At 34.4% G+C, this 57,671-nt stretch carries 27 protein-coding genes and 1 other RNA gene (2 of these 28 only partly in view); 27 read left to right on the top strand and 1 reads right to left on the bottom strand.

The annotated features are described in order from the left end of the window. The 11 genes from LPB136_RS04810 to LPB136_RS14230 form a co-directional block, all read left to right on the top strand. Positions 1–93: the 3' portion of a cell division protein ZapA gene (locus tag LPB136_RS04810; RefSeq protein WP_072555040.1), read on the top strand. 198 nt of this gene lie to the left of the window's left edge; 93 of the gene's 291 nt are visible here — the last part of the coding sequence; its start codon lies beyond the left edge, outside the window; its stop codon occupies positions 91–93. 55 nt (positions 94–148) lie between these two features. Continuing rightward, positions 149–274: non-coding RNA, 6S RNA (ssrS, locus tag LPB136_RS04805), on the top strand. A gap of 51 nt (positions 275–325) precedes the next feature. Then, positions 326–1,891, top strand: coding sequence for a ribonuclease Y (gene rny / locus LPB136_RS04800; RefSeq protein ID WP_072555039.1), 1,566 nt, complete (start codon positions 326–328; stop codon positions 1,889–1,891). Between the two features lie 160 nt (positions 1,892–2,051). Beyond that, positions 2,052–4,892: a DUF7507 domain-containing protein gene (locus LPB136_RS04795; RefSeq protein WP_072555038.1), complete on the top strand. Its 2,841-nt coding sequence runs from the start codon at positions 2,052–2,054 to the stop codon at positions 4,890–4,892. Positions 4,893–4,969: 77 nt separating this feature from the next. Further along, the gene (locus tag LPB136_RS04790; protein ID WP_072555037.1) at positions 4,970–13,486 is read left to right on the top strand and encodes a DUF11 domain-containing protein; all 8,517 of its coding nucleotides are present in this window, start codon (positions 4,970–4,972) and stop codon (positions 13,484–13,486) included. 284 nt (positions 13,487–13,770) lie between these two features. Continuing rightward, positions 13,771–14,295: an Fn3-like domain-containing protein gene (locus tag LPB136_RS04785; RefSeq protein WP_072555036.1), complete on the top strand. Its 525-nt coding sequence runs from the start codon at positions 13,771–13,773 to the stop codon at positions 14,293–14,295. A gap of 39 nt (positions 14,296–14,334) precedes the next feature. Next, entirely contained in the window at positions 14,335–34,395 is a 20,061-nt protein-coding gene (locus LPB136_RS13980; protein ID WP_158009601.1) for a T9SS type B sorting domain-containing protein, read from the top strand. A gap of 11 nt (positions 34,396–34,406) precedes the next feature. Continuing rightward, the gene (locus tag LPB136_RS04775) at positions 34,407–35,342 is read left to right on the top strand and encodes a PorP/SprF family type IX secretion system membrane protein (RefSeq protein WP_083426229.1); all 936 of its coding nucleotides are present in this window, start codon (positions 34,407–34,409) and stop codon (positions 35,340–35,342) included. Between the two features lie 13 nt (positions 35,343–35,355). After that, entirely contained in the window at positions 35,356–37,617 is a 2,262-nt protein-coding gene (locus LPB136_RS04770; RefSeq protein ID WP_162272274.1) for an OmpA family protein, read from the top strand. Between the two features lie 363 nt (positions 37,618–37,980). After that, positions 37,981–38,502 carry a hypothetical protein gene (locus tag LPB136_RS04765; RefSeq protein WP_072555033.1) on the top strand — a complete coding sequence of 174 codons (522 nt, stop codon included), beginning with the start codon at positions 37,981–37,983 and terminating at the stop codon, positions 38,500–38,502. 26 nt (positions 38,503–38,528) lie between these two features. Next, positions 38,529–40,784: a VWA domain-containing protein gene (locus LPB136_RS14230; protein ID WP_072555032.1), complete on the top strand. Its 2,256-nt coding sequence runs from the start codon at positions 38,529–38,531 to the stop codon at positions 40,782–40,784. 8 nt (positions 40,785–40,792) lie between these two features. Here the strand turns inward: LPB136_RS14230 and LPB136_RS04755 are convergent, their stop codons facing one another. Further along, positions 40,793–41,260 (bottom strand): GNAT family N-acetyltransferase, encoded by a 468-nt coding sequence (locus LPB136_RS04755; protein WP_072555031.1) that lies wholly within the window; start codon positions 41,258–41,260, stop codon positions 40,793–40,795. 239 nt (positions 41,261–41,499) lie between these two features. Between LPB136_RS04755 and LPB136_RS04750 the strand changes: the two genes are divergently transcribed. The 16 genes from LPB136_RS04750 to LPB136_RS04675 form a co-directional block, all read left to right on the top strand. After that, positions 41,500–42,354, top strand: coding sequence for an ABC transporter permease (locus tag LPB136_RS04750; RefSeq protein ID WP_072555030.1), 855 nt, complete (start codon positions 41,500–41,502; stop codon positions 42,352–42,354). A 1-nt stretch (position 42,355) separates the two neighbouring features. Further along, a complete protein-coding gene (locus tag LPB136_RS04745) occupies positions 42,356–43,657 on the top strand; it encodes an ABC transporter ATP-binding protein (protein ID WP_072555029.1) in 1,302 nt (433 codons plus the stop codon). Next, complete coding sequence (locus tag LPB136_RS04740; protein ID WP_072555028.1) at positions 43,647–44,453, top strand: glycosyltransferase family protein; 807 nt, start codon at positions 43,647–43,649, stop codon at positions 44,451–44,453. Before LPB136_RS04745 ends, LPB136_RS04740 begins: the two co-directional genes overlap by 11 nt. Next, positions 44,440–45,297 (top strand): glycosyltransferase family 2 protein, encoded by an 858-nt coding sequence (locus tag LPB136_RS04735; protein ID WP_083426180.1) that lies wholly within the window; start codon positions 44,440–44,442, stop codon positions 45,295–45,297. The genes LPB136_RS04740 and LPB136_RS04735 overlap by 14 nt, the downstream gene beginning before the upstream one ends. Then, positions 45,287–46,540: a glycosyltransferase family protein gene (locus LPB136_RS04730; RefSeq protein ID WP_072555026.1), complete on the top strand. Its 1,254-nt coding sequence runs from the start codon at positions 45,287–45,289 to the stop codon at positions 46,538–46,540. The genes LPB136_RS04735 and LPB136_RS04730 overlap by 11 nt, the downstream gene beginning before the upstream one ends. Then, positions 46,533–47,435, top strand: coding sequence for a glycosyltransferase family 2 protein (locus tag LPB136_RS04725; RefSeq protein ID WP_072555025.1), 903 nt, complete (start codon positions 46,533–46,535; stop codon positions 47,433–47,435). The genes LPB136_RS04730 and LPB136_RS04725 overlap by 8 nt, the downstream gene beginning before the upstream one ends. Before the next feature lie 105 nt (positions 47,436–47,540). Continuing rightward, the gene (locus LPB136_RS04720; protein WP_072555024.1) at positions 47,541–48,209 is read left to right on the top strand and encodes an acylneuraminate cytidylyltransferase family protein; all 669 of its coding nucleotides are present in this window, start codon (positions 47,541–47,543) and stop codon (positions 48,207–48,209) included. Beyond that, entirely contained in the window at positions 48,202–49,248 is a 1,047-nt protein-coding gene (locus LPB136_RS04715; RefSeq protein ID WP_072555023.1) for an N-acetylneuraminate synthase family protein, read from the top strand. Before LPB136_RS04720 ends, LPB136_RS04715 begins: the two co-directional genes overlap by 8 nt. A 45-nt stretch (positions 49,249–49,293) precedes the next feature. Next, entirely contained in the window at positions 49,294–50,229 is a 936-nt protein-coding gene (locus LPB136_RS04710; RefSeq protein WP_072555022.1) for a glycosyltransferase family 2 protein, read from the top strand. Between the two features lie 29 nt (positions 50,230–50,258). Next, positions 50,259–51,383 (top strand): UDP-N-acetylglucosamine 2-epimerase, encoded by a 1,125-nt coding sequence (neuC, locus tag LPB136_RS04705; RefSeq protein WP_072555021.1) that lies wholly within the window; start codon positions 50,259–50,261, stop codon positions 51,381–51,383. Further along, on the top strand, positions 51,383–52,768 hold the full coding sequence (locus tag LPB136_RS04700; protein WP_072555020.1) for a hypothetical protein: 1,386 nt from the start codon (positions 51,383–51,385) through the stop codon (positions 52,766–52,768). Before neuC ends, LPB136_RS04700 begins: the two co-directional genes overlap by 1 nt. Next, a complete protein-coding gene (locus tag LPB136_RS04695; RefSeq protein ID WP_072555019.1) occupies positions 52,769–53,362 on the top strand; it encodes an acyltransferase in 594 nt (197 codons plus the stop codon). Between the two features lie 2 nt (positions 53,363–53,364). Continuing rightward, on the top strand, positions 53,365–54,474 hold the full coding sequence (wecB, locus tag LPB136_RS04690; protein ID WP_072556912.1) for a non-hydrolyzing UDP-N-acetylglucosamine 2-epimerase: 1,110 nt from the start codon (positions 53,365–53,367) through the stop codon (positions 54,472–54,474). Then, positions 54,475–55,545 (top strand): glycosyltransferase, encoded by a 1,071-nt coding sequence (locus tag LPB136_RS04685; RefSeq protein ID WP_158009600.1) that lies wholly within the window; start codon positions 54,475–54,477, stop codon positions 55,543–55,545. It abuts the gene before it with no gap. Continuing rightward, on the top strand, positions 55,536–56,669 hold the full coding sequence (locus tag LPB136_RS04680) for a glycosyltransferase family 4 protein (protein WP_072555017.1): 1,134 nt from the start codon (positions 55,536–55,538) through the stop codon (positions 56,667–56,669). The genes LPB136_RS04685 and LPB136_RS04680 overlap by 10 nt, the downstream gene beginning before the upstream one ends. Next, on the top strand, positions 56,670–57,671 hold the 5' portion of the coding sequence (locus LPB136_RS04675) for a glycosyltransferase family 2 protein (RefSeq protein ID WP_072555016.1). 546 nt of this gene lie beyond the right edge of the window; the window shows 1,002 of its 1,548 coding nt (coding positions 1–1,002); the start codon lies at positions 56,670–56,672; its stop codon lies off the right edge, out of view.

Here is a 57,671-nt window from a genome sequence, read left to right as displayed (position 1 = left end):
GCTATAACTTCAATAATTACTGAAGTAGAAAATACCGAAGCATTAGAAAAGATAAATGAACTTACAAAAATAGTAAGTTCTCATTTAGAGTAAAAAAGTTCTTTAAAATACATTACAATACTGCCTACATTAGTACATTGTTTGTTAAACTCAACGTTATAGATTTAAAAAGGATGAGTTTTGGTTAGGAAAGCACGCCGTTATTATTAGTTTACTAATTCTTAGACGGATCCTTGATAAGCCAGTTAGTCCTAAACCTGTTTTTTAGGAGTTTTAAAAAACCTTGCTGATGTAGGCTTTTTTTTTTATATATAAATCAACAATTATGAACGAAATAGTACTTCTTGCAGTTGCAGGAATAGTTGGAATAGTAATCGGTTTTTTGATTGCTAAAATGTTAGAGAAATCTAAATCTAATAAATTAATATTACAAACAAAAAAGGAGGCTAGAAGCATCTTAAAAGAGGCAAATGTAGAAGCTCAATCTATAAAAAAGGATAAAATATTACAAGCTAAAGAAAAATTTATAGAGTTAAAATCTGAGCATGAAAAAGTAATTTTAACTAGAGAAAAGAAAATTGGTGACGTTGAAAAACGTATTAGAGATAAAGAATCTAGAGTATCTTCTGAATTAGATAAAGGTACAAAACTTAATAAATCTCTAGCTCAAAAAGAAAAAGACTTCGATTATAAATTAGAGTTTTTAGATAAAAAAGAAGGCGAGTTAGAAAAAATGCATAATCGTCATGTAGATATGCTTGAGCAAATTTCTGGTTTATCTGCAGATGAAGCAAAAGCAGAGTTAGTAACATCTTTAAAGGATGAAGCAAAATCTGAAGCAATGGCATTTATTCAAACTTCAATTGAAGAAGCAAAATTAACCGCAGAACAAGAAGCACGTAAAGTTGTTTTAGGAACTATCCAAAGAGTAGGTGTTGAGCAAGCAGTTGAGAACTGTGTATCAGTATTTAACTTAGAGTCAGATGATGTTAAAGGACGTATTATTGGGCGAGAAGGTAGAAACATCAGAGCTTTAGAAGCTGCAACAGGAGTAGAAATTATTGTAGATGATACACCAGAAGCAATTATACTTTCTTGTTTCGATTCTGTTCGTAGAGAAGTAGCACGTTTATCAATGCATAAACTAGTTACTGATGGTAGAATTCACCCTGCAAGAATTGAAGAAGTTGTTAAGAAAACTGAAAAACAAATAAATCAAGAGATTATAGAGGTTGGAAAACGTACAGTTATCGATTTAGGTATTCATGGTTTACACCCAGAATTAATTAAAGCTGTAGGTAGAATGAAATATCGTTCTTCATACGGACAAAACTTATTACAGCACTCTCGTGAAGTTGCTAATCTTTGTGGAATTATGGCTGCAGAAATGGGCTTAAACGCAAAAGCTGCAAAACGTGCAGGTTTATTACATGATATAGGTAAAGTACCAGATACTGAAAGCGAATTACCACACGCATTATTAGGAATGCAATGGGCAGAGAAATATGGTGAAAAACCAGATGTTTGTAATGCTATTGGTGCTCACCACGACGAAATAGAAATGAAGAGTTTAATTTCTCCAATTGTACAAGTTTGTGATGCAATATCAGGAGCAAGACCAGGTGCAAGACGTCAAGTGCTAGATTCTTATATACAACGTTTAAAAGATTTAGAAGAAATTGCTTTTGGTTTTAACGGAGTTCAAAAAGCATACGCTATCCAAGCTGGTAGAGAATTACGTGTTATGGTAGAAAGTGCTAAAGTAAATGATACTAAAGCAGCAGAATTATCATTTAATATTTCTCAGAAAATACAAAATGATATGACGTACCCAGGACAAGTTAAAGTTACTGTTATTAGGGAAACAAGAGCTGTTAATGTAGCTAAGTAAAATTTATAAAAAGTAAAATATAATTAAGGATTGTTTATAAAACAGTCCTTTTTTTTATGGTATTAATACTTGTAATTGTGACTTCATTATATATTTTTGTGTCTTATAAATTATATTTATTGCACGAATTGGTAAATGTGATATTGTTTATTTAATTGACATGAAGAACAGCAGCTTATTATTGTTATTATATTCACTTATATTTTTAAATATAAGTAATGTTACTGCTCAATTAGATTTTAAACATTATTTACCACCACTTAAGCAAACTGCGGGTACAAATGGTAGAAACCCTACAAGATCTAACAATCAAAACGCTCCAGCAATAAAAGAACAAGCAATTTATCTTTCAACTCCAGAAGCAACAACTTTTACTGTTAATGTATATAGAGGAATAAGTACTACACCTTGGAAAGTAATTACAAATTTATCTAATACCAACCCTCATATTATAAATAGTACAGGAGATACAGATACAGATCCATTTACAACTGGAGGTTTAACAAATGGAAATAATAATATAACACTTGTAACTAATGGTAATACAGGTAGAGTTTTAACCAATTCAGGTTTACGATTTGAAGCACCTGGTGGACAAAAATTTTATGTAAATTATAGAGGACGTTCAGGTTCTCAAGCAGGGTCTTTAACATGTAAAGGAATTAAAGCTTTAGGAGTAGATTTTAGATGGGGAGGAATACCAAATACTGCAACAAATGGTAACTTAAGCACTAGTTTAGGTATTATGGCTACTGAAGATGGCACAAGAGTAAACATATTTGGTTACGATCCAGGTTGTGAATTTAGAGAAGAAACAGATCCCGACGGTATAACAGATGATAACCTTGAAATTTTCCTTGATGCCGGTGAAACTTATGTGTTAGAAGCGCAGCAAACAGAAACAGCAGCAAACCAAAATGGTTGGTTAGGTGCCACTATTACAGCAACAAGAAATATAGCTATTGTGAATGGTGGATTAAATTTTGGTGTAGCCTCAGGTAGTGGAAGTAGAGATGTTGGTATAGATCAACCGGTTTCTACAAATGTTTTAGGAAGAGAATATGTTTTTGTAAGAGGTAATGGTAATACATCTAATGAAGGAGAATTTCCTGTTATAGTTGCTACTGAAGATGGTACACAAGTATTTGCAGGAGGTAATTTAATTGGGACAATTAACAATGGAGATTATTTAGTAATACCAGGTTCAAATTATTCTAATAATTTAGTTGGTGCAAATATGCATGTAACAACTAGTAAAAATACCTATGCATATCAGTGTTTATCAGGAGCGTCTGGAAGGCAAACTTTAGGTATGAATTTTATTGCGCCAGTAAATTGTTTATTACCTGATACCCTAAATGAAGTACCACAAATTCATCGAATAGCAGGTGTAGATTCTAATATATCTGCATTAACAATTACAGTAAGTACATTAACTGCAGATGGAGATATTGAAGTTTATGAAAACGGAACTAGAATTCCATTAGCAAATGTAGTTTCTGTTCCTGTTACAGGAACCTCAGATTGGAAAACTGTTTATGTAAGTAAAGGAAACGGAACCCCTCCAAATGACGACCTAACAGGAGAAATATCTGTTGTAACTCCTGGACCAATAAGTGTTGGAACATTTATGAGTTTAGGGGCTAATGCTGGTTTAGCAGGTTATTTTTCAGGATTTGATACAGTACCACAGGTTTTTATAGATATTACTGGTGGAGGTTGTTTTCCTGGTTCTAACTTGGAAGAAGTAACAGGAGATTTTCAAGCATATCAATGGTATAAAAATGATGTACTAATTCCAGGTGCTACATCTCAAACTTTTAATCCAAATACGGAAGGTGTTGGAGATTACTTTGTTAGAGTTACAAAAGGAACTTGTTCTTATGACTCAGGAGTAGTAACTTTATATACATGTGATCCTGATATTCAAGTGACAAAAATAGATAATGCTGACCCTATTTTAGAAGGCGATGAAGTTACTTTTACTATTACAGTAAGAAGTTTTGGAGTAGATCCAGTAAATAATTTAGTGATTAATGATGTGCTACCAAGTCAATTTGATTTAGTTAGTGGAACACCCAGTCCTGGATCTGGAACTTGGACAAGTCCAAATTGGAATATAGGAACTATAAATCCTAGCCAAATTTTCACTATTACTATTGTAGCTAAAGCAAAAGATGAATCAGGTGGAGTAACAGCTACTAATACAATAACATATACATCAGACTCTACAGAGCCAGTGCCTAATATTACTCCAGACGATTTAACTGAGCCAGTAACTATACTTAATGGTGAAATAGCGTTAACCAAAGAAGGTACTTTTAATGATGGTGGAAATGGTACTCAAATAGGAGACTTAGTTAATTACACTTTTACAGTTACAAATCCTGGAGAAGTTGAATTAGAAAACGTTATTGTTAATGATCCATTACTAGGAGGAAATATATCCGGGCCAACAAGTGGTGATACTGATAATGATAATAAATTAGATGTAGGAGAAACATGGATTTACAATGCTAGTTATATTACTACTTTGGCTAATTTCCAAAATGGAAAGGTAGATAACACTGCAACTGCTAGTGGAGATCAGACTAATAGTTTAACAAAGACCAACTCATCATCAGATTCAGTTGATTTAATTTCTGTTGATTTGAATTTAACAAAAACAGTCGATAATGCAATTCCAAAAATAGGGTCAGTAATTATTTATACATTAACTTTAAAAAATAATGGACCTTTTGATGCAACAAATGTACAAGTTATAGATGTTTTACCTAATGGGGTGATTTATAGAGCTGCTCTATCAACAATTCCAGCTGGTACAACATATAATACTATTGCAAATGTCTGGGATTTAAGCGGTATAACATTCAATAATGGAGAAACTATAGTTTTAAATTTGGCAGCTGTAATAAATTCAGCTGGAATTATTATTAATACAGCGGAAGTTAAGCAAAATGATCAACTAGATATTGATTCTGTGCCCAATAGCGGTAATTAAAAGGAAATATATTTTACTAATAATAATAATTTGTATTTTTGATTGAATTATAATAAGTTTATTATTTCCAATGTAATATGAAGATAATTAGTTTTAAAAAAATTATATTTTTTCTATTTTTAGTAAATGTCCTTGGAATTTCAGCCCAAACAGTTACTAAAACGTATTCTGGTGGTATTGTTACTGTTGATGGAGAAACAGAGACATTACCTGGGGTTGTATTTGCAGCTTCAGATTTTCCAAGTGGATGTGTTGTAGAAAGTGTCTCTGTAATTATTACTTGGAACAAAACAGATGGTTCTTGCGCATCTCCTAATACGGGAAATTCTTATCATAATGAAACCGGATTTATAATTTCAGGGCCAATAGGAAACACAACTCTTGCTGCAACAGGTACTTGGTCAGGAAGTACAAGTATTAATAATGTAACAACAGCTTTTAATAGTTCAGGAGGATCTCCATCAGGCACACCGGTTAGCGGATCTTTCGGCGCACCAGGTTTATCAAGTTATATTGGAGATAATCCTATAGGAACTTGGAGTCTTATAGGTCAAGATACAGCAAATCAAGATCCTTTATGTATTATAAGTTATACTGTTGCTATTACAGTAACAAATATTAATGCAAATGCAGGCCCAAATATTACCTTATGTGAAGGAGAAACAACAAATTTATCTGCAACAGCAAACGGAACGGGACTTACCTATTCATGGGATAATGGTTTAGGAGCTGGGCAAACACAATCTTTTGTACATACAAAAACTGGAGGTGATGGAAATCAAAATGTAAACTATACAGTAACTGTAACAGATGCAAATGGTTGTACAGATACAGATGTTGTAAGAGTAACCTATAGAAGTGCTCCTGATGTAACAGTTACTAAAACTGATAGCGAATGTAACCAGGATAATGGAACTATTACATTTTCATTTCTAGATAATACTGCAAGAACAAATATTGAATTTAGTTTAGATAATCAAGCTTCATATGAATCTCCTGCTCCAAGTGATGCAAGTGGAAGTGTGACTTATTCTTCTTTAGCGCCAGGAACCTATAACATATGGACAAGATGGGGAAATAATCAATGTCCAGTTGATTTAGGTTCTATTACTATAGACGAAGTTGACACTACAGCTCCAGTAGCACCAACAATAGCAGACGAGACTTTTGAGTGTAGTGGAACACCAACGACGCCAACCACAACAGATGCTTGTGATCCAGCGACCATCAATGGAACAACCACAACAACGTTTCCAATCACGACCTTAGGAACTACCGTTGTAACGTGGACATTTACGGATGCCAGTGGAAATTCAACAACGGCAAATCAGAATGTAATTGTTCAAGATACGACAGCTCCAGTAACACCAACCATTGCAGATGAGACATTTGAATGTAGTGGAACACCAACGACGCCAACCACAACAGATGCTTGTGATCCAGCGACCATCAACGGAACAACCACAACAACTTTTCCAATCACGACTTTAGGAACTACAGTTGTTACTTGGACATTTACGGATGCCAGTGGAAATTCAACAACCGCGGATCAGAATGTAATTGTTCAAGATACGACAGCTCCAGTAACACCAACCATTGCAGATGAGATATTTGAATGTAGTGGAACACCAACGACGCCAACCACAACAGATGCTTGTGATCCAGCGACCATCAACGGAACAACCACAACAACTTTTCCAATCACGACTTTAGGAACTACAGTTGTTACTTGGACATTTACGGATGCCAGTGGAAATTCAACAACCGCGGATCAGAATGTAATTGTTCAAGATACGACAGCACCAGTAACGCCAACAATAGCAGACGAGACTTTTGAGTGTAGTGGAACACCAACGACGCCAACCACAACAGATGCTTGTGATCCAGCAACTATCAATGGAACTACTACGACGACTTTTCCAATCACAACATTAGGAACTACAGTTGTTACTTGGACATTTACGGATGCCAGTGGAAATTCAACAACGGCAAATCAGAATATAATCATTCAAGATACGACAGCTCCAGTAACACCAACCATTGCAGATGAGACATTTGAATGTAGTGGAACACCAACGACGCCAACCACAACAGATGCTTGTGATCCAGCGACCATCAATGGAACAACCACAACAACTTTTCCAATTACTACATTAGGAACTACAGTTGTTACGTGGACATTTACGGATGCCAGTGGAAATTCAACAACGGCAAATCAGAATGTAATTATTCAGGATACGACAGCACCAGTAACGCCAACAATAGCAGACGAGACTTTTGAGTGTAGTGGAACACCAACGACGCCAACCACAACAGATGCTTGTGATCCAGCAACTATCAATGGAACTACTACGACGACTTTTCCAATCACAACATTAGGAACTACAGTTGTTACTTGGACATTTACGGATGCCAGTGGAAATTCAACAACGGCAAATCAGAATGTAATTGTTCAAGATACGACAGCTCCAGTAACACCAACCATTGCAGATGAGACATTTGAATGTAGTGGAACACCAACGACGCCAACCACAACAGATGCTTGTGATCCAGCGACCATCAACGGAACAACCACAACAACTTTTCCAATCACGACTTTAGGAACTACAGTTGTTACTTGGACATTTACGGATGCCAGTGGAAATTCAACAACCGCGGATCAGAATGTAATTGTTCAAGATACGACAGCTCCAGTAACACCAACCATTGCAGATGAGATATTTGAATGTAGTGGAACACCAACGACGCCAACCACAACAGATGCTTGTGATCCAGCAACTATCAATGGAACTACTACGACGACTTTTCCAATCACAACATTAGGAACTACAGTTGTTACTTGGACATTTACGGATGCCAGTGGAAATTCAACAACGGCAAATCAGAATATAATCATTCAAGATACGACAGCTCCAGTAACACCAACCATTGCAGATGAGACATTTGAATGTAGTGGAACACCAACGACGCCAACCACAACAGATGCTTGTGATCCAGCAACTATCAATGGAACTACTACAACAACTTTTCCAATCACGACTTTAGGAACTACAGTTGTTACTTGGACATTTACGGATGCCAGTGGAAATTCAACAACGGCAAATCAGAATGTAATTGTTCAAGATACGACAGCTCCAGTAACACCAACCATTGCAGATGAGACATTTGAATGTAGTGGAACACCAACGACGCCAACCACAACAGATGCTTGTGATCCAGCAACTATCAATGGAACTACTACAACAACTTTTCCAATCACGACTTTAGGAACTACAGTTGTTACTTGGACATTTACGGATGCCAGTGGAAATTCAACAACGGCAAATCAGAATGTAATTGTTCAAGATACGACAGCTCCAGTAACACCAACCATTGCAGATGAGACATTTGAATGTAGTGGAACACCAACGACGCCAACCACAACAGATGCTTGTGATCCAGCGACCATCAACGGAACAACCACAACAACTTTTCCAATCACGACTTTAGGAACTACAGTTGTTACTTGGACATTTACGGATGCCAGTGGAAATTCAACAACGGCAAATCAGAATGTAATTATTCAGGATACTACAGCACCAGTAACGCCAACAATAGCAGACGAGACTTTTGAGTGTAGTGGAACACCAACGACGCCAACCACAACAGATGCTTGTGATCCAGCAACTATCAATGGAACTACTACGACGACTTTTCCAATCACAACATTAGGAACTACAGTTGTTACTTGGACATTTACGGATGCCAGTGGAAATTCAACAACGGCAAATCAGAATGTAATTGTTCAAGATACGACAGCTCCAGTAACACCAACCATTGCAGATGAGACATTTGAATGTAGTGGAACACCAACGACGCCAACCACAACAGATGCTTGTGATCCAGCGACCATCAACGGAACAACCACAACAACTTTTCCAATCACGACTTTAGGAACTACAGTTGTTACTTGGACATTTACGGATGCCAGTGGAAATTCAACAACCGCGGATCAGAATGTAATTGTTCAAGATACGACAGCTCCAGTAACACCAACCATTGCAGATGAGATATTTGAATGTAGTGGAACACCAACGACGCCAACCACAACAGATGCTTGTGATCCAGCAACTATCAATGGAACTACTACGACGACTTTTCCAATCACAACATTAGGAACTACAGTTGTTACTTGGACATTTACGGATGCCAGTGGAAATTCAACAACGGCAAATCAGAATATAATCATTCAAGATACGACAGCTCCAGTAACACCAACCATTGCAGATGAGACATTTGAATGTAGTGGAACACCAACGACGCCAACCACAACAGATGCTTGTGATCCAGCAACTATCAATGGAACTACTACAACAACTTTTCCAATCACGACTTTAGGAACTACAGTTGTTACTTGGACATTTACGGATGCCAGTGGAAATTCAACAACGGCAAATCAGAATGTAATTGTTCAAGATACGACAGCTCCAGTAACACCAACCATTGCAGATGAGACATTTGAATGTAGTGGAACACCAACGACGCCAACCACAACAGATGCTTGTGATCCAGCAACTATCAATGGAACTACTACAACAACTTTTCCAATCACGACTTTAGGAACTACAGTTGTTACTTGGACATTTACGGATGCCAGTGGAAATTCAACAACGGCAAATCAGAATGTAATTGTTCAAGATACGACAGCTCCAGTAACACCAACCATTGCAGATGAGACATTTGAATGTAGTGGAACACCAACGACGCCAACCACAACAGATGCTTGTGATCCAGCAACTATCAATGGAACTACTACAACAACTTTTCCAATCACGACTTTAGGAACTACAGTTGTTACTTGGACATTTACGGATGCCAGTGGAAATTCAACAACCGCGGATCAGAATGTAATTGTTCAAGATACGACAGCTCCAGTAACACCAACCATTGCAGATGAGACATTTGAATGTAGTGGAACACCAACGACGCCAACCACAACAGATGCTTGTGATCCAGCGACCATCAACGGAACAACCACAACAACTTTTCCAATCACGACTTTAGGAACTACAGTTGTTACTTGGACATTTACGGATGCCAGTGGAAATTCAACAACGGCAAATCAGAATGTAATTATTCAGGATACTACAGCACCAGTAACGCCAACAATAGCAGACGAGACTTTTGAGTGTAGTGGAACACCAACGACGCCAACAACAACAGATGCTTGTGATCCAGCGACCATCAATGGAACCACAACTACAACTTTTCCAATCACGACTTTAGGAACTACAGTTGTTACTTGGACATTTACGGATGCCAGTGGAAATTCAACAACGGCAAATCAGAATGTAATTGTTCAAGATACGACAGCTCCAGTAACACCAACCATTGCAGATGAGACATTTGAATGTAGTGGAACACCAACGACGCCAACCACAACAGATGCTTGTGATCCAGCAACTATCAATGGAACTACTACAACAACTTTTCCAATCACGACTTTAGGAACTACAGTTGTTACTTGGACATTTACGGATGCCAGTGGAAATTCAACAACGGCAAATCAGAATGTAATTGTTCAAGATACGACAGCTCCAGTAACACCAACCATTGCAGATGAGACATTTGAATGTAGTGGAACACCAACGACGCCAACCACAACAGATGCTTGTGATCCAGCAACTATCAATGGAACTACTACAACAACTTTTCCAATCACGACTTTAGGAACTACAGTTGTTACTTGGACATTTACGGATGCCAGTGGAAATTCAACAACGGCAAATCAGAATGTAATTGTTCAAGATACGACAGCTCCAGTAACACCAACCATTGCAGATGAGACATTTGAATGTAGTGGAACACCAACGACGCCAACCACAACAGATGCTTGTGATCCAGCGACCATCAACGGAACTACTACAACGACTTTCCCAATCACGACTTTAGGAACTACAGTTGTTACGTGGACATTTACTGATGCGAGTGGAAATTCAACAACGGCAAATCAGAATGTAATCATTCAAGATACGACAGCTCCAGTAACACCAACGATTGCAGATGAGACTTTTGAGTGTAGCGGAACACCAACAACGCCAACCACTACAGATGCTTGTGATCCAGCAACCATCAACGGAACAACCACAACAACTTTTCCAATCACGACTTTAGGAACTACAGTTGTTACTTGGACATTTACGGATGCCAGTGGAAATTCAACAACGGCAAATCAGAATGTAATTATTCAGGATACGACAGCACCAGTAACGCCAACAATAGCAGATGAGACTTTTGAGTGTAGTGGAACACCAACGACGCCAACCACAACAGATGCTTGTGATCCAGCAACTATCAATGGAACTACTACGACGACTTTCCCAATCACGACCTTAGGAACCACAGTTGTAACGTGGACATTTACGGATGCCAGTGGAAATTCAACAACGGCAAATCAGAATGTAATTATTCAGGATACGACAGCTCCAGTAACACCAACCATTGCAGATGAGATATTTGAATGTAGTGGAACACCAACGACGCCAACCACAACAGATGCTTGTGATCCAGCGACCATCAACGGAACAACCACAACAACTTTTCCAATCACGACCTTAGGAACCACAGTTGTAACGTGGACATTTACGGATGCCAGTGGAAATTCAACAACGGCAAATCAGAATGTAATTGTTCAAGATACAACAGCTCCAGTAACACCAACAATTGCAGATGAGACTTTTGAGTGTAGTGGAACGCCAACGACGCCAACCACAACAGATGGATGTGACCCAGCGACCATCAACGGAACTACTACAACGACTTTCCCAATCACGACTTTAGGAACTACAGTTGTTACTTGGACATTTACGGATGCCAGTGGAAATTCAACAACGGCAAATCAGAATGTAATTGTTCAAGATACAACAGCTCCAGTAACACCAACAATTGCAGATGAGACTTTTGAGTGTAGTGGAACGCCAACGACGCCAACCACAACAGATGGATGTGACCCATCAACCATCAACGGAACAACAACGACAACGTTTCCAATCACGACTTTAGGAACTACAGTTGTTACTTGGACATTTACGGATGCCAGTGGAAATTCAACAACGGCAAATCAGAATGTAATTATTCAGGATACGACAGCACCAGTAACACCAACCATTGCAGATGAGACATTTGAATGTAGTGGAACACCAACGACGCCAACCACAACAGATGCTTGTGATCCAGCGACCATCAACGGAACAACCACAACAACTTTTCCAATCACGACTTTAGGAACTACAGTTGTTACTTGGACATTTACGGATGCCAGTGGAAATTCAACAACGGCAAATCAGAATGTAATTGTTCAAGATACGACAGCTCCAGTAACGCCAACAATAGCAGACGAGACTTTTGAGTGTAGTGGAACACCAACGACGCCAACCACAACAGATGCTTGTGATCCAGCGACCATCAATGGAACAACAACGACAACGTTTCCAATCACGACTTTAGGAACTACAGTTGTTACTTGGACATTTACGGATGCCAGTGGAAATTCAACAACGGCAAATCAGAATGTAATTGTTCAAGATACAACAGCTCCAGTAACACCAACAATTGCAGATGAGACTTTTGAGTGTAGTGGAACGCCAACGACGCCAACCACAACAGATGGATGTGACCCATCAACCATCAACGGAACAACAACGACAACGTTTCCAATCACGACTTTAGGAACTACAGTTGTTACTTGGACATTTACGGATGCCAGTGGAAATTCAACAACGGCAAATCAGAATGTAATTATTCAGGATACGACAGCACCAGTAACACCAACCATTGCAGATGAGACATTTGAATGTAGTGGAACACCAACGACGCCAACCACAACAGATGCTTGTGATCCAGCGACCATCAACGGAACAACCACAACAACTTTTCCAATCACGACTTTAGGAACTACAGTTGTTACTTGGACATTTACGGATGCCAGTGGAAATTCAACAACGGCAAATCAGAATGTAATTGTTCAAGATACGACAGCTCCAGTAACGCCAACAATAGCAGACGAGACTTTTGAGTGTAGTGGAACACCAACGACGCCAACCACAACAGATGCTTGTGATCCAGCGACCATCAATGGAACAACAACGACAACGTTTCCAATCACGACTTTAGGAACTACAGTTGTTACTTGGACATTTACGGATGCCAGTGGAAATTCAACAACGGCAAATCAGAATGTAATAGTAACTTCTTGTACTGCTGATTTAAGCATAACAAAAACAGTTAATAATGCTATCGTCAAAGTTGGAGATAGAATCATTTATACAGTAAGATTGAAAAATGATGGACCTGAAGAAGCTTTTGGTGTTCAGGTTACAGATATACTCCCATTTGGACTTCAATATGATGCTAGTAATTCAATTATCCCTGCAGGAACAACATATAATACTATTACTAATATTTGGGATTTAAGTAATATTACTGTGCCAAATGGTCAAACAATAGAATTGAAAATTGCAGCTATAGTAGCAAGAGTTGGTACAATTACTAATGTTTCAGAAGTAACACAAAATAACCAATTAGACCCAGATTCTACTCCTAATAGTGGTAATTAGGTATTAAAATGGGGAAAATCACCCTATAATTATTTCTAATTTATCTATACATTTGACTAACAATAAGGAGAATTATTTTTCTTTCCCCACAACAAAATGTTGTAATCTTCTTATAATACTCTAAGTTTTATCCCTATTTCCCCGATTAAACCTATACCCTTATTAGGTTGTTTCCCCGTATTTAGTTCCCCTAGGTTCTTAAGTACAGAATTTGTTTTAAAAAACAAGACAATTTTATTTAAGAATTTTATTGATAAGAATAATAATTGATAAAATGATTTATTATGAAAAGGGTAGTAAAATTATTAGGGTTAGTACTTTTAGTTCTTGTTAGTGTAAGTGGAGTAACTTATACTAAACCTTCAGTAGAAAAATTTCAAAACAAAACCAATTGCCTAGCTAAATTAGAAGTTATAGGAAATAAAACTAAGAAATCTTTGTCAAAAGAAAACGTTAGTTATAAACTACTCCTTACTAATTTATCTAAAAAGCCTTCAGTCTATTTGATTAGTATAAATGAAGATGTTGAAACTTGCCTTAAAAATATAAAAGAAGCAAAATCTTTTCACTCGAAAAATATGTTGCCCGTAAGTATATCATCTACGATAACCTATAATAATAAATCTTTTAAGGAAATTAATATTCTTCCTGGAGAAAAAAAGCAATTAAAAGTAACATTTAAAGCACCAAATAAAAACGTAAAAAATTATTGGAAGTGCTCCAAAGTAAGTGTTATGTCTAAAGAATGTAATAGCGTAATAACTTCAGTTAGTTTAAAAACTTATGTACCTGATCCTGAATTGAGATAAGTATTAAAGTTTTTAAAATAAAATTAAAGAAAAGGAGATATGAAAAAAATATTTACACAAAATAAAAGATACATTGGACTAATTCTAATGTTTTTTGCTTATACACTTACTTCATTTAGTCAAAATCTAACAATTAATAAAGACATTGTAGCAAATGGGCAAAACTGTAATCAATTTGACGTAACCTTAACAGTAACAGGTAATCCAGCAGTACAACCTCAAGAAGTTGTCTTATTAATAGATAATTCTGGAAGTATGGCAGATGAAATTACTATAAATGGACAAACCAAAACTTTATTAGAAGTTGCACAAGATGCCGCAAAAGATTTTGTAGAAAATATTTTTACAAATCAAAATGACCCAACTCAAGAAAATAAGGTTGCAATTGTTAGTTATAATTCCTTTGCCTCAACTGAAATTAATTTAACTGGAGGCGCTTCAAAACAAAGTATATTAGATCAGATTGATGATATAACCACAGGCGGATCAACAAACTTTGAAGATGCTTTAATAAAAGCAAAAGAGATTTTATCTCCTCCGGCTCCTCAAGCCACATTTAACTGTAGAACATCTAGAAGCATTATTTTATTTACAGATGGTGTAGCAAGATGGCACAATGGTTTAGGAACAAATGTTACTGGAGATGGTCAATGTAGTGATACTACTCTTGATACAGCATGTCAAACAAGAGCTTTTACTGCAGCTGATGATATAGAAACAATTACTGTAAATGGAGAAACTTACGATCAAAATATATTTACGGTAGGTTTTACAGGAACTCTTAGTAATGACCAAGAAAATGTATCAAGACATACGTTAGATAGAATTCAAAATGCAGGAGCATATTATACAGATGATGCTGCGGATTTATCAAATATTTATAATCAAATTTTAGGACAGTTAATCGCCGCAGCGACACCCTTACCTGGAGAGTCATTGGTAAATGATGTAATTTCTAGTGAATTTCAAATTGTGCCAAACTCATTATCATCTAGTAAGGGGACTTTTACTTCAACAGCGCAAGAAATAGATTGGTTTATTGATAGAGTTGCAAATGAATCTGTAATTTTAAATTATTCAATTGTTTCTACAGTTGAAGCTTGTGGGATTTCTGATCCAGGAACTTCAACAATTAATTATATAAACTCTGATTGTAGTATTGAAAATAGAGTATTTATAAATCCGGAAGTGTGTGTACCATGTCCTGAAGCTACAGCTTCAATTTCTAGGGATGAATGTAATACTTCCATAAATTATTCTGGAGTTATAGATCAATCGGGTTGTACGGCTGCAGCAAATGATTATTCTTGGGTGTTTTATTTAAATAATGTAGAAGTTGGTACTTCTAACCAATTATCAGGAACTTTTGATTATACAGGAATCAATGATTTTACAGGAACTTTTAAAGCTGAATTAACTTATGAAGGAACTTTTGATAATGGATGTATATTACCTGCTATAGTTGATGAAGGCTTTTTAAATCTACCAAGTCCAATCGAAATATCTGAAACTATTACACCTGTAACTTGTAATGGAGAAAGTAATGGAGCAATTAATATTTCTGTTTCTGAAGGTTATGGATCTTATCAATTTGAATGGAGTAATGGAGAAACAACACAAAATATTTCAGGATTATCTGCTGGTGATTATAGTGTTACAGTTACTGATGCTCAAGGTTGTATGTTTGCAACTGAAGACTTCACGGTAGTAGAGCCGGTTGCCTTAACAGCAACCGCAGTAGAAAATAGTCCTGTAGTTTGTAAAGGTGAATCAAACGGATCAGCAACGGTAACTGTTTCAGGAGGAAATGGAAGTTATACGTATTCTTGGGATAATAGTGCTTCAACCAGTGCAACTGCAACAGATTTATCAGCAGGATTGCATACAATTACAATAAAAGATAGTAAAGATTGTGAAACAACAACTACGGTAACGATATCAGAACCAGCGTTAGCTTTAATAGCAACCGCAGTAGAAAATAGTCCTGTAGTTTGTAAAGGTGAATCAAACGGATCAGCAACGGTAACTGTTTCAGGAGGAAATGGAAGTTATACGTATTCTTGGGATAATAGTGCTTCAACCAGTGCAACTGCAACAGATTTATCAGCAGGATTGCATACAATTACAATAAAAGATAGTAAAGATTGTGAAACAACAACTACGGTAACGATATCAGAACCAGCGTTAGCTTTAACAGCAACCGCAGTAGAAAATAGTCCTGTAGTTTGTAAAGGTGAATCAAACGGATCAGCAACGGTAACTGTTTCAGGAGGAAATGGAAGTTATACGTATTCTTGGGATAATAGTGCTTCAACCAGTGCAACTGCAACAGATTTATCAGCAGGATTGCATACAATTACAATAAAAGATAGTAAAGATTGTGAAACAACAACTACGGTAACGATATCAGAACCAGTGTTAGCTTTAACAGCAACGGCAGTAGAAAACAGCCCAGTAGTTTGTAAAGGTGAATCAAATGGATCAGCAACGGTAACGGCTTCAGGAGGAAATGGAAGTTATACGTATTCTTGGGATAATAGTGCTTCAACAAGTGCAACCGCAACAGATTTATCAGCAGGATTGCATACAATTACAATAAAAGATAGCAAAGATTGTGAAACTACAGCTACAGTAACAATTACAGAACCAGCGTTAGCTTTAATAGTAACCGCAGTAGAAAATAGTCCTGTAGTTTGTAAAGGTGAATCAAACGGATCAGCAACGGTAACTGTTTCGGGAGGAAATGGAAGTTATACGTATTCTTGGGATAATAGTGCTTCAACAAGTGCAACCGCAACAGATTTATCAGCAGGATTGCATACAATTACAATAAAAGATAGTAAAGATTGTGAAACAACAACTACGGTAACGATATCAGAACCAGCGTTAGCTTTAACAGCAACGGCAGTAGAAAATAGTCCAGTAGTTTGTAAAGGTGAATCAAACGGATCAGCAACGGTAACGGCTTCAGGAGGAAATGGAAGTTATACGTATTCTTGGGATAATAGTGCTTCAACAAGTGCAACCGCAACAGATTTATCAGCAGGATTGCATACAATTACAATAAAAGATAGCAAAGATTGTGAAACTACAGCTACAGTAACAATTACAGAACCAGCGTTAGCTTTAATAGCAACCGCAGTAGAAAATAGTCCTGTAGTTTGTAAAGGTGAATCAAACGGATCAGCAACGGTAACTGTTTCGGGAGGAAATGGAAGTTATACGTATTCTTGGGATAATAGTGCTTCAACAAGTGCAACCGCAACAGATTTATCAGCAGGATTGCATACAATTACAATAAAAGATAGTAAAGATTGTGAAACAACAACAACAGTAACAATTACAGAACCAGCGTTAGTTGAAGTTATAGCTACAGCTACAGATGAAACAGGAGTAGATTTTAATGATGGAACTTTAACCGCAAGTCCATCTGGAGGTTCAGGTACTTTTACTTATGTATGGGATTTGGTAGAATTAGAATCTGATGGATCTTCACAGGGGGGAATTTATAACACTGAAACCGTATCAAATGTACCGCCTGGAAGTTATTTAGTGACAATAACTGATTCTTTCGGGTGTACTGCAACAGATACAGCTGTTATTAATCCTTATAACTGTAATACAGCAGTAGTTATTGATTCAGTTATACCAACACCAGTAGGGTGTAAAGGAGAAAGTACAGGTTCTGCTGTGGCATCGGTTACAGCGTTAAATCCACCTTTAATTTATGCGTGGACAAATTCATCTAATAGTTCAGTTGGAACAAATTCTGCAACTTTATCAGGAGTTCCAACAGGAGTTTATACAGTAAAAGTAACAGATTCAAAAGGATGTTTTTCTGAAGCAACCGTTACTATTACAGAACCAAGTGAAGTATTGGTTGCTAATGCAAGTGTAGTATCGCATCAATTAACTTTAAATGGAACTGAAGGAAGTGTAACAGCAACTCCAACAGGAGGAACAACAGATTATACATACTCATGGGTAAATAGTAGTAATACTTCAGTAGGAACAACACAAACAGTTTCTGGTTTATTACCAGGAGATTATACGGTAACTGTAACAGATGAAAATGACTGTACAGCAATGGATACTGTTACAATCAATGCTATAAACTGTACAATTAGTTTAGAAGCTACCTTTACAGAAATATTTTGTAATGGAGAAAGCTCAACAGCAACAGCAACTGTTTCTAATGGTACAGCACCATTTACTTATACATGGAAAGACGCTTCAGGTACGACATTACAAACAACAACAGCATCAAACAATACTACAGATCAATTAACAGGATTATTAGCAGGTGTTTATACAGTATCAATAATAGATTCACAAGCTTGTCCTACAAATAAAACAATAACAATAACCGAACCGAACTTACTTAGTTTAGGAGCTGCAATAAACCCAGTATCATGTAAAAACGGTAATGACGGTTCTATTGAATTAACCGTAACTGGAGGAACTTTGGATTATACATATTCTTGGACAGGTCCTAATGGATTTACTTCTTCAAATAAAAATTTAATTTCTCTAGAAGATGGTACTTATAATGTTGTAGTAACCGACTCAAAAGGATGTACAGCAAATTTATCAAGAGAAATTACAGAACCAGATGCAATTGTAGAAGTAAGTATTTCAACTAATATGGCTAATGTTGTTTGTTTTGGTGATACTACAGGGCAGTTAACAGCAAGTACCACAGGAGGAACGGTAGGTTCATCGTCTGATTATACATATTCATGGACAGGTCCAAACGGATTTACGGCAACAACAGCAGTAATTAGTAATTTAGGAGCAGGAAATTATATCGTTATAGCAAAAGACTTAAATGGATGTGAAGCAACAGAAAGTTATGAGATTTTAGGAGTTACTGCAGCTTTATCAGCTTCTATTTCTAGCCAGGAAGATATTTCATGTGCAGGAACAGGATCAGTTACTATTCTTGCAGAAGGTGGAAAAGCGCCTTATTCTTACCTTATTACTGGAAATCAAACAGCTCAAAACACAGGAGTATTTAACAATTTAGAAGCAGGAACTTATACTGTAACAATAACTGATGATTATGGGTGTGAACAAACACAAGAGGTTACTATTTTAGAAAATTGTACGCTTGCTGTAAATGATTTCAATTTTGTATATGAAAATCAAAGTGTCTCAGGAAATGTTTTAACAAATGATGAAGATTTTGAAGGAGATACACAAACCGTAACTTCAACAACAGTAACAACAGCGCAAGGTGTTACAGTTAATATTAATGCTATAACAGGAGAATATACATATACAGCACCAGCAAATTATGTTGGAGAAGATAGTTTTACTTATACAATTGTAGATGATGGAAACCCGCTAGCGACTGATACAGCAACAGTTTATATTGAAGTTTTACCTGAAGGAAGCAATAATAACTTACCACCAATTGCAAATCCGGATACAAATATTACCAAAGAAAATACACAAGTTACAGGTACTGTTTTAAATAATGATTTTGATGTAGATGGAAACAATATAACAGTAACAAGTAATACAAACCCTTCAAACGGAACAGTATCAATAAACCCTAATGGAACATATACTTATAATCCAACTAATGGTTTTATTGGTGAAGACACATTTTCTTATACAATTTGTGATGATGGTACACCATCGTTATGTGATGAAACTACTGTTACAATAACTGTAATTTCAGATGAAATTGAAAATGTTACAATAGCAAATGATGATGCGTATATTACTGTTCCAGACAGAACAATTACTGGAAATGTTTTAAATAATGATTTTGATCCTGAGGGAAATACACAAACGGTTAATATAAATCCAGTTTCAGGACCAACAAATGGTACAGTACAATTAATGGCAAATGGAGAGTTTAGTTATACTCCAACAAGTCCAACATTTACAGGAACAGATGCATTTGTATATGAAATATGTGATAATGGTACACCACAAGATTGTGATCAAGCTACTGTTTATATTGCGGTTTCTTCGGTTTCAGATTTAAGTTTAACTAAAACTTCTGAATTAACAACAGATGCAGATGCAAGTACAACATTTACACCTTTTGATACGGTAACATTTGTTATAAAATTAAATAATGATGGACCAAGCGATGCAAATGGAGTTGAAGTTGAAGATCATTTACCAGATGGATATGAATTTGTTAGTGCAAATGCAGATGTTGGTTCTTTTGATAATAATACAGGTTTATGGAATGTTGGTACTATTACTAATCAACAAACAGCGACCTTAAATATTATAGCTACAATTAAAGCTTCAGGTGAATATGAAAATATAACTCAAGTTACAAAAAGTAATAATTTTGATCCAGATTCTACTCCCAATAATGATGACGGAGATCAAAGTGAAGATGATGAAGCAAATAATACTCCAGGCGGAGGAATTGATGATGCCTCAGACATCAGTTTAGACAAAACATCAGCGATTACGGTTGATGCGGATAATAGCACCACACCAAGTCCAGGCGATACGGTTGAGTTTACAATTTCCGTAAACAATAATGGACCAAACGATGCACCAGGCGTTGTGGTAACGGATCAAATACCAACAGGATACACGTTAACCAATAACACTGCAAGTCAAGGAAGTTACGATAGCAACACAGGAATTTGGACCATTGGAACCATAGCGAATCAAGCAACGGTAACCTTAACAATCACAGCAACGATTAATGCAACAGGAGAATACACGAACTTAGCTGAAGTAACGGCAAGTGATAACTTCGATCCAGATTCAACCCCAAACAATGGCGTAGATACGGACAATGATGGTAATGTAGAAAACGATCCAGACGATGAAGACGATGGAGATGGAGAATTACCAGGAGACGATGGCGTACAACCAACCTCAGACATCAGTTTAGACAAAACATCAGCAATTACGGTTGATGCGGATAATAGCACCACACCAAGTCCAGGCGATACGGTTGAGTTTACAATTTCCGTAAACAACAATGGCCCGAATGATGCACCAGGCGTTGTGGTAACGGATCAAATACCAACAGGATATACCTTAACAAGTAACACTGCAAGTCAAGGAAGTTACGATACCAACACAGGAGTTTGGACAATTGGAACCATAGCGAATCAAGCAACGGTAACCTTAGTAATCACAGCAACGATTAATGCAACAGGAGAATACACGAACTTAGCCGAAGTAACGGCAAGTGATAACTTCGATCCAGATTCAACCCCAAACAATGGCGTAGATACAGACAATGATGGCAACGTAGAAAACGATCCAGACGATGAAGATGATGGAGATGGAGAATTACCAGGAGACGATGGCGTACAACCAACGTCGGATATTAGTTTAGACAAAACATCAGCAATCACCGTTGATGCAGATAATAGCACCACACCAAGTCCAGGCGATACGGTTGAGTTTACAATTTCAGTAAACAACAACGGACCAAACGAAGCACCAGGCGTTGTGGTAACGGATCAAATCCCAACAGGATATACCTTAACAGACAACACTGCAAGTCAAGGAAGTTACGATACCAACACAGGAGTTTGGACAATTGGAACCATAGCGAATCAAGCAACGGTAACCTTAACAATCACAGCAACGATTAATGCAACAGGAGAATACACGAACTTAGCCGAAGTAACGGCAAGTGATAACTTCGATCCAGATTCAACCCCAAACAATGGCGTAGATACAGACAATGATGGCAACGTAGAAAACGATCCAGACGATGAAGATGATGGAGATGGAGAATTACCAGGAGACGATGGCGTACAACCAACGTCGGATATCAGTTTAGACAAAACATCAGCAATCACCGTTGATGCAGATAATAGCACCACACCAAGTCCAGGCGATACGGTTGAGTTTACAATTTCAGTAAACAACAACGGACCAAACGAAGCACCAGGCGTTGTGGTAACGGATCAAATCCCAACAGGATATACCTTAACAGACAACACTGCAAGTCAAGGAAGTTACGATACCAACACAGGAGTTTGGACAATTGGAACCATAGCGAATCAAGCAACGGTAACCTTAACAATCACAGCAACGATTAATGCAACAGGAGAATACACGAACTTAGCCGAAGTAACGGCAAGTGATAACTTCGATCCAGATTCAACCCCAAACAATGGCGTAGATACGGACAATGATGGAAATGTAGAAAACGATCCAGACGATGAAGATGATGGAGATGGAGAATTACCAGGAGACGATGGCGTACAACCAACGTCGGATATCAGTTTAGACAAAACATCAGCAATTACGAACGATGCAGATGCAAGTACCACACCAAGTCCAGGCGATACGGTTGAGTTTACAATTTCAGTAAACAACAACGGACCAAACGAAGCACCAGGCGTTGTGGTAACGGATGAATTACCAGATGGATATACCATGACAGGTAATACGCCAAGTCAAGGAAGTTACGATAGCAACACAGGAATTTGGACCATTGGAACGATAGCAAACCAAGCAACGGTAACCTTAACAATCACAGCAACGATTAATGCAACAGGAGAGTATACGAACCTAGCGGAAGTAACGGCAAGTGATAACTTCGATCCAGATTCTACACCAAACAATGGCGTAGATACGGACAATGATGGAAATGTAGAAAACGATCCCGATGATGAAGATGATGGAGATGGAGAATTACCAGGAGACGATGGCGTACAACCAACCTCAGACATCAGTTTAGACAAAACATCAGCGATTACGGTTGATGCGGATAATAGCACCACACCAAGTCCAGGCGATACGGTTGAGTTTACAATTTCAGTAAACAACAATGGCCCGAATGAAGCACCAGGCGTTGTGGTAACGGATCAAATCCCAACAGGATATACCTTAACAGACAACACACCAAGTCAAGGAAGTTACGATACCAACACAGGGGTTTGGACAATTGGAACCATAGCGAATCAAGCAACGGTAACCTTAGTAATCACAGCAACGATTAATGCAACAGGAGAATACACGAACTTAGCGGAAGTAACGGCAAGTGATAACTTCGATCCAGATTCAACCCCAAACAATGGCGTAGATACGGACAATGATGGCAACGTAGAAAACGATCCAGATGATGAAGATGATGGAGATGGAGAAGAGCCAGGAGACGATGGCGTACAACCAACGTCGGATATCAGTTTAGACAAAACATCAGCGATTACGGTTGATGCGGATAATAGCACCACACCAAGTCCAGGCGACACGGTTGAGTTTACAATTTCCGTAAACAACAACGGACCAAACGAAGCACCAGGCGTTGTGGTAACGGATCAAATCCCAACAGGATACACGTTAACAAATAACACCGCAAGTCAAGGAAGTTACGATACCAACACAGGAGTTTGGACAATTGGAACCATAGCGAATCAAGCAACGGTAACCTTAACAATCACAGCAACGATTAATGCAACAGGAGAATACACGAACTTAGCTGAAGTAACGGCAAGTGATAACTTCGATCCAGATTCTACACCAAACAATGGCGTAGATACGGACAATGATGGAAATGTAGAAGACGATGCAGATGATGAAGATGATGGCGATGGAGAAATCCCAGGAGACGATGGAGTACAACCAACTTCAGACATCAGTTTAGACAAAACATCAGCAATCACCTTTGATGCCGATAATAGCACAACCCCAAGTCCAGGCGATACGGTTGAGTTTACAATTTCCGTAAACAACAATGGCCCGAATGAAGCACCAGGCGTTGTGGTAACGGATCAAATACCAACAGGATATACCTTAACAAATAACACTGCAAGTCAAGGAAGTTACGATAGCAACACAGGAATTTGGACCATTGGAACGATAGCAAACCAAGCAACAGTAACACTAACAATCACAGCAACGATTAATGCAACAGGAGAGTATACGAACCTAGCGGAAGTAACGGCAAGTGATAACTTTGATCCAGATTCAACCCCAAACAATGGTGTTGATACAGACAATGATGGCAACGTAGAAAACGATCCAGACGATGAAGATGATGGAGACGGGGAATTACCAGGAGACGATGGTGTACAACCAACCTCAGATATCAGTTTAGACAAAACATCAGCAATTACGAACGATGCAGATGCAAGTACAACACCAAGTCCAGGCGATACGGTTGAGTTTACCATATCAGTAAACAACAACGGCCCGAACGAAGCACCAGGCGTTGTGGTAACGGATCAAATCCCAACAGGATACACGTTAACCAATAACACTGCAAGTCAAGGAAGTTACGATAGCAACACAGGAGTTTGGACAATCGGAACGATAGCAAACCAAGCAACAGTAACACTAACAATCACAGCAACGATTAATGCAACAGGAGAGTATACGAACCTAGCGGAAGTAACGGCAAGTGATAACTTTGATCCAGATTCAACCCCAAACAATGGTGTTGATACAGACAATGATGGCAACGTAGAAAACGATCCAGACGATGAAGATGATGGAGACGGGGAATTACCAGGAGACGATGGTGTACAACCAACCTCAGATATCAGTTTAGACAAAACATCAGCAATTACGAACGATGCAGATGCAAGTACAACACCAAGTCCAGGCGATACGGTTGAGTTTACCATATCAGTAAACAACAACGGCCCGAACGAAGCACCAGGCGTTGTGGTAACGGATCAAATCCCAACAGGATACACGTTAACCAATAACACTGCAAGTCAAGGAAGTTACGATAGCAACACAGGAGTTTGGACAATCGGAACGATAGCAAACCAAGCAACAGTAACACTAACAATCACAGCAACGATTAATGCAACAGGAGAGTATACGAACCTAGCGGAAGTAACGGCAAGTGATAACTTTGATCCAGATTCAACCCCAAACAATGGCGTAGATACGGACAATGATGGAAATGTAGAAGACGATGCAGATGATGAAGATGATGGAGACGGGGAATTACCAGGAGACGATGGTGTACAACCAACCTCAGATATCAGTTTAGACAAAACATCAGCAATCACCGTTGATGCGGATAATAGTGGAACACCAAGTCCAGGCGACACGGTTGAGTTTACAATTTCAGTAAACAACAACGGCCCGAACGAAGCACCAGGCGTTGTGGTAACGGATCAAATCCCAACAGGATACACGTTAACCAATAACACTGCAAGTCAAGGAAGTTACGATAGCAACACAGGAGTTTGGACCATCGGAACGATAGCAAACCAAGCAACAGTAACACTAACAATCACAGCAACGATTAATGCAACAGGAGAGTATACGAACCTAGCGGAAGTAACGGCAAGTGATAACTTCGATCCAGATTCTACCCCAAACAATGGCGTAGATACGGACAATGATGGAAACGTAGAAAACGATCCAGACGATGAAGATGATGGAGATGGAGAATTACCAGGAGACGATGGCGTACAACCAACCTCAGATATCAGTTTAGACAAAACATCAGCAATCACCGTTGATGCGGATAATAGCACCACACCAAGTCCAGGCGACACGGTTGAGTTTACAATTTCAGTAAACAACAACGGCCCGAACGAAGCACCAGGCGTTGTGGTAACGGATGAATTACCAGATGGATATACCATGACAGGTAATACGCCAAGTCAAGGAAGTTACGATACCAACACAGGAGTTTGGACAATTGGAACCATAGCGAATCAAGCAACGGTAACCTTAACAATCACAGCAACGATTAATGCAACAGGAGAATACACGAACTTAGCTGAAGTAACGGCAAGTGATAACTTCGATCCAGATTCTACACCAAACAATGGCGTAGATACAGACAATGATGGAAATGTAGAAAACGATCCTGACGATGAAGACGATGGAGATGGAGAATTACCAGGAGACGATGGCGTACAACCAACGTCGGATATCAGTTTAGATAAAACATCAGCGATTACGGTTGATGCGGATAATAGCACCACACCAAGTCCAGGCGACACGGTTGAGTTTACAATTTCAGTAAACAACAACGGCCCGAATGAAGCACCAGGCGTTGTGGTAACGGATCAAATACCAACAGGATACACGTTAACCAATAACACTGCAAGTCAAGGAAGTTACGATACCAACACAGGAATTTGGACCATTGGAACGATAGCAAACCAAGCAACGGTAACCTTAGTAATCACAGCAACGATTAATGCAACAGGAGAATACACGAACCTAGCGGAAGTAACGGCAAGTGATAACTTCGATCCAGATTCAACCCCAAACAATGGCGTAGATACAGACAATGATGGAAACGTAGAAAACGATCCAGACGATGAAGACGATGGAGATGGAGAATTACCAGGAGACGATGGCGTACAACCAACGTCGGATATCAGTTTAGACAAAACATCAGCAATTACGAACGATGCAGATGCAAGTACAACACCAAGTCCAGGCGATACGGTTGAGTTTACAATTTCAGTAAACAACAACGGACCAAACGAAGCACCAGGCGTTGTGGTAACGGATGAATTACCAGATGGATATACCATGACAGGTAATACGCCAAGTCAAGGAAGTTACGATACCAACACAGGAGTTTGGACAATTGGAACCATAGCAAACCAAGCAACAGTAACACTAACAATCACAGCAACGATTAATGCAACAGGAGAATACACGAACTTAGCTGAAGTAACGGCAAGTGATAATTTCGATCCAGATTCTACACCAAACAATGGCGTAGATACAGACAATGATGGAAACGTAGAAAACGATCCAGACGATGAAGACGATGGAGATGGAGAAATCCCAGGAGACGATGGTGTACAACCAACCTCAGACATCAGTTTAGACAAAACATCAGCAATCACCGTTGATGCAGATAATAGCACAACACCAAGTCCAGGCGATACGGTTGAATTTACAATTTCAGTAAACAACAACGGACCAAACGAAGCACCAGGCGTTGTGGTAACGGATCAAATCCCAACAGGATACACGTTAACAAATAACACTGCAAGTCAAGGAAGTTACGATACCAACACAGGGGTTTGGACAATTGGAAGCATAGCGAATCAAGCAACGGTAACCTTAGTTATTGAAGCAACGATTAATGCTACAGGAGAATACACGAACCTAGCGGAAGTAACGGCAAGTGATAACTTCGATCCAGATTCAACCCCAAACAATGGCGTAGATACGGACAATGATGGAAATGTAGAAAACGATCCAGACGATGAAGACGATGGAGATGGAGAAATCCCAGGAGACGATGGTGTACAACCAACCTCAGACATCAGTTTAGACAAAACATCAGCAATCACAGTTGATGCAGATAATAGCACCACACCAAGTCCAGGCGACACGGTTGAGTTTACAATTTCAGTAAACAACAACGGCCCGAATGAAGCACCAGGCGTTGTGGTAACGGATGAATTACCAGATGGATATACCATGACAGGTAATACGCCAAGTCAAGGAAGTTACGATACCAACACAGGAGTTTGGACAATTGGAACCATAGCAAACCAAGCAACGGTAACACTAACAATCACAGCAACGATTAATGCAACAGGAGAATACACGAACTTAGCCGAAGTAACGGCAAGTGATAACTTCGATCCAGATTCTACACCAAACAATGGCGTAGATACGGACAATGATGGAAATGTAGAAGACGATGCAGATGATGAAGATGATGGAGATGGAGAATTACCAGGAGACGATGGCGTACAACCAACCTCAGACATCAGTTTAGACAAAACATCAGCGATTACGGTTGATGCGGATAATAGCACCACACCAAGTCCAGGCGACACGGTTGAGTTTACAATTTCAGTAAACAACAACGGCCCGAATGAAGCACCAGGCGTTGTGGTAACGGATCAAATACCAACAGGATACACGTTAACCAATAACACTGCAAGTCAAGGAAGTTACGATACCAACACAGGAATTTGGACCATTGGAACGATAGCAAACCAAGCAACGGTAACCTTAGTAATCACAGCAACGATTAATGCAACAGGAGAATACACGAACTTAGCTGAAGTAACGGCAAGTGATAACTTCGATCCAGATTCAACCCCAAACAATGGCGTAGATACGGACAATGATGGAAATGTAGAAAACGATCCAGACGATGAAGACGATGGAGATGGAGAATTACCAGGAGACGATGGCGTACAACCAACCTCAGACATCAGTTTAGACAAAACATCAGCGATTACGGTTGATGCGGATAATAGCACCACACCAAGTCCAGGCGACACGGTTGAGTTTACAATTTCAGTAAACAACAACGGCCCGAACGAAGCACCAGGCGTTGTGGTAACGGATGAATTACCAGATGGATATACCATGACAGGTAATACGCCAAGTCAAGGAAGTTACGATACCAACACAGGAGTTTGGACAATTGGAACCATAGCGAATCAAGCAACGGTAACCTTAACAATCACAGCAACGATTAATGCAACAGGAGAATACACGAACTTAGCTGAAGTAACGGCAAGTGATAACTTCGATCCAGATTCTACACCAAACAATGGCGTAGATACAGACAATGATGGAAATGTAGAAAACGATCCTGACGATGAAGACGATGGAGATGGAGAATTACCAGGAGACGATGGCGTACAACCAACGTCGGATATCAGTTTAGACAAAACATCAGCAATTACGAACGATGCAGATGCAAGTACAACACCAAGTCCAGGCGACACGGTTGAGTTTACAATTTCAGTAAACAACAACGGCCCGAACGAAGCACCAGGCGTTGTGGTAACGGATCAAATCCCAACAGGATACACGTTAACCAATAACACTGCAAGTCAAGGAAGTTACGATAGCAACACAGGAGTTTGGACCATCGGAACGATAGCAAACCAAGCAACAGTAACACTAACAATCACAGCAACGATTAATGCAACAGGAGAGTATACGAACCTAGCGGAAGTAACGGCAAGTGATAACTTCGATCCAGATTCTACCCCAAACAATGGCGTAGATACGGACAATGATGGAAACGTAGAAAACGATCCAGACGATGAAGATGATGGAGATGGAGAATTACCAGGAGACGATGGCGTACAACCAACCTCAGATATCAGTTTAGACAAAACATCAGCAATCACCGTTGATGCGGATAATAGCACCACACCAAGTCCAGGCGACACGGTTGAGTTTACAATTTCAGTAAACAACAACGGCCCGAACGAAGCACCAGGCGTTGTGGTAACGGATGAATTACCAGATGGATATACCATGACAGGTAATACGCCAAGTCAAGGAAGTTACGATACCAACACAGGAGTTTGGACAATTGGAACCATAGCGAATCAAGCAACGGTAACCTTAACAATCACAGCAACGATTAATGCAACAGGAGAATACACGAACTTAGCTGAAGTAACGGCAAGTGATAACTTCGATCCAGATTCTACACCAAACAATGGCGTAGATACAGACAATGATGGAAATGTAGAAAACGATCCTGACGATGAAGACGATGGAGATGGAGAATTACCAGGAGACGATGGCGTACAACCAACCTCAGATATCAGTTTAGACAAAACATCAGCAATCACCGTTGATGCGGATAATAGCACCACACCAAGTCCAGGCGACACGGTTGAGTTTACAATTTCAGTAAACAACAACGGCCCGAACGAAGCACCAGGCGTTGTGGTAACGGATGAATTACCAGATGGATATACCATGACAGGTAATACGCCAAGTCAAGGAAGTTACGATACCAACACAGGAGTTTGGACAATTGGAACCATAGCGAATCAAGCAACGGTAACCTTAACAATCACAGCAACGATTAATGCAACAGGAGAATACACGAACTTAGCTGAAGTAACGGCAAGTGATAACTTCGATCCAGATTCTACACCAAACAATGGCGTAGATACAGACAATGATGGAAATGTAGAAAACGATCCTGACGATGAAGACGATGGAGATGGAGAATTACCAGGAGACGATGGCGTACAACCAACGTCGGATATCAGTTTAGACAAAACATCAGCAATTACGAACGATGCAGATGCAAGTACAACACCAAGTCCAGGCGATACGGTTGAGTTTACAATTTCCGTAAACAACAACGGCCCGAACGAAGCACCAGGCGTTGTGGTAACGGATGAATTACCAGATGGATATACCATGACAGGTAATACGCCAAGTCAAGGAAGTTACGATACCAACACAGGAGTTTGGACAATTGGAACCATAGCGAATCAAGCAACGGTAACCTTAACAATCACAGCAACGATTAATGCAACAGGAGAATACACGAACTTAGCCGAAGTAACGGCAAGTGATAACTTCGATCCAGATTCTACACCAAACAATGGCGTAGATACAGACAATGATGGCAACGTAGAAAACGATCCCGATGATGAAGATGATGGAGATGGAGAATTACCAGGAGACGATGGCGTACAACCAACGTCGGATATCAGTTTAGACAAAACATCAGCAATTACGAACGATGCAGATGCAAGTACAACACCAAGTCCAGGCGATACGGTTGAGTTTACAATTTCAGTAAACAACAACGGACCAAACGAAGCACCAGGCGTTGTGGTAACGGATCAAATCCCAACAGGATATACCTTAACAGACAACACTGCAAGTCAAGGAAGTTACGATACCAACACAGGAGTTTGGACAATTGGAACCATAGCGAATCAAGCAACGGTAACCTTAACAATCACAGCAACGATTAATGCAACAGGAGAATACACGAACTTAGCCGAAGTAACGGCAAGTGATAACTTCGATCCAGATTCAACCCCAAACAATGGCGTAGATACGGACAATGATGGAAATGTAGAAAACGATCCAGACGATGAAGATGATGGAGATGGAGAATTACCAGGAGACGATGGCGTACAACCAACGTCGGATATCAGTTTAGACAAAACATCAGCAATTACGAACGATGCAGATGCAAGTACAACACCAAGTCCAGGCGATACGGTTGAGTTTACAATTTCCGTAAACAACAACGGCCCGAACGAAGCACCAGGCGTTGTGGTAACGGATGAATTACCAGATGGATATACCATGACAGGTAATACGCCAAGTCAAGGAAGTTACGATAGCAACACAGGAATTTGGACCATTGGAACGATAGCAAACCAAGCAACGGTAACCTTAACAATCACAGCAACGATTAATGCAACAGGAGAGTATACGAACCTAGCGGAAGTAACGGCAAGTGATAACTTCGATCCAGATTCTACACCAAACAATGGCGTAGATACGGACAATGATGGAAATGTAGAAAACGATCCCGATGATGAAGATGATGGAGATGGAGAATTACCAGGAGACGATGGCGTACAACCAACCTCAGACATCAGTTTAGACAAAACATCAGCGATTACGGTTGATGCGGATAATAGCACCACACCAAGTCCAGGCGATACGGTTGAGTTTACAATTTCAGTAAACAACAATGGCCCGAATGAAGCACCAGGCGTTGTGGTAACGGATCAAATCCCAACAGGATATACCTTAACAGACAACACACCAAGTCAAGGAAGTTACGATACCAACACAGGGGTTTGGACAATTGGAACCATAGCGAATCAAGCAACGGTAACCTTAGTAATCACAGCAACGATTAATGCAACAGGAGAATACACGAACTTAGCGGAAGTAACGGCAAGTGATAACTTCGATCCAGATTCAACACCAAACAATGGCGTAGATACGGACAATGATGGCAACGTAGAAAACGATCCAGATGATGAAGATGATGGAGATGGAGAAGAGCCAGGAGACGATGGCGTTCAACCAACATCAGACATCAGTTTAGATAAAACTTCTGAAGTAATAGTTGATGCTGACGCAAGTGGAACACCAACACCAAACGATACAGTTGTATTTACGGTAAGTGTAACTAATAACGGACCCAATGATGCAACAGGTATAGCAGTAACCGATCAATTACCAGATGGTTACACAATGCTAGGTAACACAGCAAGTCAAGGAACCTATGATACAACAACCGGAGTTTGGGCAATTGGAACGATTACGAACCAAGCAACAGTAACGTTGGCAGTAGAAGCAATAATTAATGCAACAGGAGATTATGTAAACTTAGCGGAAGTAACAGCAAGTGATAATTTTGACCCAGATTCAACACCAGACAATGGCGTAGATACGGACAATGATGGCAATGTAGAAAACGATCCAGATGATGAAGATGATGGAGATGGAGAAATCCCAGGAGACGATGGTGTACAACCAACATCAGACATCAGTTTAGATAAAACTTCTGAAGTAACAGTTGATGCTGACGCAAGTGGAACACCAACACCAAACGATACAGTTGTATTTACGGTAAGTGTAACTAATAACGGACCCAATGATGCAACAGGCATAGCAGTAACCGATCAATTACCAGATGGTTACACAATGCTAGGTAACACAGCAAGTCAAGGAACCTATGATACAACAACCGGAGTTTGGGCAATTGGAACGATTGCGAACCAAGCAACAGTAACGTTGGCAGTAGAAGCAATAATTAATGCAACAGGAGATTATGTAAACTTAGCCGAAGTAACGGCGAGTGATAATTTTGATCCAGATTCTACACCAAACAATGGCGTAGATACAGACAATGATGGAAACGTAGAAAACGATCCAGATGATGAAGATGATGGAGATGGAGAAGAGCCAGGAGAAGATGGGGTTCAACCAACATCAGACATCAGTTTAGATAAAAAAGTAGTATTAATTACTGATGCTGATGGAAGTGGTGGGCCAACACCTTTTGATACAGTTGAATTTACAATAACTGTAACTAATAGTGGGCCTAATAATGCTACTGGGATTGTTGTAAAAGATGAATTGCCAGCTGGTTATACAATGGTGAATTCTAGTACGACAACAGGTACAGTTTATGCTAGTACAGAATGGACTATTCCAACTTTAGGTATTAACGAATCTGTAGTTTTAACTGTTTTAGCTACAATAAATCCTGATGGGCCATTCACTAATTTTGCTGAAGTAATTGCAAGTGATAATTTTGATCCAGACTCTACACCAAACAATGGTATTCTTTCTGAAGATGACCACGATTCTGCTGATCCAAAAGTTAAATTTGTATCTGATTTAAGAATAGATTTAACTTCTGATAAAGAAGTTGCAGATGTTGGTGAAACTGTAGTATATACTATAGAGTTAACTAATGATGGGCCAAATAGAAGTACAAATGTTAGAGTAAAAAGTCTTTTACCATCTGGATTGGAATATATCATTCATAGAAATGGAAATTATAATGTACAAGATGGAATTTGGGAAATAGGTGATATAGAAGTTGATGAAACGAAAAAATTAGAAATTGATGTAACTGTTCTAACACCTCAACTTTTAGATAATGAGCATCTTGTAGAAGCAGAAGTTGTTCGTAGTATTAATTTTGACCCAGATAGTACACCAAACAACGGAGTTATTACTGAAGATGATTACGATAGTATTCTGTTAAGATTACCAATAGATTTAAGTATAACTAAAACTGTTGATGAAGTTAATCCGATTGTAAATCATGAAGTTATGTTTACTATTTCAGTTACAAATCCTACAGTAATGGAAGCAACTGGAGTAATTGTAGAAGATTTATTACCAGAAGGATATATTTATGTATCTCATACAACAGATGCACCAGGAAGCACCTATAATGATACAAATGGTGAATGGAATATTGGAACAGTTCCAGGAAACACAACTGTAACTTTATTATTAACTGTTCAAGTTAATGAATTTGCAGATTATCCAAGTGGAGATTATATTAATACTACTACAATTATAAATGTAGATCAGGATGATTTTGTATCAGATAATAATATTGATACAGCAGAAACTAAACCAATTTGTTTAACAATTTATAATGTATTTAGTCCAAATGGAGATGGAGTAAATGATTATTTTAAAATAGATTGTTTGGATAAATATCCTAATAACACATTACAAATCTATAATAGATGGGGGAGAGAAGTCTATAATGTTAAAGGTTATGATAATAAATGGACAGGGATATCAAATGGAAATAATGTAATAAATAGAAAAGAAGGTCTTCCAGATGGTACATATTTCTATATCCTAAATTTAGGAGATGGCTTCCCTCAGTTTAAAGGATGGTTAACAATAAGCAGAGGACAATAAAAGAAAAAGTTATGAAAGCAATATCAAGAATGAACATCCAAAAATTAATTGTTCCTGTATTAATTCTGCTATTAATATCAGTAGACGGGTTTTCACAGCAAGATCCACAATTTACACAGTATATGTATAATACAATGAGCGTGAATCCTGCCTATGCAGGATCTCGTGGTCATACCACAGTAACTGCTTTGGGAAGAACTCAATGGGTTGGTTTTGATGGAGCACCAGACACTCAAACATTAAGTTATGATACTCCATTAGGCTATTCCGGAGTAGGTTTAGGAATCAACTTGGTGAATGATAAATTAGGACCATCACATGAAACTTATATCGATGCCAATGTCTCATATACTATTAGAACAGGTGAAGATGGAAACTTAGCTTTAGGGTTAAAATTTGGAGGACGTTTATTGAATGTAGATTGGAGTAGAGGAACTTTTCAGAGTCCAGAACCAAGATTTAACACCAATATAAACAACAAGTTCTTACCAACATTAGGAGCAGGAGTTTATTTTCATAAACCAAAATGGTATGTAGGTTTAGCAGTACCAAACTTTATAAGAACAGATCATTACGATGATAATATTGAAAGTGTAGCTGTTGAGCGTTTACATTTCTTTTTAATAACAGGTTATGTTTTTGATTTAAGTGAAAATATTAAGTTTAAACCAGCCGCTTTGTTAAAAGGAGTAGAAGGAGCACCATTATCATTAGATATTTCAGCAAACTTTTTGTTTAATGAAAAGTTTAGAGCAGGATTAGCCTGGAGATGGGACGATTCTATAAGTGCATTATTAGGTTTTCAAGTAAGCGATGGATTAAACATTGGTTATGCTTATGACTTAACAACATCAAACTACAGTAATTATAACTCAGGAACTCATGAAGTAATGTTGCGTTATGAGATATTTAGAGAAGGACCAGTTAAATCTCCAAGATTCTTTTAAAAAAAATCAAGATATGAAAACACCAAAACTACTATTAACTCTTGTTTTACTTATTACAATCCAATCTTTTGGACAGCGTAGATATTTAGCAAATAGATATTTTGAAGATTTTGCGTATGTAAAATCTGCTGAATTATATAAAGAATTAATACAGGATGGAGACACTACAAAAAGAGTTTTACAACGCTTAGCAGATTCCTATTATTTTAATTCAGAAATGGATAAAGCAGAAAAATGGTATCAAAAGCTAATTACAAATTATAAGAGTTATGTTGATCCGGAATACTTATTTAAATATGCAAAATCTTTAAAAAGTAATGGAAAATATAAAGAATCTGATGATGCAATGAAAGCTTTTAAAAAGTTGCTGCCAGATGATACTAGATATGAGAATTTAGAATTAACACCAAACTATGTAAATGTTTATTCAGATACAGTGTATCAGAAAAAAAAGAAAGAAGTTATTAATGTACATAATGTATCGTTAAATACAAAATACTCAGATTTTGGTGGGTTTATACATGAAGATAATTTTTATTTCTCTTCTTCAGCTCCAAGTAAAGGAACCAATAATAGAATTTATAGATGGAATGAACAGCCATATTTAGATATTTTTATAGCTAAAAAAGAAGAGCAAACCCTAGAAGGAGGTACAGATAAAGGAAAAGTTTTAGAGTTAATTGATAAGGTAGTTTTAGATGAACCTGTTCAAACAAAGTTTCATGAAGCCAATGCAATACTAACCAAAGATGGCTTAACAATGTACTTTACCAGAGATAATTATAATGGTAAAAAACTAGGAAAGAATAAAGATAGAGAAGTATTTCTAAAAATATATAAAGCTCGTTTAATAAATGGAAAATGGGACAATATTACAGAGTTACCTTTTAATAGTAATGATTTTTCAATTGGTCATCCGGCTTTAAGTCCTAATGAAAAAGAACTTTATTTTATTTCAGATATGCCAAATGGCTACGGAAGTACAGATTTATATAAAGTTTCAATTAATGGAAATACGTATGGCGAGCCAGAAAATTTAGGAAAAAATGTTAATACAGAAGGAAGAGAAATGTTTCCTTATATGAGTAAAGACAGTGTTTTGTATTTTTCTTCTGATGGACATTTAGGTTTAGGAGCTTTAGATATATTTGAAACAAAACTTACAAAAGATAAAGGTTTTAGTGAAGTAAAAAATATACACGCTCCATTTAATAGTAAAATGGATGATTTTGGTTTTACTACCAATAAAGAAAAAAATAAAGGTTTTTTCTCATCCAATAGAAAAGGAGGTAAAGGAGATGATGATATTTATAGTTTTATTGTAGCAAGTTGTACACAAACTATTACGGGTGTTATTACAAACCTTAAAACAGGTGATCCAATATCTGGCGCATTGGTAGAAATAATTGATACAAACGGAAAAAAAATAGATCAATTTGTTACTAATGATAACGGAAAGTATAATTTTTTAGAAGCAGATTGTGGAGAAAGTTATACTATAAAAGCTTCCAAAGAAACTTTTGCGCCAAATCAAAAAACACATCAAACTTCTGGTAAAGATGGTTTGGAAAATACAGTAAACATTCCTTTAAAATCTTTGTTATGTAGCCAAAGTATTACTGGTACAGTTACAGAAAAAAGAACAGGAGAAATAATAGCAGGAGCAACGGTAAAACTTATTGAAAGTTCAGGTAGAATTATTGAAGAAACTATAAGTGATACTAAAGGAAACTACACGTTTAGTAATGCGCCTTGTAAAACTAGCCTAACAATACAAGGAAGTAAAATAGATCACAGATCAGATAAAAAATTATTATACACAACTACAGAAGATGGTAAAAGTAACGATGTAGATTTAGTGTTAACGGCTTTAATTGTAGGTAATCAAATAGTTATTAACCCGATATTTTTTGATTACGATAAGTATAACATTAGAGAAGATGCAGCTTTTGAACTCGAAAATATTGTAACAGTAATGAATAATAATCCAGAAATGGTTATTAAAATTGAAGCACATACAGACAGTCGTGGTAAAAAATCCTACAATAGACTGTTATCTGACCGAAGAGCAAAATCTACAGGAAGTTATATTATTTCTAGAGGTATAAGTGCTGGTAGAATTGAAAGTGCAACAGGTTTTGGAGAAGATCAATTATTAAATAAATGTTCAGATGGCGTACGATGCTCTAAAGAAGAACATCAAGAAAATAGACGTTCATATTTCTATATAGTTAGTGGAGGGAAAAATATAGAAGTAAAAAGTCAAAAAAAATAAAATCATGAAGTAGAAATTAACCCTCAGTTATTTTCCTTGAATTAGTTTCCAATTCCCCCAATATTACTACTTTATGTCAATAAACTTCAGCCATTTGGCTGAAGTTTTTGTTTGTTCTATTGTGTAAATTAACGTAAAAAATAATTTTACATAAGTTTTTAACTGTAGATTTATATTAAGAAAAAGAAATTTTCTCCATGTTTTAAATGCTATTTTCTTAGCATTTTTTTCTAAAAAAAAAAGAAATTCTCCTAGAATACACTCTTACATTAATGTGACTTTAAGCAAATTATTGTGTCAAAATAATAGTTATTAAATCTAAATCCAAAAATGGAATAGGATTTGTAATTTAAAACAATATTAATGAAAAGAGTTATAAAATATATAAGTGTTATATGTATAGTTTTAGTTAATGTATCCTTAACTAAAATCACAAAGCCATTTCCTAAAAGTAATCTTTTAAATAAATGTACAGCTATTTTAAAAGTTGAGAATAATAGAAATTCCAAATCAATTTTTAAAGAAAGTATAAATTATAAGTTAATTCTTATTAATACTTCTAATAAAAAAACTAGCTATAAAGTTGAAATTGAAAATACAAAAGAAGGATTAAAAAAAGCGCAAAGACGTTCTTCAAAACCTAAAAAAGCAATTGAAACATCAAAATTAAAGGTTTTAACTTTAAATAATAAGAATAAATCAATAGGTGAAATTGTATTAAAGCCAGGAGAAAAATACCTTTTTAAAGTTAAGTTAAGTAAAGTTGATAATGAAAGCGTTAATAAATGGAATTTAACTAAGGTTAAAGTTTCTTCCCCTGAATGTAAAGGTGTAATTGTTTCTACAATTCTTAAAACGTACATCCCAAATCCAGAATTAAGGTAATTTTAGTTACCAAAAAGTATAACGTCATGAAAAAAAGTTTTAGACTTATTTTAATAATCGTATTCTTTCTTGTTTACAAAGTAAATTATGGTCAAGAAATTATAATTAATAAAGAAATTATTGAGAATGCAACAAACTGTAAACAATTTGATATTACCTTAACTATAGTTGGTACTCCATCAAAAGCACCACAAGAAGTTGTCTTGTTAATTGATAATTCTGGGAGTATGAACAGTAGAGTTGATAGTAATGGAGATGGAGTTGTAAACTCAAATGATTCAACAATTTTAGAATTTGCTCAAGACGCTGCAATTGATTTTGTTAATAATATTTTTGACCCAATTAATGATCCTAATCAGTTAAATAAAGTAGCAATTGTAACTTATAATACTTTTGCAAATACAGAAATTAATTTAACAAATGTAAGTGGTAAACAAAATATAATTAACCAAATAAATGCTATCTCTGCTGGTGGAGGAACAAACATTGAAGATGCATTTGTTAAAGCAAAAAATGCATTAGAGCCACCAAGTCCTCAAGGTACTTTTGATTGTAAAACTTCTAGAAGTGTTATTTTATTAACTGATGGTGTTGCAACTTTTGATAATACCAATACAAACCAAAACCCTTCAACCAATCAATGTAGTCCAAATACATTAAATACTCAATGTCAAACAGCGGCAATTGCTGCAGCCAATAATTTAAAAACATTGAATGTGGGTGGTGCGGATTATAATCAAAATGTCTTTACAGTTGGTTTTACTGGAGGTTTAGATACTACACAAGAAACGATATCAAAGAATACACTAGACGCTATACAAAATAGCGGAGCTTTTTATACTGATAATGCTGCAGATTTAACTACAATTTATGATCAAATATTAAATCAATTAGTAACAGCAGCTACAGCTCTTCCTGGAGAATCTTTAGTTGATGATCAAATACCAACAAGTTTTGGAATTGTACCCAATTCTTTAACGGCTAGTAAAGGAATTGTAGACGTAATTGGGCAAAAAATTGAGTGGAATATTGATAAGATAGTTAATGAAACGGTTACTTTAAAATATTCTATTAATGCTACTACAGAAACTTGTGGTATAACTGACCCGGGTGTTTCTATTATGAAATACATAAATTCAAGTTGTTTAGAAGAAACAAGAGTATTTAATAATCCAGAAGTTTGTATCCCTTGTCCAGAAGCAACAGCAAATTTAACAAGAAACGGGTGTGATACTATAGATTATTCAGCTACAATTAACCAATTAAGTTGTACGCCAACTGCAAATAATTATTCGTGGAAATTCTTTTTAAATGGTTTGGAAATAGGGACTTCAAATACAGAATCTGGTTCCTTTACTTATGCAGGGAATGAAGATTTTACAGGAAATTTTAAAGCAGAGTTGGCATATAATGGAACATATCAATCTAATTGCCCTGCAGAAATGGTAAGTGATGAAACTAGTATTATTTTACCAGCATTATTGTCTATTTCTGAAACTATTACTGAGGCAAGTTGTACAGGTACTAATGATGGAGAAATTAATATATCAGTATCAGGAGGAGAAGGTTCTTATACATATTCTTGGAGTGATGGGCCTAATACAGAAGACAGAGCGAGTTTAGTTGATGGAGATTATACTGTAACAGTTACTGATGAAAATGATTGTGAGATAATCAAAACAATAACAGTTACTGCAAAAGATATTTTAGCCCCAGAAACACCAACACTTTTAGACGAATCTTTTAATTGTAGTGCAACACCAACAGCGCCAACAACGACAGATGTTTGTGAAGGAACTATTACAGGAACAACAACAACAAACTTTCCAATTACAACAAGAGGAACAACTGTTGTTACTTGGACGTTTACAGATTCTAGCGGAAATAGTACTACGGCAACACAGAATATTATTGTTTCTTGTATAGCAGATTTAAGTTTAAAAATAAGTGTTAATAATGCTTTACCAAAAGTTGGAGAAACAATATTTTATACTCTAAAACTTAAAAATGATGGGCCAGTTGATGCTCATGGAATAGAAGTTTTAAATGCTCTTCCAACTGGGTTAACTTATAATGGATCTGGATCTACAATTCCTGCGGGAACTGCCTTTAACCATACAAGTGGTGTTTGGGATTTAAAAAACACTGTTGTTGCAAATGGAGATGTTTTTGAATTAAAATTAGCGGTTACAGTAAATGATGCTGGAACATTCTCTAATACTGCGGAAATAATATTAGATAAAGAGGATGACATCGATTCTACTCCTAACAATGAGATTTAATAAATTATTTACAGTGTTAAAAGCATCTTAATATCGGAACGCTCATAATGAGAATCGGTTTCTAAAGGAATCTCTTTAAAGCCTACTTTATGGTATAAGTTTATTGCTGCTTTTAAACTTCTGTGCGAATATAAAGTAACACTTTTCCATTGTTGTTTTTTAGCAAAATTGATACAGAAATCCATTAGTTTTAAACCAATTTTTAAACCTTGGTATTTTGGAGAAACTGCCATTTTACTCAATTCAAAAAATGTTTTTTGGTTGATGAATGCTACAACACCCGCTACTTCATTGTTATACTTGGCAACAAAAATAAAGCCACCGTTATCAATAATATATTCTTGTGGATTGCTTAAAACCTTTTTATCATAAGGTTCTACATAAAAATATTTTTCTAACCATTCTACATTTAAATCGTGAAATGCTTTAGCGTGTTTTGGTTGAAATGCTATAATTTCTAAGTTAGAGTTTTCCATAATTAATAAGCTTGCGTTAGGGATTGAAACGGCATCCTTTTGTGTTTACAAAAGATAGAGTGTAAAGCCCGACTTTTATTTTTTTGTTTTGAAAAATAAAAGTAACGCTAAAATTAAATATGTACTATTTATAGCTATTATTTTTTAAAAAAAAGACTTGAATAAAATTAGTAATTCATAATTTAAATTATATTTGTATTTAATGAGTATAATTCAAAATTATTATCCCCTAAATAATAATGAAAAAAAATGATTGGCTTTTTGAAATTACGCCCAAAACAAACTTATTAGACTTAAATCTAAAAGAAGTTTGGCAATATCGAGATTTGCTTTTTTTGTTTGTAAAAAGAGATGTAATTACAGTTTACAAGCAAACTATTTTAGGCCCACTTTGGTACATTATTCAACCATTATTTACTTCCATAATTTTTACTTTGGTTTTTAATAATATTGCTAATATTTCTACAGGAGAGGTTCCTTCATTTTTATTCAACTTAGCAGGAATTACAGCTTGGAATTATTTTAAAGATTGCTTAACTAATACTTCGGATACTTTTAAAAAGAATGAAAATATTTTTGGAAAAGTTTATTTTCCGAGAGTAATAATGCCGATGTCTGTAGTGGTTTCAAATTTATTAAAATTTGGGATTCAGCTATTGATATTCGCTTTTTTTTATGCTATTTATGCTTTTAAAGGGATGGAAGTAAATCTAAATTGGCAAATTATTTATTTACCATTTTTGGTTATTTCTATGGGATTGTTAGGCTTAGGATTGGGAATGGTAATTTCTTCTATGGTTACAAAATATAGAGATTTAACCTTTTTAATTGGCTTTGGTGTGCAATTATTAATGTACTTGTCTGCGGTAATGTATCCGTTAGAAATTGTTAAACAGAAAGCGCCAGAATATGCTTGGATTGTTGAATATAATCCTATGACAACGGTTATAGAAACTTTTAGAAATATTGTTTTAGGAACTGGGGTTGTCTCTATTTTACAACTTGTGTATATGGTTTCAATTTCAATAATTATTTTTTTATTAGGGTTGCTTATTTTTAATAAAACTGAAAAAACCTTTATTGATACTATTTAAGATGAAAGATGATGTAATTTTAAAGGTTGAAAATTTATCTAAACAATATCGTTTAGGAACGGTTGGTACAGGAACTATAAGCCACGATTTAAATAGATGGTGGGCAAAAATTAGAGGAAAAGAAGATCCGTATTTAAAAATAGGAGAAGCTAACGATAGAAGTGCTAAAGGCTCTTCGGAATATGTTTGGGCATTAAAAGATATTAATTTTGAAGTTAAACGAGGTGAAGTTCTTGGAATTATAGGTAAAAACGGAGCAGGAAAATCTACACTTCTAAAAATATTATCTAAAGTAACAGGACCAACAACAGGAAGTATAAAATCTAAAGGAAGAATTGCTTCTTTGTTAGAGGTTGGTACCGGTTTTCATCCAGAAATGACTGGTAGAGAAAATATCTTTTTAAATGGTGCAATCTTAGGAATGACCAAAAAAGAAATAGCGTCTAAATTAGATGAAATTATAGATTTTTCTGGTTGTGAACGTTATGTAGATACGCCAGTAAAACGGTATTCTAGCGGAATGAAAGTACGTTTAGCTTTTGCAGTTGCTGCACATTTAGAACCCGATATTTTAGTGGTTGATGAAGTTTTAGCTGTTGGAGACGCAGAATTTCAAAAGAAAGCAATTGGTAAGATGCAAGATATTTCTCAAGGAGACGGAAGAACGGTTTTGTTTGTGAGTCATGATATGATGGCAATTCAAAATTTATGTACAAGACTAATTACATTAGAAGATGGAAAAGTGTCTTTTGAAGGAAATGTAGAGAATGGAATTATAAAGTATTTAAATAAAGAATCTTCTATAAAAAAATATGAAAACTTAATTGATTTAAAATTTAGAAGAGGAGATAAATCTGCCAAATTTAAAAGTATAAAACTATCTAGTTTGTATAAAGGTGTTTTATATAACGATATAAATAAAGTATATTCTGGTAGTGAAAAGGTATTTATAGATATTGAAATTAGTAATTTTAAAGAATTAAGAGAAGTTTTTATTTCATTAGATATTTCTGACGCAATGAATAACCCTGTTTCTAATGTAAGTAACGAGTTTACGCAACAAAAAATAATTTTAAAAGAAGGAAATAATAAGATTCAGTTTGAAATTGCTAATTTTAATTTTAGAGCAATGGATTACTGTCTTTCTTTATGGGGAGCAGATGCTAAAAATAATGTTTTTGATTTCTTAAAAAATGAAATTATCTTTTCTGTAATAGAAACAGATTTTTATAACACCAATAAAGTACCTAGAGGTAAACAACATGGTTATTTTTTATTAAATAATAAGGTTTATGAGAAGTAATTTTTTGAAACTATATATTAAAAAGAAGTTATTTATTTGGTGGGATTTTTACAATAGTAATTTTAATAAAATAGTAAGAGAACAAATTAAAGATTACAAAAAAATACCAATTGTAATAATAAATTTTAATCAATTAGAAAATTTAAAAAAACTTGTTTCATTTTTAATAAAATTCGAATATAATAATATTGTAATAATAGATAACTTATCAACTTATCCACCTCTATTAGAATATTATTCTGAAATTGAAAATACAGTCTCTGTATTAAAAAATAAGAAGAATCAAGGTCATAGAGTTTTTTGGAATAATAAAGAATATTTTAATTTTTATGGAAAAGGTTATTATGTTGTAACAGATCCAGATGTTATTCCTATAGAAAAGTGCCCTCAAGATTTTCTATCTTATTTTAAGAAGAAGTTAGATAGTAATAAAGATATAACTAAAGTTGGTTTTAGTCTTAAAATAGATGATTTACCAAATCACAATTCTAATAAGGAAAAAGTAATTAATTGGGAAAAAAAATTTTGGGTTGATAAAGATTTAGAAGAAGATTATATAGCAGATATAGACACTACTTTTGCATTATATAGGCCAAAACAAACATTTAAATTTAATAATTTCTATAGAGCTATAAGAACCAAAACACCCTTTTTAGCAAGACATATGGGTTGGTACTTAAACAATAAAAATCTTACTAATGAGGAGATTTATTATATGAAAACAGCAAGTAAATCTGGATCTTGGAGAGTTGATGAAAATGGAGTTTTAATTGAGAAGCATTATGATGAAAAATAAAATAATAGATGTTAGTATAATATTTGTTAATTATAATACAGCAAAACTTACTTGCCAAGCAATAGCTTCTGTTATAAAAAACACATCAGGTATTTTATATGAAATAATTGTTGTAGATAATGACTCAAAAGATGAGTCTGTAAAGCTTATATCTGAAAGTTTTCCATCTATAAAATTAATAGAAAATAAAACCAATGAAGGTTTTGGAAGAGCAAATAACGTTGGTCTTAGAATTGCAAAAGGAAAATATTGTTTCTTGTTAAATACAGACACATATTTATTAAATAATGCGATTAAGATTTTATTTGATTTTATGGAGAGTGCTAAAAATAAAAATGTTGCAGTTGTAGGAGGTATGTTGTTTAAACAGAATTTAGAAACAAATGTTTTTGCAGGTAGCTTTCCAGATTATCAAAATTTCATTAATAATTCATTTTTAAAACACTTTTATAAATATAAGAAACCTAGAAGTATAAATAATATACCTAGACCTCCTAAGACTTCTATTGAAGTTGACTATGTATCTGGAGCAGACTTTTTTGTCAGAAAAGAAGTGTTAGATAAAATTGGTGTATTTGATAAACGTTTTTTCTTATATTTTGAAGAAACAGAACTCTGTTTTAGAATAAAACAAAAGTTACCAAATACTAAGTGTATGATTGAACCAAAAGCAGAAATTGTGCATATAAGTCAGGGTTCTAATAAAGACACTGCAAGAAATTTAAGGTTTAGAAAACAATTTATAAAAAGTAAAGCAATATATTATAGTATAACAGAAGGCTTGTTCAAAGGTTTTTTGTTTAGAATAGTTTCATTAAAAAGGTTGTATTTTAATGAAAAATAATACAGTAAAATCAGTTCTAATCTTATCTGAATCTATAGATGTTAATGATAGCAGTGGCTCAAAAGCCAATGTTGCTTTAATTAACAATATTTATAAATTAGGCTATAAGGTAAAAGTTTTACATTATTCTCGGAAAGAAATACGTTTAGATAATAATATTGAATGTGTAAATATTAAAGAAACAAAGTTTTTTATAAACTATCTTTTAAGCAGAACACAAAGAGTTATAAGTAGAGTTTTAAAAGTTGATATGTCTAATTTTTTAGAAAATATATTTGGACATTCATTTACTTTTTTTAATGATACTAAAAGTATTTCTAAGGCATTAAAAGAACATTATAACTCAGAAGATTTAATTATCACTTTAAGTAAAGGCGCTAGTTTTAGACCACATTATGCAATGTTAAAGTTACCAAAGTTGCAAAACAAATGGTTAGCTTATGTGCATGATCCTTATCCGTTTCATTATTATCCAAGGCCTTATAATTGGGTAGAAAAAGGATACAAATTTAAAGAAGCATTTTTTAGAGAAGTATCAGAAAAAGCAAAGTATTCTGCATTTCCAAGTTTGTTACTAAAAGAATGGATGGGAAGTTATTACCCAAACTTTCTTAATACAGGTGTTATTATACCACACCAAAATATAGAAAGTAATAAGTTGGCTGATATCAATTTACCAAATCATTTTAATGCTACTAAGTTTTCATTATTACATGCGGGTAATTTAATGAAACAAAGAAGCCCAAAAGGTTTAATTGAAGGGTATTTAAAATTTTTAGAAAACAATAAAGAAGCTAATAATACTTCTCAATTGTTATTAATTGGGCCAAATAGTTATCATAAAGAATATTTAAGCACAATAAAAAATGATACAATTTATATAGATGGATATGTAGATTTTGAAATTATAAATGAACTTCAAAAGAAGGTATCTGTAAATATTATTTTAGAATCAAAATCGGAAATTAGTCCATTTTTACCGGGTAAATTTCCGCACTGTGTTTCAGCAGATAAACCAATATTATTATTAGGGCCACATTATAGTGAAACGAAACGCTTATTGGGAAATCAATATAAATTTGTATCGGAAGCAGATAATGTTGAGCTAATAGCGCAACACATTGAAACGTTATACTTAAATTGGTTAAAAGGCGAAAATCAAAAATTAAATAGAAAAGATTTAGAAGATTATGTAGATGTTCAGTTTTTAGACAAACAACTTAAAACTATAATTAATGATTAAGTTTTCTATTGTAATCACTACAAAAAACCGAATTAACGATTTAAAATTCACTTTAAATTCTCTTAATAGTTTATTAGAAAGAGAAGATGTAGAACTTTTAATTGTAGATGATTTTTCTTCAGATGGAACTCAAGATTTTTTAAAAGAATCCTATAAAAAACATACTTTAATTTTTAATGATAAAAGCCTTGGTTTAATCTATAATAGAAATGTTTTAAATAGCTTATCTAAAGGTAATTATGTTATTTCTTTAGATGATGATGCTAATTTTTTGTCCGATAATGTTTTAGAAAATATAGAAGATTATTTTCTAAAAAACTTAGAATGTGGTGTTATAGCTTGTAGAATTTTTTGGAGCAAAAATTTGCCTTTTAAAACAGCAAGTAAAAACACACCAGAAAGAGTTAAAGGTTTTGTAGGTTGTGGACATGTTTGGAGAAAAGAAAGTTGGGAATCAATACCAGAGTATCCTGCTTGGTTTCAGTTTTATGGAGAAGAAGACTTTGCATCCTATCAATTGTTTAAAAAAGATATTGAAATTCATTATGTACCAAAAATATTAGTGCACCATAGAGTAGATAATAAAGCAAGGAAAAAGACAAAAGATTATAACCTTAGGTTAAGGAGGTCTATTCGATCAGGATGGTATTTGTATTTTCTTTTTTATCCAAAATCAAAAATCCCTAAAAAGATTTTATATTCAATTTATATGCAGTTAAAATCTAAGGTTTTTAAGGGAGATTTTAGAGTATTAATAGCCTTATTACAAGCAAAAGTAGATTTGTTTCTTAACTTGCCTAATATTTATAAACTTAAAAATAGATTTACTAAAAAGGAATTAAAAGAGTATCAAAAATTATCACCAACAAAGATTTATTGGTCTCCAGAAAAATAATTATGATTTTTACAATAGCAGAAATAGTACGTCTAGTTTGTTAAGGATTAATCATAATAAAAAAATAATAATTAACCATTAGAATTAATGTTTTAGATGAAAACGATGAAAAACGCAGTAATAATACCTGCTAGAGGAGGATCCAAAAGATTACCTAATAAGAATATAATGTTGTTAGAAGGAGTTTCATTAGTGGCACATAGTATTAATTTTGCTAAAGAGAATAGTGGTCTAAATTTAGATATTATAGTATCTACAGATCATCCAGAAATAAAAAAAATAGCATTAGAACATAATGTAACTGTGGTGGATAGACCAAAAGAAATTTCTGGAGATTTGACACCATCTGTCGCTGTAATGAAACATAGTATAGAGGTTTTAGGAAAAAAATATGATAATGTAATTTTATTACAACCAACAAATCCATTAAGGCCTAAGAATTTATTACAAGATGCTTTTAAAATTTTTACAGCAGGAAATTTTGGTAGTCTTATGACTGTTAGTAAAAACAAACATAAGCTAGGAAAGATTATAAATAATAAATTTGTACCATCTACTTATAAACCCGGACAACGCAGTCAAGATTTAGAACCTTTATTTTTTGAAAATGGTTTGCTCTACATTACAAAAGTAGAACATATTTTAAATGACAAAATTATTACAGAAGATGCATTTCCAATGGAAATTAATCATCCATTTGCTAGTATAGACATTGATACACAAGAAGATTTTGATTTTGCAGAATACCTTTATAATAAACACAAAAATGAATAAACCATATATAGAAATTGCAGGTCGTAAAGTTGGACAAGATTTTCCACCTTTGGTTATTGCAGAAATTGGCATAAACCATGAAGGTTCTTTGCAAATAGCAAAGGAAATGGTAGATGCAGCGCATAGAGCAGGTGTTGAGGTTATAAAACATCAAACGCATATTGTAGAAGATGAAATGAGTGGTGCAGCTAAAAAAGTAATTCCTGGTAATGCAGATGTTTCCATTTACGAAATTATGGAACGTTGTTCTTTAAATGAAGAAGACGAACTAGTTCTTAAAAATTATGTAGAATCTAAAGGAATGATTTTTATTTCTACACCATTTTCTAGAGCAGCAGCAGAACGATTGAAGAAATTCGATATTCCTGCTTATAAAATAGGCTCTGGAGAATGTAATAATTATCCATTATTAGAACATATTGCACAATTTGGAAAGCCAGTAATTTTAAGTACAGGAATGAATACTATTGAGAGTGTAGAAAAAGCAGTCGCTATTTTTGATAAACATAAAGTGCCAGTTGCTTTATTACATACTACAAATTTATATCCAACACCTACACATTTAGTGCGTTTTGGAGCCATGATGGAACTGCATGAAGCATTTCCAGATAAAGTATTTGGTTTAAGTGACCATACTTTAAATAACAATGCTTGTTTAGGAGCAGTAGCACTTGGAGGTTCAATTTTAGAACGTCATTTTACAGACCACATGCAACGTACAGGTCCGGATATTGTTTGCAGTATGGATGAGCAAGGATGTAAAGAATTAATAATTGGAAGTGCAGAAATGGCATTAATGCGAGGAGGTACAAAACAACCTGCAAAAGAAGAGCAAGTAACTATAGATTTTGCTTTTGCAACAGTTTGTACTATTAAACCAATTAAAAAGGGAGAGGTTTTTACCAAAGATAACATTTGGGTTAAAAGACCAGGAACTGGTGAGATTTTAGCTGAAGATTTTGATAATGTTTTAGGGAAAATAGCTAAAGAAGCTATTAAAGATGATGAACAATTAACATGGAGCTTAATAGAATTATAAATATTAAAGATGAATTTAATATTATAATAAATAAAGTGTAAAAAAATGAAAAGTAACCCTTTAGTTTCTATACTAATTCCTATTTATAATAGAGTTTATTTAATCGAAGAAACTTTAGATTCTGTTATATCACAAAGTTATACAAATTGGGAATGTATTTTGGTTGATGATGGAAGTACAGATGGAACTATTGATTTATTAGAAAAATATCAAAAAAAAGATGATAGAATTAAAATATATAAACGCCCTAGTAATTTAATTAAGGGTGCAAATAGCTGTAGAAATTACGGTTTTTCTGTTGCAAAAGGCGATTATATTAATTGGTTTGATAGTGATGATATTATGTATCATAAATTTTTAGAATTGAAAGTAAACTGTTTTTTAAAAAATAAAAATATAAACTGTGTAATATCTAAGACTGAATTTTTTAAAGATCTTATAACTAATATAATTGGACAAGAAAAGAGAACCGTTAACAGTTCTAATTTATTAGAAGATTTTGTACAATTAAAATGTAGTTGGTATGTATGTGACCCTATGTGGAGTAAAGCATACCTTAATAATAAAACGTTAATGTCAGAAAAATTATTAAAAGGACAAGATAGAGATTTTCATATAAGAATGTTAATGAAAAGTGATATAAGAATATGTTTTTTAGATGATTTTTTAGTTGGTTATAGACAACATTCTGATACAATTTCTAATAATTTTTCTAAAGATGTAGCATTAAGTATTCATAATGTTTTAAAGCAAAGAATTATTAAATTAAAAGAATATGGAGTATCTGTTAATACATTGATGTTTGTATATATAGAACTATATAAAAATTATAGATCCTTAAGAACCAATGAACTTGATATCTTAAAATTTGTATTTAATAACCCTTTAAAACATAAGTTATATTTTATTTGGTTAATAAAATTTATCACTGCAAGTATTAGTTATAAATTTATAGGAAAAGGAGATTCTTTATTAAAATAATTTTGAAAAAAAAGTAGTAAGCATAATCAATGTCAAATAAAAAAATAGCATTTTTAACAGGCACCCGTGCAGATTTTGGTAAAATAAAATCGTTAATAGAAATTATTGAGGTTCAAGAAAATTTTGAAGCTCATATTTTTGTTACCGGAATGCATATGTTAGAAGATTATGGTTATACACTTATTGAAGTAGAACGTTGTGGTTTTAAAAACATCGCTACATTTAATAACCATACACATGAAGCCACAATGGATTTAACTTTGGCTAAGACTATTTCAGGTTTTTCGGAATTTGTTAAAAAAACTAAACCAGACTTAATTGTTATTCATGGAGATAGAGTAGAAGCATTAGCAGGAGCAATTGTTGGGAGTTTAAATAATATTTTAGTAGCACATATAGAAGGAGGAGAATTATCTGGTACAATAGACGAACTTATTCGTCATGCAACTAGTAAAATGAGCCATATTCATTTTGTAGCAAATGAAAAAGCAAAAAAACTCTTAAAACAAATGGGGGAATTGTCTGAATCTATTTATACTATTGGTTCTCCAGATATTGATATAATGTTTTCTAATAATTTACCAGATTTAAATACCGTAAAAACATATTATAACATTCAATTCTCTAACTATGCAGTAGCAATGTTCCATCCTGTAACAACAGAGTATAATAACATAGAATTATACTCTAATAACTTTGTTAAAGCCTTAATTAAAAGTGAAAAAAACTACGTAGTTATTTTTCCTAATAATGATTTAGGAAGTAAGGTTATAATAAATACTTACAAAAAACTTATGAAAAATGACCGTTTTAGAGTATTTCCATCTGTTAGATTCGAATATTTTTTAACCTTACTCAAAAATGCAGAATTTATAATAGGAAATAGTAGTGCAGGCATTAGAGAAGCGCCTTACTATGGTATTCCTACTATTAATATAGGAACTAGGCAAGATAATCGTTCTGCTTTAGAATCTATCATTAACACTAATTATAGTGAGCAAGAAATACTAGATGCAATAACAAAAAGTAAAATTAGTACACCAATAGAAGTTAAAGCATTTGGAACAGGTAATAGTGCTCAAGCATTTTTAAATACATTAAAGATGGAATCTTTTTGGGAAACTAATCACCAAAAACAATTTATTAAATTATAATGAAAAAATTAGGGTTAGTTATAACAGATGGTGTAGGTTTTAGGAATTATATTTTAAGTAATTTTCTAGAGGAAGCTACAAAAGAATTTGATAGCATTGTTATATTGTCCTGCTTGCCAGCTGAGGTTTATAAAGGACACACAACATGTAATATTATAGAATTAGAAGTTTTTAATGAACAATATAAAACATGGTTTTTTAGAAAAACTAAAGAAGTAGCACATTTAAAATTACATGCAAAAGGAAATTTTGGAATTCAGCATAACTTAAGTATAAATAAATCTAAATTAAAAACCACAAGAGGTTACGGTACACGATTAATTTATAAGTTTACTCGTTTTTTTCATTCTGAAAAAAATATTCAAACCTATCAGAAATTACAAAACTTTACATTTTCGAGAAATAGAATTACCAATCAATATCAAGATGTTTTAAAACAAGAAAATTTTGATTTATTATTTTTTACACATCAAAGACCTCCTTATATAGCTCCTTTAGTTTATGTTGCTCAAAAACTAAAAATAAAAACAGCAGCCTTTATTTTTAGTTGGGATAATTTAGCTTCAAAAGGTAGAATGGCTTCAAATTTTGATTATTATTTAGTTTGGAGTAATTTAATGAGAAAAGAATTAAAACACTTTTACTCCGAGATTAAAGAAGAAGAAATCAACGTAATTGGAACACCACAATTTGAACCATATGCAATGGACAAGTACAAAATTGATAGATCAAGTTTCTTCAAAAAATTTAATTTAGATACTACTAAAGGCATAATTTGTTATAGTTGTGCAGATAAAAGTATTGGTGCAAATGATAGTGTTCATATTGCCTCTGTAATGCAATATCTTATTAATAATCCAAAATTAAATTTACAACTTTTGGTTAGAACTTCACCAGCAGAAGATGGTTTAAGATTTGAGGAAATTAAAAGTAAATTTCCAGAAATTATATGGAATATTCCTAAGTGGGAATTAGCAAGAAACAATCATGCAGAATCTTGGTCGCAACGTATTCCATCAATTGAAGATGTTAAAGATTTAAGGGCGTTGTTAGAATTTTCTGATTTAAACATAAATATGTGTTCTACTATGGGATTAGATTTTTTGTTATTTGATAAACCTGTTATTTATACTGTTTTTGGTAATGAAGAAAATGGGCTTTATAATGATCAATTGTTTTTAAAATATGCACATTTAGAACATGTTATAAATAGTAAAGCTATTACAATTGCAAAAAATGAAGAAGAATTACATGAACAAATTAAAGAAGCATTAACCCAACCTAATTTAAGGAAAGCGTATAGAAAAAATCTAATTGATTTAGAAATAGGAAAACCTTTAGAAGGTACAAGTAAGAGAATAGTTGAAGCTTTAAAATCATTCTAAATGAAAAAAATATTTTTTGCTATTGTAAAAAGACTTCCATCAAATAGTTTGAGGGTCTTTTTTTACAGATTCTTTTTAGGATATAAAATAGGAAGTAATGTTAAAATTGGTAAATGTGTTATTAATGCAAAAAAAGTTGAAATTGGTAATAATGTATTAATTAGAGGCAATAATAATATATCTTGTAACATTTTAAAAATTGATAACGGAGTTAGTATTCATAGCGGGAATAAAATAATAGGTTCGGCTAATTTTACAATAGGTAAAAAAAGTAGAATAATTAATGACCATTTTATAGACTTATACAATAATGTAACTATAGGAGAAAACACATGGTTAGCAGGGAAAAATAGTCAGATTTGGACACATGGTTCTATTCATACTAAATTAGATAAGGATCTTACTGTTTTTATAGGAAATAATGTTTATGTAGCGTCAAACGTATCTATAGCACCAGGAGTTAAAATTGGAAATGTAAATTTAATAGGCCTAGGTAGCGTAGTGACTAAAAATTATTTAGAAACAAATAGTATTATAGCTGGTAATCCTGCTAAAGTTGTTAAAAATAATATAGATTGGAGGAAAGAATGGTAGATATAAAAAAAATATTAGTTGTTTTTGGTACACGCCCTGAAGCTATAAAAATGGCGCCTTTAGTAAAAGAACTTAAAAAAGAAAGTTCTTTTATTGTAAAAGTATGTGTAACAGCACAACATAGAGAAATGCTAGATCAAGTATTAAGTTTTTTTAAAATTAAACCAGATTTCGATTTAAACTTAATGCAACCCAATCAAAACCTAAACCAATTAAGTGGTAGGATTTTTACTGAAATAGATATTGTTTTAGAAAATTTTAAACCAGATATTGTTTTAGTGCATGGAGATACAACAACTAGTTCTATTGTTGCTATGGCTTCTTTTTATAGAGAAATTAAAGTTGGTCATGTAGAAGCCGGATTAAGAACGTATAATAGACAAGCTCCTTTTCCAGAGGAAATAAATAGACAAATAACAGGGAGAATAGCCGATTTTCATTTTGCTCCAACAGAAGCATCGGCTAAAAACTTATTAGCAGAAAAGGTTTCCGAGAAAGCTATTTTTGTAACAGGTAATACTGTAATTGATGCTCTTTTATGGGGAATAAAAAATGTAAATGAGAACAACGTTGACATTGAAAAATTACAGCAAGTAATTAATTCAACAAAAAAGTTAATTGTTGTTACTGGACACAGAAGAGAAAGTTTTGGCGAGAAATTTAAATCATTTTGTGAAGCTTTAAAAGAGTTATCACAAAGAGAAGATGTTCAAATTATTTATCCCGTTCATTTAAATCCTAATGTACAAAAGACAGTTCATCAAATTTTAAAAAACAATACAAATGTACATTTAATTGACCCGCTTAATTATGAAGCGTTTATTTGGTTACTCAATAAATCGTATCTAATTATTACAGATAGTGGCGGAATACAGGAAGAAGCACCATCATTAAAAAAACCTGTTTTGGTTACTAGAAATGTTACAGAAAGGCAAGAAGCGGTAGAAAGTGGTGTCGTAAAGTTAGTTGGTACTTCTAAAGAAGTAATAGTTAGCCAAGCTGTAAAATTATTAGAGAATAAGGAGGTTTATTCTAAGATGATATCAAAAGAAAATCCTTATGGAAACGGAACAGCTTCATCTAAAATAGTTGAAATTTTAAAATCATTTTAAGTGAAAATAGCAATTATTTGTAATTACGTACTTAAGCCCAATAGAATTGGAGGGATGGATCGTTTCTATAAGTTATTTAATAAAAAATGTTTAGAGGTTAATCATCAAGTTGATTGGTATTTCTCTCATTATGAAGAGTTTGATTTTTATCAAGGATTGTCTATTATTTCTTCTGAAGGAACGTCTGTTGAACAAAAGTTTATAGATTCTTCAAAAGAAAAAAATATAAAGTATGATGTGATAATTACACATTTTACGCAACTTTGTACTAAGTATTATAAACAATTTAAAGAATTACACCCTAATTCTTATACAATTGCTGTAGACCACAATGCAAGACCTTTAAAAGGGTATTCGTTAAAGAAAAGTATAAAAAAACGTATTGACGGTCTTTTGTATTCAAAGTATATTAATCAATTTGTTGGAGTCTCTAAATACACTTTTTATCATATTTTAAAAGATTACGGAAAAAACCTCAAACAAAAAACTCAGGTTATTTATAACGGAATAGATACTACAGTTTTTAAGAAAAAGGATAAAGACTTAGCACATAATTTTATAGTTGTTGCACATTTAACTTACAATAAAGGAATTCAAGATTTATTAAAAGCATTAAGTTTAATAGATAAAAACCTATTAAAAAACACACAGATTGATATTTATGGAGAAGGACCATTTGAGTATCAATTAAAGACATTGACTAATGACTTTCAGTTAGAAAAGATTGTAAATTTTAAAGGAAGTTCTTCTGAGTTAAATATTTTATTTGCTAATTATAATTATATGATTCAGCCAACATATATGGAATGTTTTAGTTTGTCTATTTTAGAAAGTTTATCTGCAAACGTGCCTGTTATTACAACTACTGTTGGTGGCAATTTAGAAGTTTTAAAAGACCAAGTAAATGGTTACATTTTTAAACCTAAAGATTATACAAAACTTGCAAGTATTTTAACAGCTATTTTATCTGGAAAAGAAAAAATTACGATTGATGTAAGTAAGCTTATTGAAGATGAGTTTTATATAGAAAAAATGGTAGAAGAACACCTAAAAATTATTCCATGCATATAGGTTTTATAACACCAGAATATCAATATAAAAATAACCAAAAAGCTATTGGTGGTATTGCTACGTTTATCAAAAGTTTATCAGAACAATTGGTTTTAAATAAGCATACGGTTTCTATTTTCTTATACAGTCAAAATGAAACAAAAACTTTTAAAGAAAATGGAATTACTGTTTATCTAATAGCACAAAAGAAGTCTCCTTTTTTAACCTGGTTAACTAATAGAAAACATACTCAAAATTATATTAATAAAATTGTAGCTGATAATAATATTGATGTTTTGGAAGCGTCTGATTGGACTGGTTTTACAGCTTTTATGAAGTTTAATATTCCTTTAGTTTTAAGGCTTCATGGATCTGACACTTATTTCTGTAATTTAGATAACAGAAAAGTAAAGTTTAAAAATTTTTATTTTGAAAATAAGGCTTTAAAAGGAGCTGATAAGATTGTTGGTGTAAGTCAGTTTGTTGCAGAAAAAACAAAAGAATTATTCAACATAAAAAAGGAAATAAAAGTTATTCATAATGCTATGGACACTGAATTATTTCAACCAAATCATCAAAATATTCAAAAGAAGACATTGTTATATTTTGGAACAATTATTCGTAAAAAAGGTGTTTTAGAAATTGCCAATGTTTTTAATAAATTGGTTGCTCAAGACTCAGAAATACAATTAACTTTTTTAGGAAGAGATACTGTTGATATTTTAAAAAAAGAGTCTACTCTAAAACTTTTTAAAACGGAGTTATCAGAAAAAGCAAAAAAGAATTTTAGGTATATAAGTTCTGTTCCTTATTATGAAGTGAAAAAATACATTAACCAGTCAGAAATTATAGTTTTACCAAGTTTTGCTGAAGCTTTTCCAATGACTTGGTTAGAAGCAATGGCTTTAGAAAAAAAACTAATAACTTCTAATATTGGTTGGGCTAAAGAATTGATGATTAACGGTGAAACTGGCTTTATGGTTGACCCAAAAAATCATAATGAATTTGTAGATAAAATATTGAGTTTATTGAATGATACTAATTCTAAATTAATGGCAGAAAACGCTAGAAAAAGGATAATCAGTACTTTTAATTTGCTAGACAAAACAAAAGAAAACATTGAATTTTACAAAGAATTATTGTAAATGATAATTATATATCATCATAAAAATAAGGTTAAAGAGATTCTAGATTTAGAATCGAATACTACAATTTCTGTTGTAACGGAAAGCATTGTAGAAACTATGTTCTTATTAAGTAATTTACATACAAATAAATTTATTATTTGGTGTAATTTAGAATTAAAGAGCAACTTAAATAAAGCTGTTTTAAACACTGTTTTTCACCATAATTTAATAATGGCTTCTTATGCAGTTCCTGATGTAGTTTTTAATTCTAAAATAGGTTATGTTGAGCAAAGTGTTTTTATAAATGTTAAAAAGAATGTACGTTTTTCAACTTGGTTTATGTCTACCAATGTTGGAGGAATTAACAGTTCAGTTCTTAATAAATATAAGGGTTTAAGAAATTATAAATCATTTAAACTATTTTTAAATGTAGTAGCAAAACAAGGAATTCAGAAAGGGTTAATTTGTGCTTCTGAACCTAATTTATTAATTGATAAAAATCAAGAGTCATCTGATAATTTATCAGAAAAAGTTACACTTAAAGAGTTGTTTTCATTTGTTAAAAGCTGTTATAAAACTAGGTGGTTGTTTTTACTTTTTTTTAATTTGATTGTGTATGAAAAAATGTTCCCAATTGTTTCATTTATATCAAGTTTTTTCATCAAATTAATAACCCCAAATGAGCTTAGTTTCGATGATATAAAAATTCAATCTAATAAAGTTAAAATTAATAAAAATGATTTTTCAGTTGATGTTTTAATTCCAACTTTAGGAAGAGAAAAATATTTGAAAGATGTTTTGTTAGATTTAAATAAGCAAACATTTTTACCAAAAAAAGTTATTATTGTTGAACAAAACCCTGATACAACAGCAGTTTCTAGTTTAGATTATTTAAAGGATAAGTGGAATTTTGAAATAGATCATACCTTTACACATCAATTAGGAGCTTGTAATGCTCGTAATATTGGATTGTGTAAGGTAACTTCTAATTTTGTGTTTTTTGCAGATGATGATATTCGT

It is taken from the genome of Tenacibaculum todarodis (assembly GCF_001889045.1).
Lineage (GTDB): Bacteria > Bacteroidota > Bacteroidia > Flavobacteriales > Flavobacteriaceae > Polaribacter > Polaribacter todarodis.
The sequence above is the reverse complement of the archived record's forward strand: the minus strand, read 5'-3'. Positions and strand labels throughout refer to the sequence as shown.

Excerpts from the sequence above, each read along its gene's own strand:
- LPB136_RS04695 (WP_072555019.1), top strand. The coding sequence starts at position 52,769 with ATGAAAAAAATATTTTTTGCTATTGTAAAAAGACTTCCATCAAATAGT.
- LPB136_RS04700 (WP_072555020.1), top strand. The coding sequence starts at position 51,383 with ATGAAAAAATTAGGGTTAGTTATAACAGATGGTGTAGGTTTTAGGAAT.
- LPB136_RS04680 (WP_072555017.1), top strand. The coding sequence starts at position 55,536 with ATGCATATAGGTTTTATAACACCAGAATATCAATATAAAAATAACCAA.
- LPB136_RS04710 (WP_072555022.1), top strand. The coding sequence starts at position 49,294 with ATGAAAAGTAACCCTTTAGTTTCTATACTAATTCCTATTTATAATAGA.
- LPB136_RS04795 (WP_072555038.1), top strand. The coding sequence starts at position 2,052 with ATGAAGAACAGCAGCTTATTATTGTTATTATATTCACTTATATTTTTA.
- LPB136_RS04735 (WP_083426180.1), top strand. The coding sequence starts at position 44,440 with ATGATGAAAAATAAAATAATAGATGTTAGTATAATATTTGTTAATTAT.
- LPB136_RS04785 (WP_072555036.1), top strand. The coding sequence starts at position 13,771 with ATGAAAAGGGTAGTAAAATTATTAGGGTTAGTACTTTTAGTTCTTGTT.
- LPB136_RS04750 (WP_072555030.1), top strand. The coding sequence starts at position 41,500 with ATGAAAAAAAATGATTGGCTTTTTGAAATTACGCCCAAAACAAACTTA.
- LPB136_RS04745 (WP_072555029.1), top strand. The coding sequence starts at position 42,356 with ATGAAAGATGATGTAATTTTAAAGGTTGAAAATTTATCTAAACAATAT.
- neuC (WP_072555021.1), top strand. The coding sequence starts at position 50,259 with ATGTCAAATAAAAAAATAGCATTTTTAACAGGCACCCGTGCAGATTTT.
- LPB136_RS04755 (WP_072555031.1), bottom strand. The coding sequence starts at position 41,260 with ATGGAAAACTCTAACTTAGAAATTATAGCATTTCAACCAAAACACGCT.
- LPB136_RS04720 (WP_072555024.1), top strand. The coding sequence starts at position 47,541 with ATGAAAAACGCAGTAATAATACCTGCTAGAGGAGGATCCAAAAGATTA.
- LPB136_RS04725 (WP_072555025.1), top strand. The coding sequence starts at position 46,533 with ATGATTAAGTTTTCTATTGTAATCACTACAAAAAACCGAATTAACGAT.
- LPB136_RS04740 (WP_072555028.1), top strand. The coding sequence starts at position 43,647 with ATGAGAAGTAATTTTTTGAAACTATATATTAAAAAGAAGTTATTTATT.
- LPB136_RS04730 (WP_072555026.1), top strand. The coding sequence starts at position 45,287 with ATGAAAAATAATACAGTAAAATCAGTTCTAATCTTATCTGAATCTATA.
- LPB136_RS13980 (WP_158009601.1), top strand. The coding sequence starts at position 14,335 with ATGAAAAAAATATTTACACAAAATAAAAGATACATTGGACTAATTCTA.
- LPB136_RS04790 (WP_072555037.1), top strand. The coding sequence starts at position 4,970 with ATGAAGATAATTAGTTTTAAAAAAATTATATTTTTTCTATTTTTAGTA.
- LPB136_RS04715 (WP_072555023.1), top strand. The coding sequence starts at position 48,202 with ATGAATAAACCATATATAGAAATTGCAGGTCGTAAAGTTGGACAAGAT.
- LPB136_RS04765 (WP_072555033.1), top strand. The coding sequence starts at position 37,981 with ATGAAAAGAGTTATAAAATATATAAGTGTTATATGTATAGTTTTAGTT.
- rny (WP_072555039.1), top strand. The coding sequence starts at position 326 with ATGAACGAAATAGTACTTCTTGCAGTTGCAGGAATAGTTGGAATAGTA.
- LPB136_RS04775 (WP_083426229.1), top strand. The coding sequence starts at position 34,407 with ATGAAAGCAATATCAAGAATGAACATCCAAAAATTAATTGTTCCTGTA.
- LPB136_RS04770 (WP_162272274.1), top strand. The coding sequence starts at position 35,356 with ATGAAAACACCAAAACTACTATTAACTCTTGTTTTACTTATTACAATC.
- LPB136_RS14230 (WP_072555032.1), top strand. The coding sequence starts at position 38,529 with ATGAAAAAAAGTTTTAGACTTATTTTAATAATCGTATTCTTTCTTGTT.